Annotated in this window: 56 protein-coding genes and 1 tRNA gene (2 of these 57 cut by a window edge); 21 read left to right on the top strand and 36 right to left on the bottom strand. The window is 41.0% G+C overall.

The window, feature by feature from the left end; translation table 11 throughout:
- The 9 genes from NSP_RS06680 to glmM all read right to left on the bottom strand — a co-directional run.
- On the bottom strand, positions 1-53 hold the 5' portion of the coding sequence (locus tag NSP_RS06680) for a Uma2 family endonuclease (protein WP_006194815.1). 520 nt of this gene lie to the left of the window's left edge; 53 of the gene's 573 nt are visible here — the first part of the coding sequence; the start codon lies at positions 51-53; the stop codon falls past the left edge of the window.
- Positions 54-90: 37 nt separating this feature from the next.
- Positions 91-675 carry a Uma2 family endonuclease gene (locus NSP_RS06675; protein WP_017803917.1) on the bottom strand — a complete coding sequence of 195 codons (585 nt, stop codon included), beginning with the start codon at positions 673-675 and terminating at the stop codon, positions 91-93.
- Between the two features lie 334 nt (positions 676-1,009).
- Positions 1,010-1,648: a peroxiredoxin gene (locus tag NSP_RS06670; protein ID WP_006194817.1), complete on the bottom strand. Its 639-nt coding sequence runs from the start codon at positions 1,646-1,648 to the stop codon at positions 1,010-1,012.
- 272 nt (positions 1,649-1,920) lie between these two features.
- Positions 1,921-3,099: a hormogonium polysaccharide biosynthesis glycosyltransferase HpsP gene (hpsP, locus tag NSP_RS06665; protein WP_006194818.1), complete on the bottom strand. Its 1,179-nt coding sequence runs from the start codon at positions 3,097-3,099 to the stop codon at positions 1,921-1,923.
- 36 nt (positions 3,100-3,135) lie between these two features.
- Positions 3,136-4,308: a hormogonium polysaccharide biosynthesis glycosyltransferase HpsO gene (hpsO, locus tag NSP_RS06660; RefSeq protein WP_006194819.1), complete on the bottom strand. Its 1,173-nt coding sequence runs from the start codon at positions 4,306-4,308 to the stop codon at positions 3,136-3,138.
- Positions 4,309-4,358: 50 nt separating this feature from the next.
- Positions 4,359-4,502: a hypothetical protein gene (locus tag NSP_RS26230; RefSeq protein ID WP_173403266.1), complete on the bottom strand. Its 144-nt coding sequence runs from the start codon at positions 4,500-4,502 to the stop codon at positions 4,359-4,361.
- A 3-nt stretch (positions 4,503-4,505) separates the two neighbouring features.
- A complete protein-coding gene (gene hpsN, locus NSP_RS06655) occupies positions 4,506-5,486 on the bottom strand; it encodes a hormogonium polysaccharide biosynthesis glycosyltransferase HpsN (RefSeq protein ID WP_006194820.1) in 981 nt (326 codons plus the stop codon).
- Positions 5,487-5,520: 34 nt separating this feature from the next.
- Positions 5,521-7,170 carry a hormogonium polysaccharide biosynthesis protein HpsL gene (hpsL, locus tag NSP_RS06650; RefSeq protein WP_006194821.1) on the bottom strand — a complete coding sequence of 550 codons (1,650 nt, stop codon included), beginning with the start codon at positions 7,168-7,170 and terminating at the stop codon, positions 5,521-5,523.
- A gap of 338 nt (positions 7,171-7,508) precedes the next feature.
- The gene (gene glmM, locus NSP_RS06645; protein WP_006194822.1) at positions 7,509-8,981 is read right to left on the bottom strand and encodes a phosphoglucosamine mutase; all 1,473 of its coding nucleotides are present in this window, start codon (positions 8,979-8,981) and stop codon (positions 7,509-7,511) included.
- A gap of 542 nt (positions 8,982-9,523) precedes the next feature.
- On the opposite strand from glmM, the gene NSP_RS06640 reads away from it, so the two are divergent.
- Entirely contained in the window at positions 9,524-10,240 is a 717-nt protein-coding gene (locus NSP_RS06640) for a biliverdin-producing heme oxygenase (RefSeq protein WP_017803916.1), read from the top strand.
- A gap of 201 nt (positions 10,241-10,441) precedes the next feature.
- On the opposite strand, the gene NSP_RS27175 is transcribed toward NSP_RS06640, so the two are convergent.
- Positions 10,442-10,570, bottom strand: a complete 129-nt coding sequence (locus tag NSP_RS27175) for a hypothetical protein (RefSeq protein WP_017803915.1) — start codon at positions 10,568-10,570, stop codon at positions 10,442-10,444.
- Positions 10,571-10,594: 24 nt separating this feature from the next.
- Between NSP_RS27175 and cobW the strand changes: the two genes are divergently transcribed.
- Positions 10,595-11,635, top strand: coding sequence for a cobalamin biosynthesis protein CobW (gene cobW / locus NSP_RS06635; RefSeq protein WP_017803914.1), 1,041 nt, complete (start codon positions 10,595-10,597; stop codon positions 11,633-11,635).
- Positions 11,636-11,648: 13 nt separating this feature from the next.
- Complete coding sequence (locus tag NSP_RS06630; protein WP_006199139.1) at positions 11,649-12,122, top strand: ABA4-like family protein; 474 nt, start codon at positions 11,649-11,651, stop codon at positions 12,120-12,122.
- Positions 12,123-12,321: 199 nt separating this feature from the next.
- On the opposite strand, the gene NSP_RS06625 is transcribed toward NSP_RS06630, so the two are convergent.
- The 6 genes from NSP_RS06625 to moaC form a co-directional block, all read right to left on the bottom strand.
- Positions 12,322-12,558 carry a hypothetical protein gene (locus tag NSP_RS06625; protein ID WP_006199140.1) on the bottom strand — a complete coding sequence of 79 codons (237 nt, stop codon included), beginning with the start codon at positions 12,556-12,558 and terminating at the stop codon, positions 12,322-12,324.
- 83 nt (positions 12,559-12,641) lie between these two features.
- Entirely contained in the window at positions 12,642-12,860 is a 219-nt protein-coding gene (locus NSP_RS06620) for a hypothetical protein (RefSeq protein WP_006199141.1), read from the bottom strand.
- A 63-nt stretch (positions 12,861-12,923) separates the two neighbouring features.
- Positions 12,924-13,232 carry a DUF3181 family protein gene (locus NSP_RS06615; protein ID WP_006199142.1) on the bottom strand — a complete coding sequence of 103 codons (309 nt, stop codon included), beginning with the start codon at positions 13,230-13,232 and terminating at the stop codon, positions 12,924-12,926.
- A 120-nt stretch (positions 13,233-13,352) separates the two neighbouring features.
- Complete coding sequence (locus tag NSP_RS06610) at positions 13,353-13,610, bottom strand: 2TM domain-containing protein (protein WP_006199143.1); 258 nt, start codon at positions 13,608-13,610, stop codon at positions 13,353-13,355.
- A gap of 45 nt (positions 13,611-13,655) precedes the next feature.
- Complete coding sequence (locus NSP_RS26730; protein ID WP_198138112.1) at positions 13,656-13,793, bottom strand: hypothetical protein; 138 nt, start codon at positions 13,791-13,793, stop codon at positions 13,656-13,658.
- A 5-nt stretch (positions 13,794-13,798) separates the two neighbouring features.
- A complete protein-coding gene (gene moaC / locus NSP_RS06605; protein ID WP_006199144.1) occupies positions 13,799-14,302 on the bottom strand; it encodes a cyclic pyranopterin monophosphate synthase MoaC in 504 nt (167 codons plus the stop codon).
- A gap of 36 nt (positions 14,303-14,338) precedes the next feature.
- On the opposite strand from moaC, the gene NSP_RS06600 reads away from it, so the two are divergent.
- Positions 14,339-14,412, top strand: a tRNA-Arg gene (locus tag NSP_RS06600).
- Positions 14,413-14,466: 54 nt separating this feature from the next.
- Here NSP_RS06600 and NSP_RS06595 read toward each other — a convergent pair.
- From NSP_RS06595 to NSP_RS06585, 3 genes are read right to left on the bottom strand one after another with little or no spacing between them, the layout of a single operon-like run.
- A complete protein-coding gene (locus tag NSP_RS06595) occupies positions 14,467-15,702 on the bottom strand; it encodes an MFS transporter (protein ID WP_006199145.1) in 1,236 nt (411 codons plus the stop codon).
- A gap of 44 nt (positions 15,703-15,746) precedes the next feature.
- Positions 15,747-16,760: a glycosyltransferase family 2 protein gene (locus NSP_RS06590; protein ID WP_006199146.1), complete on the bottom strand. Its 1,014-nt coding sequence runs from the start codon at positions 16,758-16,760 to the stop codon at positions 15,747-15,749.
- 14 nt (positions 16,761-16,774) lie between these two features.
- Positions 16,775-17,479 carry a C40 family peptidase gene (locus NSP_RS06585; protein WP_006199147.1) on the bottom strand — a complete coding sequence of 235 codons (705 nt, stop codon included), beginning with the start codon at positions 17,477-17,479 and terminating at the stop codon, positions 16,775-16,777.
- Positions 17,480-17,485: 6 nt separating this feature from the next.
- Between NSP_RS06585 and NSP_RS06580 the strand changes: the two genes are divergently transcribed.
- Complete coding sequence (locus NSP_RS06580; RefSeq protein ID WP_017803913.1) at positions 17,486-18,424, top strand: serine hydrolase; 939 nt, start codon at positions 17,486-17,488, stop codon at positions 18,422-18,424.
- A 249-nt stretch (positions 18,425-18,673) separates the two neighbouring features.
- A complete protein-coding gene (locus NSP_RS06575; RefSeq protein ID WP_006198579.1) occupies positions 18,674-19,984 on the top strand; it encodes an efflux RND transporter periplasmic adaptor subunit in 1,311 nt (436 codons plus the stop codon).
- Between the two features lie 202 nt (positions 19,985-20,186).
- Here NSP_RS06575 and devC read toward each other — a convergent pair whose 3' ends face one another.
- The 9 genes from devC to NSP_RS06530 all read right to left on the bottom strand — a co-directional run bounded on the left by devC (position 20,187) and on the right by NSP_RS06530 (position 31,321).
- Positions 20,187-21,344 (bottom strand): ABC transporter permease DevC, encoded by a 1,158-nt coding sequence (devC, locus tag NSP_RS06570; RefSeq protein WP_006198580.1) that lies wholly within the window; start codon positions 21,342-21,344, stop codon positions 20,187-20,189.
- Positions 21,345-21,383: 39 nt separating this feature from the next.
- Entirely contained in the window at positions 21,384-22,595 is a 1,212-nt protein-coding gene (locus NSP_RS06565; RefSeq protein WP_006198581.1) for an ABC exporter membrane fusion protein, read from the bottom strand.
- A gap of 11 nt (positions 22,596-22,606) precedes the next feature.
- On the bottom strand, positions 22,607-24,091 hold the full coding sequence (locus NSP_RS06560; protein ID WP_006198582.1) for an FAD-binding protein: 1,485 nt from the start codon (positions 24,089-24,091) through the stop codon (positions 22,607-22,609).
- Between the two features lie 134 nt (positions 24,092-24,225).
- The gene (locus NSP_RS06555; protein WP_006198583.1) at positions 24,226-24,876 is read right to left on the bottom strand and encodes a helix-turn-helix domain-containing protein; all 651 of its coding nucleotides are present in this window, start codon (positions 24,874-24,876) and stop codon (positions 24,226-24,228) included.
- A 155-nt stretch (positions 24,877-25,031) separates the two neighbouring features.
- Positions 25,032-25,271: a hypothetical protein gene (locus NSP_RS26725; protein WP_144360511.1), complete on the bottom strand. Its 240-nt coding sequence runs from the start codon at positions 25,269-25,271 to the stop codon at positions 25,032-25,034.
- 49 nt (positions 25,272-25,320) lie between these two features.
- Positions 25,321-26,325, bottom strand: coding sequence for an oxygen-dependent coproporphyrinogen oxidase (gene hemF / locus NSP_RS06550; protein ID WP_006198584.1), 1,005 nt, complete (start codon positions 26,323-26,325; stop codon positions 25,321-25,323).
- Between the two features lie 195 nt (positions 26,326-26,520).
- Positions 26,521-27,546, bottom strand: a complete 1,026-nt coding sequence (locus NSP_RS06545; RefSeq protein ID WP_006198585.1) for an aromatic ring-hydroxylating dioxygenase subunit alpha — start codon at positions 27,544-27,546, stop codon at positions 26,521-26,523.
- Positions 27,547-27,655: 109 nt separating this feature from the next.
- A complete protein-coding gene (locus tag NSP_RS06540; protein ID WP_006198586.1) occupies positions 27,656-28,720 on the bottom strand; it encodes an aromatic ring-hydroxylating dioxygenase subunit alpha in 1,065 nt (354 codons plus the stop codon).
- Positions 28,721-29,719: 999 nt separating this feature from the next.
- Complete coding sequence (locus tag NSP_RS06530; RefSeq protein ID WP_006198588.1) at positions 29,720-31,321, bottom strand: peptide ligase PGM1-related protein; 1,602 nt, start codon at positions 31,319-31,321, stop codon at positions 29,720-29,722.
- Positions 31,322-31,808: 487 nt separating this feature from the next.
- Between NSP_RS06530 and NSP_RS06525 the strand changes: the two genes are divergently transcribed.
- A complete protein-coding gene (locus NSP_RS06525; protein ID WP_006198589.1) occupies positions 31,809-32,747 on the top strand; it encodes a phosphoribulokinase in 939 nt (312 codons plus the stop codon).
- Between the two features lie 131 nt (positions 32,748-32,878).
- Here the strand turns inward: NSP_RS06525 and NSP_RS06520 are convergent, their stop codons facing one another.
- From NSP_RS06520 to NSP_RS06510, 3 genes are all read right to left on the bottom strand, one after another.
- A complete protein-coding gene (locus NSP_RS06520) occupies positions 32,879-33,349 on the bottom strand; it encodes a hypothetical protein (protein ID WP_006198590.1) in 471 nt (156 codons plus the stop codon).
- 26 nt (positions 33,350-33,375) lie between these two features.
- A complete protein-coding gene (locus NSP_RS06515) occupies positions 33,376-34,131 on the bottom strand; it encodes a phosphopantetheine-binding protein (protein WP_006198591.1) in 756 nt (251 codons plus the stop codon).
- Positions 34,132-34,238: 107 nt separating this feature from the next.
- Positions 34,239-35,192, bottom strand: a complete 954-nt coding sequence (locus NSP_RS06510) for an ROK family protein (protein WP_006198592.1) — start codon at positions 35,190-35,192, stop codon at positions 34,239-34,241.
- A 102-nt stretch (positions 35,193-35,294) separates the two neighbouring features.
- On the opposite strand from NSP_RS06510, the gene NSP_RS06505 reads away from it, so the two are divergent.
- On the top strand, positions 35,295-37,019 hold the full coding sequence (locus NSP_RS06505; protein ID WP_017803911.1) for an ABC transporter ATP-binding protein: 1,725 nt from the start codon (positions 35,295-35,297) through the stop codon (positions 37,017-37,019).
- Between the two features lie 282 nt (positions 37,020-37,301).
- Here NSP_RS06505 and psbA read toward each other — a convergent pair whose 3' ends face one another.
- On the bottom strand, positions 37,302-38,384 hold the full coding sequence (gene psbA / locus NSP_RS06500; RefSeq protein WP_006196269.1) for a photosystem II q(b) protein: 1,083 nt from the start codon (positions 38,382-38,384) through the stop codon (positions 37,302-37,304).
- A 256-nt stretch (positions 38,385-38,640) separates the two neighbouring features.
- On the opposite strand from psbA, the gene cofG reads away from it, so the two are divergent.
- The 4 genes from cofG (at position 38,641) to NSP_RS06480 (ending at position 42,734) form a co-directional block, all read left to right on the top strand.
- Positions 38,641-39,630 (top strand): 7,8-didemethyl-8-hydroxy-5-deazariboflavin synthase subunit CofG, encoded by a 990-nt coding sequence (gene cofG / locus NSP_RS06495; RefSeq protein WP_071839279.1) that lies wholly within the window; start codon positions 38,641-38,643, stop codon positions 39,628-39,630.
- A 122-nt stretch (positions 39,631-39,752) separates the two neighbouring features.
- Entirely contained in the window at positions 39,753-41,084 is a 1,332-nt protein-coding gene (locus NSP_RS06490) for an ATP-binding protein (RefSeq protein WP_006197385.1), read from the top strand.
- Positions 41,085-41,140: 56 nt separating this feature from the next.
- A complete protein-coding gene (locus tag NSP_RS06485) occupies positions 41,141-42,442 on the top strand; it encodes a tetratricopeptide repeat protein (RefSeq protein ID WP_006197386.1) in 1,302 nt (433 codons plus the stop codon).
- Between the two features lie 34 nt (positions 42,443-42,476).
- A complete protein-coding gene (locus tag NSP_RS06480; protein WP_006197387.1) occupies positions 42,477-42,734 on the top strand; it encodes a UPF0175 family protein in 258 nt (85 codons plus the stop codon).
- Positions 42,735-42,966: 232 nt separating this feature from the next.
- On the opposite strand, the gene NSP_RS27170 is transcribed toward NSP_RS06480, so the two are convergent.
- Positions 42,967-43,095, bottom strand: a complete 129-nt coding sequence (locus NSP_RS27170; protein ID WP_269454113.1) for a hypothetical protein — start codon at positions 43,093-43,095, stop codon at positions 42,967-42,969.
- A 3-nt stretch (positions 43,096-43,098) separates the two neighbouring features.
- Here NSP_RS27170 and hflX point away from each other — a divergent pair, with 3 nt between their 5' ends.
- The 3 genes from hflX (at position 43,099) to gshB (ending at position 46,136) form a co-directional block, all read left to right on the top strand.
- On the top strand, positions 43,099-44,664 hold the full coding sequence (gene hflX / locus NSP_RS06475; RefSeq protein ID WP_006197389.1) for a GTPase HflX: 1,566 nt from the start codon (positions 43,099-43,101) through the stop codon (positions 44,662-44,664).
- Between the two features lie 133 nt (positions 44,665-44,797).
- Positions 44,798-45,064: a glutaredoxin 3 gene (gene grxC, locus NSP_RS06470; RefSeq protein ID WP_006197390.1), complete on the top strand. Its 267-nt coding sequence runs from the start codon at positions 44,798-44,800 to the stop codon at positions 45,062-45,064.
- A 103-nt stretch (positions 45,065-45,167) separates the two neighbouring features.
- The gene (gshB, locus tag NSP_RS06465) at positions 45,168-46,136 is read left to right on the top strand and encodes a glutathione synthase (RefSeq protein WP_006197391.1); all 969 of its coding nucleotides are present in this window, start codon (positions 45,168-45,170) and stop codon (positions 46,134-46,136) included.
- A 412-nt stretch (positions 46,137-46,548) separates the two neighbouring features.
- Here the strand turns inward: gshB and ftsZ are convergent, their stop codons facing one another.
- The 3 genes from ftsZ to NSP_RS06450 form a co-directional block, all read right to left on the bottom strand.
- Positions 46,549-47,832, bottom strand: coding sequence for a cell division protein FtsZ (gene ftsZ / locus NSP_RS06460; RefSeq protein WP_006197392.1), 1,284 nt, complete (start codon positions 47,830-47,832; stop codon positions 46,549-46,551).
- Positions 47,833-48,224: 392 nt separating this feature from the next.
- A complete protein-coding gene (locus NSP_RS06455) occupies positions 48,225-49,046 on the bottom strand; it encodes a cell division protein FtsQ/DivIB (RefSeq protein WP_006197393.1) in 822 nt (273 codons plus the stop codon).
- Between the two features lie 769 nt (positions 49,047-49,815).
- Entirely contained in the window at positions 49,816-50,181 is a 366-nt protein-coding gene (locus tag NSP_RS06450; RefSeq protein WP_006197395.1) for a hypothetical protein, read from the bottom strand.
- A 452-nt stretch (positions 50,182-50,633) separates the two neighbouring features.
- Between NSP_RS06450 and psbO the strand changes: the two genes are divergently transcribed.
- From psbO to NSP_RS06420, 6 genes are all read left to right on the top strand, one after another.
- Complete coding sequence (gene psbO, locus NSP_RS06445; protein WP_006197397.1) at positions 50,634-51,470, top strand: photosystem II manganese-stabilizing polypeptide; 837 nt, start codon at positions 50,634-50,636, stop codon at positions 51,468-51,470.
- A gap of 688 nt (positions 51,471-52,158) precedes the next feature.
- Positions 52,159-52,935 (top strand): RNA polymerase sigma factor SigF, encoded by a 777-nt coding sequence (locus tag NSP_RS06440; protein ID WP_006197398.1) that lies wholly within the window; start codon positions 52,159-52,161, stop codon positions 52,933-52,935.
- Between the two features lie 150 nt (positions 52,936-53,085).
- Entirely contained in the window at positions 53,086-53,913 is an 828-nt protein-coding gene (locus NSP_RS06435; protein ID WP_017803908.1) for a hypothetical protein, read from the top strand.
- 2 nt (positions 53,914-53,915) lie between these two features.
- Positions 53,916-54,161, top strand: coding sequence for a hypothetical protein (locus NSP_RS06430; protein WP_006197400.1), 246 nt, complete (start codon positions 53,916-53,918; stop codon positions 54,159-54,161).
- A 333-nt stretch (positions 54,162-54,494) separates the two neighbouring features.
- Complete coding sequence (locus NSP_RS06425) at positions 54,495-55,328, top strand: hypothetical protein (RefSeq protein WP_006197401.1); 834 nt, start codon at positions 54,495-54,497, stop codon at positions 55,326-55,328.
- Positions 55,329-55,713: 385 nt separating this feature from the next.
- Positions 55,714-57,671, top strand: partial view of a hypothetical protein gene (locus NSP_RS06420; protein ID WP_006197403.1) — the 5' portion only. 556 nt of this gene lie beyond the right edge of the window; the window shows 1,958 of its 2,514 coding nt (coding positions 1-1,958); the start codon lies at positions 55,714-55,716; its stop codon lies off the right edge, out of view.

Genomic DNA, 57,671 nt, shown 5'->3' with positions numbered 1-57,671 from the left:
TTCTCTGCTTCCAGGTATTCTGCAACTGTCAGAATATTTAAAGGAGATTGCATGGTTTTTATGTGGGATAAATTATTATTGATTTTCTGACTACCAAATTTTACTCATCTTCAAAATAAATCCTGGTAAAACGTTTTCACCGCTAACAGTTTCAGGATTTTCTAAACATTCTTCTGGTTGTCCAGGACGATAAATATAAACTCGGCAATGTTTACGGTCAATTAACCAACCTAATTGGATTTCTGGTTCCTGCATATATTCTACCATTTTGTCTTTTAATGGTTGCAGGTTATCAGAAGCTGACCTTAATTCAATGACAAAATCTGGACAGATAGGGGCAAATTTTTGTTTTTGTTCGGGTGTGAGTTTATTCCACCTGGTTGATTTTATCCAGGAAACATCAGGCGATCGCTCTGCACCTGTTGATAGTTTAAACCCTGTGCTAGAATCAAAACAAATGCCTGTATTGTCTTTTTCTGCCCAAACTCCTAGCTGTCCAGCAATATTAAAGTTACGGTTTCCTGTTTCTGAATCTGTAGGTGGTATAATTGAGATTTCTCCACATTTATTCCTCTCAATGCGTAAGTCGCGGTTTTCTTGACAGAATTCAAAAAATTGTTCGTCTGTCATTGCGATTGATGAGGGAAAATGCAATATCAAAGGGGATGAAAGCATGGTAAATCTCTCCTACTTTGCTTACCCAAACAACTTTATTATATCTATGGTACTTCTCAGAAATAAATTATCTAAATAAATGAACCGCACCAGACACAGAGAACACAGAGTTATGAGAGTTTGAGGGGTTTTTTGTGTTAGGTGGTTGAGTGTTTTTTTATTTGGAAGTCCTTATATAGCTGGGGAGTGGGGAGTAGGGTAAAAACCTTTCGGTGTCTAAGTTTTATGATCAGTTTATGTCCTAACTTCCTTGGCGGTTGCTATATATAAAAATGGTGGGTTACGCGATCGCTAACCCACCCTACGAATATAATAATATTGGTGTTAATTAAACTTACTTGTTAGGTTGAGGTGTCATCCGCAAATAAGGTTTGATTTCCTGGTAGCCTTTGGGGAATTTCTCTTTGAGAACTTCGGGGTCTTTCAATGATGGTACAATTACGCAGTCTTCTCCATCTTTCCAGTCAGCTGGTGTGGCTACGCTATAATTATCTGTTAATTGCAGAGAATCAATGACTCGCAATAGTTCATCAAAGTTGCGTCCGGTGCTGGGGGGATAGGTGAAGCTAAGACGCAGTTTTTTGTTGGGGTCAATAACGAATACCGAACGCACTGTGATGTTTGCAGCTGCGTTGGGGTGAATCATATCATAAAGGTCAGAAACCTTTTTATCTGCATCTGCGAGAATCGGATAATTAAGAGCGGTTCCTTGAGTTTCTTCGATGTCTCCCACCCAGCCATTATGGGAGTCAACATCATCAACGCTAAGTGCGATCGCTTTTACGTTACGCTTGTCAAATTCGGGCTTTAGTTTGGCAACTGTGCCTAATTCTGTGGTACAAACAGGTGTAAAGTCAGCAGGGTGAGAAAACAGCACTACCCAGCTGTCACCCGCCCATTCGTGAAAGTTAATATCGCCGTGTGTAGAGGCTTGTGTAAAGTTGGGTACTGTATCACCAAGACGGAGAGTCATGCAAGATTCCCTGTAATTTAGAAAGACTTATGTATTTTACATTGCCATCATCACATAAAACACAGTTTCCCCATTGGCTTTTAGCAGTTTGTAACAAAATTTCAATTTTGAGAATATAGAGAACAGCAAATTAATTAAAAGTTAAAAATCGTAGCATTTTCTCATAATTATCTGTGTTCATCTGTGTTGATCTGTGGTTAATTAATTCTTGGCATTTGTATAGATAAGATTAATTAATTTTATACTAATAAAGCACTGCTAGAAAAAATTGCTTATTTTGTCAGAATATCTTGGTAGGCTTGGATAATTTGACGGGCGATCGCACTCCAACTAAAATACTCTAAAGCATATTTTTGAGCATTTAACCCCCGTTGCTGACATTCTTGGGGATTTTGCAAAGCTTCTCCAATTAACTTTACAAAAGTTTCCACCTCTGTTGCACCTACCCACCCCGACTTGCTATCACGCACCTGTTGCCAAATATGCACCTGATCCGAAATAACCACTGGTATACCTGCTACCATAGCTTCAGCTACAGCAATGCCAAAATTTTCATAATAAGAAGGTAACACGAATAAATCAGCAGCTTGTAGTAAACTAGCTTTTAACTCACCACTGACAAAGCCTGTAATCGTAGTGTGCGATCGCAATGCTGAATTAGCAATTTGCTCTTTAATCTTTCGCTCATAATCTGGATCTTGAGAATTCGTCCCAGCTAAAACAAAGTGAAAATTGTGCTGAGACTCTAAAAGCTTTTCCAACGCTGGAATCAACAAATCTAACCCTTTCTTTTGGTCAATTCGCGACATAAACAGCACCAAAGGCGAATCTTGAGGTATTCCCCATTGACTACGGACTAAACTCCCCCCATTTTCCACCTTTTCCGGGGGAATTACACCCAAAGGAATCACCAAATCTTGCGTCACCACCCCAAAGCGTTCTGATATTTTCGCTTCTTGTTCACTGGTAAAATGAATTGCTGCTGCATCAGCTAAATTACGCCGTTCAATAAATGCAGCATAAAGCCGTTTTAACTGCTTTTTCTTCCGTAAATCAGCCGGATCAAGAGTTCCCAAAGGACGTAAAATATAAGGTAACTTTTGTTGATGACATACCCTAGCCGCAGCACTACTTACAGGAGAGAATAAAGCATGAATATGTGCCAAATCATATTCACAAGCATGAGCTTTTAGCCATTTTAATAAATCAAGAGAAAACTTATAACGTCGAAATGGGGCGCAACGAAAATAAATAATTTCATAACCATTTTGTTTCACTGGACAATTTAAAGTTACATCCAGAGGTTTTTGTCCACTATCACCATTACTATCAGTTGTAATAATCGTAACTTCTACATTTTCCTGCGCCAACCCAGAAGCCAGCCCAATCACCATTTGACTAGGCCCGCCATAAACAACAGAAATTGAAGGAATAACTTGTAAAACTTTCATAATTTTGCGTTCTTCTTTGCGCCTTTGCGCGAACCTTTAATTATTAACCAATTCTTGATAAAATTCAAACTGCTGCTGTGCTAAAGCTTTGTTAGTATATTTATTCATAGCTTTTTGATAACCCTTTTCACCGATATTCTTAGCAAAATCTGGTTTATCTATTAATTGAACTAAGCAATTAGCCAAAGCTGGAATATCGCCTTCAGGAAATACTAAACCAGCATCACCAATTACATGAGGAATTTCACCAGAATCAGAACCAATTACCGGAACTTTGCAAGCCATAGCCTCAATTATGACATGACCAAATTGTTCTTTCCAGCCCACAGCAGTTAAAGTTTTAAATTTATATGTAGTTTCTGAAGGTAGTACCAAAGTATTCATTAAATTGATATAATTAGCAACTTGATCATGGGGGACACTTTCCACAAAAATCACCCGTTCTCTCAGATGATTTTCTGTGGTAATTTTGATTAATTCGGCTTGTAACTCTCCTCGTCCCAGTAGTAATAATTTCCAAGGTTTATCTGTTATAGTTAATAAAGCTTGTAAAAGCGTTAATAAACCTTTTTCTGGGACAAAGCGCCCCACAAATCCCACCACGAAATCCTCAGATGTAATACCCAACTTACGGGCTAATTCTGGTTGTGCTTTGGGAGTAAATAAGCGTTCATCAACACCCAATTGGGGCAGAACTTTAATTTTACCTTGATATCCTCGTTGTTTGAGAACTTCCGCCCCATCTTGATTACCAGAAATGATCCCGTGACTATGGTTAAGATTATATTTCTCTAATAAATTAATCGGAAATTTTAGTTCATAGGGTAGATTCCACCAAGTAAAAAATATATTTTTCGCCTTGAGTCCTAATAGCTGATTGAGAAAAATCATTTGTGCATATGCTAGTCCTCTAGAACCTTGTTCTACTTGGATAATTTGGGGGCGAAATTCTCGGAATAAGGAAATTAAGTCAGTACCAAAGGTGAGAAGACCTTGATGATTTTGACTAAAGTTAGAAATTGGCACAATTCTAAAATTACCTTCATCGCGGTATTGAGTGGTAATAACTTTATTTTGAACTCCTCCAGGTTTCCAGGTTTTGGGGACGATAACTGTTACTTCAATTCCTGGTTTTAATTGAGCTAAAGCCCGTAATTTTTCACAGTTAAGGTCTACAATATAGGAATGACTAGCAACTAATATTCTCATAAAATTTGGGTATTTATTAATAGTCAAATATCAGATTTACATAGTTTTTGCTAATGACCAATGACCAATGACCAATGACCAATGACTAATGACCAATGACCAATGACCAATGACCAATGACTAATGACTAATGACCAATGACCAATGACCAATGACCAATGACTAATGACCAATGACCAATGACCAATGACCAATGACTAAACTTTTTGATCAAGGTGAGTATAAGTTTGACCATCATTCCAAATTGACTGAATGACAGTACCCAAAGCTTTGAGAAAACCTAAAGTGTAAAAAATACCGCGAGTGACAATTTTTATAGGGGAACCACTTTTATTACAAGGTGGGTGTCCGAGGACGTGACAGTCAAATAAAGCGGCGTATAGGCGTAAAGCTTGGATGGCGTTGAGGTTTTTTAGCGCCATTAAGAAATGATTGTGATAGAAGGTGAGTTGATATTTGAGCGATCGCATACTAATATCATGACAACCTCCAGTTTCCTCACCCAAATGTATCAAACAAGCCTCTGGATCATACCAGATTTTATACCCCGTCTGTCGGATTCGCAAACAAAAATCTGATTCTTCGCGCACCGCACTACCGCCAAACCTCTCATCAAAGTGCAATTTGTACTTAGTAAAAATTTCGCGGCGAAAAGACATATTACAACCCCTCGCTGTGAGAACTTGCTGGGGTTTGATGGTGTGGACTAAATCAATGTGATACCAAGCGATTCCAGGGTCCATTGCTTCGGGAGGTAAATATTCAATTTGCAACTCCCCACCAGAATCACTTAATTTACCTCTGTCAAATACCCGCCCAGCCACAGCCCCGATATCTGGATTCTGTACATAGTTTTTGGCATGGGCTGCTAAAAATTCCGGGGTAATTTTCACATCATCATCAATAAATAAGATTATTTCACCTTTTGCTCGCCGCACACCATAATTCCGCGCCCCTGGTAAACTCGCCCAATCTAAGCGAAACCATTGAATTTTGGCTGCTGCGGAGATTTTTTCCAGGTAAGCTTGCACTCCTGGTTGGTGTGTGGGAGATTGGTCTACTACTAAAACCTCAAAGTTGGGATAGTCCTGATTTAAAACATCTATGATACTATCTTGCAGCGTTTCTTCTCTCCCATAGGTGGGGATAATCACAGAAATAAAAGGCCAATTATTCATATTTTTATTTCGCTGGTCATGGGAGTAGAAGCAATTAAGAATTTAGCGGGAAAAATTTCTTCTTTTTTGTGGCTATAGGTTCGCCATTTTGCCTTTGTTGTTTATCCAGTAATGGCATTTTGAACAGTACCCCGGCAAAAAACCAATAGTATACAGCCACTGGATCAACATCTAAAGGATAATAGTAAGTGTTATAGCTAATAAACAGAATAAATATCCATAAAGCAGCTGCATAAGTGCGGAGATTAGGGTCTTTGATGGAACGATATGCTTTGAAACCAGTAATTGTCAGGGTCGTGACTAAAGCTAAAAATGCCAATACTCCCAGAATACCTACTTCATATAGTACTTTAGGGTAATATGCTTCCACTAACTTTGTTCTACCCAATGCCCGCGCTGAGTTAGTGGCTCTACCTAAACCACTGCCAATAGGGCTAACGACGTTTCTCCAATTTTCCTCAAACTGCTGGGCGATAAACTGTTCCGGTGGTGCAGATTCGACGCGATCCACAAAACTATTTGCCCGTTCTTGGATAATTGTCGGGTTAGTTGCCAGAGCAATTCCCAGAATTAGGGCTAGTCCTAATCCCATAGGGATAAAGCGTTTGAGGTTACGAATTTGACCAGTAGCTACTAGCAAGATGACAAAGGAAATCGGTACTATAGCGAAGGCAACTCTCTGTCCTGAGATGACGGCATTAATCAAAACTGTTGCCAAAGAACCTAAACCTACTAGCCGCCAAATCAATTTCGGATCTGTGAAACCTGTAGCAAAGGCAAAAAAGGTGCTAGAAATTAAAAACCATGCCCATTGCCAAGGGGCGACAAAGGTTCCTGGTAAGCGAATTAGTCCTTGGCTAGGGCTATAGAGTAGAGAACCGCCAAAATAACACCGGGCTTCGATTGCGGCTTTAAATAAATCGACTCCTGTGGCATTTCTAGTACCTTCACATATTCCAGTGGTGAGTAATAGGTATTGAATAATTCCCAGGCTACAGCAGGTAAGTATGATCACAACCTGTAGGCGCGATAAAAAGAAGAAGTCTTTTTGATTGCGAATTAAGTAGTAAGCACAACCAATTAAGGGTATGTAACCCAAAAATACTTTGATTCCGAGAATACCCATAGCTATGGGGATTTCATTGGCTTCTGTTTCCAGGAGTCCCACCGGGTCTGGATTTAGCTGTTGTCCACCATTGATAAATATCAGCGTTAGTAGGCAACAAACCAATAAAATAATTAGGGGAGTCTTAATAGCTTTGGGAACTATGAAGGGTAATCCTTGTTGGCGGCACGTTTGCCAAAATGCAATCAAGGCGGGAATATAGAAGGAATCTTTTGCCAGTTGTAAAATGGGATTGTTGCCGATGTAATAGGTGATAGTACCCGCAAAAGGCATATAAATTAGGAAAGCAAATAAGGCTGGACGGGGATATTTGTAGGAAAAGGACATAACGAGGATTCCTAAAACCCCAGGAATTACTGCCTTGATTCCAGCTACTAAAAAAAATAGAATGCCAAATAGGAGACTGGCAAAGCCAGTTATTGTCAGCAGGGTGGTAAATTCTTTACGTGCTTGAGCTGTTTGACGCTTCTGGGCTAACCGTTCTTTGAGGCTAGAAGCAGAAGATGCCTTGGTATCCTGTTTTTTTGACTTTTTTGATGGACCTTTGCTTTTGAGCATATAGGACTCCTATGTGATTTTTGTGGGGGTAGCCTGTGCTATGGGCTGACAAGACTCCATACACGGTTTCCTGTGAAGCTAATCGGCATTTAAGTTGCATAACAGGGTGGTACAGATGCCCACCCCACAAGAGTTTAATGTAATTTAAATATGCAAACTAAATGTTTTTCAAATTAAGAGTTTTCTGAGGATAGCAGTAATTTAACCGATTGAACCTCGGATGACTAGAAGTCACGCAATTATTCTCAGGACTTAGGCATAAGTCAGGGAAAATTGGAGAGGGTGGATTTGATTTGGGCAGTTTCAGGGAAGTTAGGCCATTTCAAATCCCAAATACTTTATTCTGCTAAGTGTTGCTGGACTTGAAATACTAATTCATTTGTCCAGTGGTGAGCCAGTTCAGCATTAGCGGCTTCTACCATGACTCTGATTACTGGTTCTGTACCAGAAGCCCTGACTAATATTCTGCCTGCATCACCCATTGCAGCTTCGGCTTGGGCGATCGCTTGTTGTACTGGTATAGAATCTTGCCAATTCATGCGGCGATCGCGATCTATAACTCGCACATTTCGCAATAATTGGGGGTAAGTCTCAAAGCTTTGATCTACCATTTCGCTCAGGGGTACACCAGCCTCTTTGACTAAAGATGCTATGTGTAAAGCTGTTAACAAGCCATCACCAGTAATGGCGTAATGACGGCAAAGAATATGACCAGATTGTTCACCGCCTAACATTCCCCCAGTTCGGATCATTTCTGCTTGTACGTATTGATCCCCCACCGCAGTCCGAATTAATTTCCCGCCCTGTTGTTCCCAAGCCCTCTCAAAGCCTAAGTTGGCCATGACGGTGGAAACAATCAGGTTATCTGGTAGTTGCTGGCGTTGTTGTAGGTGTCTTCCCCACAGGTAAAGAATGTAATCGCCATCTACTTGTCTACCAGTATGATCTACAGCTAAGACGCGATCAGCATCGCCATCAAAAGCAAAACCCAAGTCGGCGTTATGTTCCTTGACTGTGGCTTGGAGAATTCCTAGATGAGTGGAACCGCAATTTACGTTAATGCGATCGCCATCAGCTTCATTATGTAAGCAAATTACCTCTGCACCCATTTGAGTAAATACTTTTGGTGCTAACCCGACTGCTGCACCCCAGGCTAAATCCAAGACAACTTTCAGCCCTTGAAGATTCACCGTCTCCTGTAAGGATGCTTTCAAGGTTTCGCCATACTGACTCACTAATTCCCAGCGTGAATAATGTCGTCCACAATTACCAACTTTACCTGTAACTGTATGCCCCCGTAGTCCCGCCTCAATTTCTCTCTGCAATGCTGGAGATAATTTCGCACCATTACCATTAAAAATCTTAATGCCGTTATCTTCTGGCGGGTTATGACTGGCAGAAATCATCACGCCACCAATGGCTTCGCTGATGCTGGTTAAATAAGCAACTGTGGGAGTGGGACATAACCCCAAATACCAAACCTCTACCCCAGCTGCTGTTAACCCGGCACTTAAAGCCATTGCTAGCATATCGCTAGAGTTGCGGGAATCTTGCCCCAAGATAACTGGCCCGGTTTGACAACTATGATTTTGTAAAACCATACCTGTCCAAAAACCTACTTGTAATGCTAAGGGCGCATTCAGTAATTCTCCCACTTCTCCCCGAATGCCGTCTGTGCCAAATAAGGCAGTCGGCGGTAGTGATAAGAGGTTAAGCGCAAAATTACCATTCAAAGCTTTTCCTGAATTCTGAGTTTCTGACTTAGAACTACCTGGAATGTTGCCTTGGCTTCTATTTATAGATGTCACCATAAGTTTAAACTGCTCACACCATGACATGAGAAAATATTACTTTACACGTTAATTCAGCAATTTCAACTGAGATAAGTGTTTATCTGTAATATATACTTGTTTTAATTTAATAGATCAGGTAAATACCGAATATTTCAGTAAAATTACTGAATTTATTCTTCGCTGACTGTCAATATTTTATGTAAGCTCAGTTTTTTAGTATTTTGATGCTTCTCAATTTAATTCTTCCGGGCGATAGTTATTCGCGGCTATTTGGCAATTTCATCATAGGCTGAAACACTGTGAATATGAGAATTTTCAGCGATATTTAAGGTAAAAATCGAATTTACCTTAGAACAACAAAAAATTAATCAAATCTTCGTTATGAAGTTTCTCAATTACATAGGGTCTTGACGTTTTCATCAAAGTACAAGTTCAAGCTACTTAAAAAATTTTAATATAAATTCTCATCAAATAGTTTTAATGTAACGTTTTGATGGCCTTTTTTAGCCATTCATAAATTGAAACTTCGGCAGTTAACCTTTTAAGTTGAGAAATTTAGTATGAGCAGCAATTTAGCCAGCAAATTACGTCTAGGTACTAAAAAAGCCCATACAATGGCAGAAAATGTGGGTTTTGTCAAGTGTTTTTTAAAAGGAGTAGTTGAGAAAAATTCTTACCGCAAATTAGTAGCTAACTTTTACTTCATCTACTCGGCGATGGAAGAGGAGATGGAAAAGCACCGTCAGCACCCGATTATCGGCAAAATTAACTTTGTCCAACTCAACCGCAAGCACACCTTAGAGCAAGATTTGAGTTACTATTTTGGTGCTAACTGGCGGGAAGAAGTGAAACTTTCGCCAGCAGGTGCTGCTTATGTACAACGCATCCGCGAAATTTCGCAAACAGCACCAGAATTATTAATCGCCCATTCCTATACTCGTTATTTGGGTGATTTATCTGGGGGTCAAATCCTCAAAAACATTGCTGTGACAGCGATGAACTTGTCTGAGGGTCAAGGTACTGCTTTTTATGAATTTGCAGATATTACCGACGAGAAGGCATTTAAAGCTAAATACCGTCAAACTTTGGATGAATTACCTCTTGATGATACTACAGGCGATCGCATTGTCGATGAAGCTAACGACGCTTTTGGCATGAACATGAAGATGTTCCAAGAATTGGAAGGTAATTTGATTAAATCCATCGGTGTCATGCTGTTTAACAGTCTCACACGCCGCCGCCATCGTGGCAATACTGAATTGGCTACTGCTGAGTAAATTTTCTTGCGTTAGGTTTTGTAAAATATAGTACAGCATGGCGTAAATATGGATACCCTTTCAAAAGGTTCAAAAGCCCAACGTAAAAGCTTTTTGACTTTTGACTTTTGACTTTTGACGAACGCCTTGCGGTACTAGGGGCAGCTTCTTTGGGGTCATCTTATCAGAGATAGGGCGATCGCAAACAAGTTGCCCCAAATGTTATGACTGGGGGACAATGGGAACAGATGCAATTATTGCCTCAGTAGGGGCGGGTTCACAGATATGATTAATCATTAACAAAGATATTGGTAAACCCGCCCCTACAGTTTCTTGTAGGTTTTTTAGCATCTTTCTTATATCTCTAACTAAACAATGGCTACAAAAATTCCTGTTACAGTGATTACAGGCTTTTTAGGCAGTGGTAAAACCAGCTTAATTCGCCACCTACTACAAAACAACCAAGGTCGCCGCATTGCAGTTTTAGTCAACGAGTTTGGCGAACTGGGTATTGATGGCGAATTATTGAAATCCTGTCAGATTTGCCCCGAAGATGGGGATGATGGGAGTAATATTTTTGAATTAACTAACGGCTGCTTATGCTGTACCGTGCAGGAAGAATTTTATCCCACGATGCAAGAACTGATCAAGCGGCGAGACAGTATTGACTGTATTTTGATTGAAACTTCGGGTTTAGCTTTACCCAAACCTTTAATTAAGGCCTTTCGCTGGCAAGAAATTCGCGCTGCGGCTACAGTGGATGCTGTGATTACCGTGGTAGATTGTGCAGCAGTAGCATCAGGCACATTTGCTAGTAGTCCAGAGGCGATCGCAGCCCAACGCCAAGCAGATGATAGTCTAGAACATGAAACACCCTTGCAAGAATTGTTTGAAGATCAACTCGCTTGTGCGGACTTGGTGGTATTGAATAAAACTGATTTGGTGGATATTGAAACAAAGCATCGAGTCGAAGAATTGATTAAGCAAGAGTTGCCCAGAGTGGTGAAGATTGTGGCAAGCGATCGCGGTACACTTGATGCATCTATCTTATTAGGATTCCAAGCCGCAGTTGAAGACAATTTAGATAGTCGTCCCAGCCACCACGACAGCGAAGAAGACCACGAACACGACGAAGAAATCACCTCAACTCATTTAGTTTTAAACCGCACCTTTGACCCCGAAAAGCTGCAACAACAACTGCAAAAACTCGCCAACCAACAAGAAATATATCGCATCAAAGGCTTTGTCGCAGTAGCTAACAAACCCATGCGCCTAGTAATGCAAGGTGTCGGGACTCGATTTGATAAATTTTATGACCGTCCTTGGAAACCACAAGAAGCTCAACAAACCAGCTTAGTTTTCATTGGTCGTGATTTGAAACCTTCAGAAATAGAATCACAATTGGTAACTTTATAATCTCCCCAAATTTATGAATATCTCTCAACTATTTGACATTGCCAATATTTTCGTTTTACCCTTTTGGGTGTTGATGATTTTCTTGCCTAAGTGGAAATTTACACGGCGGGTAATGGAATCATATCTACCTTTTGTAGTGCTGGCTGGTGCATATTTGTATTTATTTGTCAACAGCATTACACCAGAAAACGCGGCGGCTTTATCTAATCCCCAATTAGCTGATATTGCGAGATTTTTCGGCGATGAAACAGCAGCAGCAACCGGATGGATTCATTTTTTAGTAATGGATTTATTTGTCGGTCGTTGGATATATTTAGAAGGGCAGAAAACAGGTATTTGGACAATTCACTCGATTGCTTTGTGTTTGTTTGCTGGCCCTTTGGGTTTACTTTCCCATATCTTAACTTACTGGATTAGTAAGGCATTTTTTCCCAACTCACAGACAAGTGAAGCGGTAGTAGAGGAGGTTGTTTCTAGTAGCAGTTAGATGAAGAAAAATCAACCACAGATAAACACAGATAAACACAGATAAATATAACTATTGTGGGGTGGGCTTCTAGCACAGCATGGCGTAAATATGGATACCCTTTCTAAAGGTTCAAAAGCCCAATGTAAAAGCTTTTTGACTTTTGACTTTTGACTTTTGACTTCCGCCTTGCGGTACTAGCCCGCCCATTTATCTGGGTTTATCGCTGTTGAGAAGATGATGAAAGTTGCGGATGTCGATAATTCGCATCTAACCAACAGCGTGGTAGACTTTCACCGGAGGGGAATACGAGATTTTGTTTTTTATAGGTATCCGGTTCTTGTTCTTCTTCACCTAATTGGTCTTGGCCGTGGATAATATTAGTATTTGGGTCAATTAATTCCTGAAAATCAACAATTTTGACGATATCGCCGGAATCTTTGAGTTGTAAAAACATATAAATTACCTCACTAAATTTGCACAAAAAATAAACGCGAATTTATAGAAAAATTCGTTGATAAGTTAATTACTCATTTTTAGTTAACTAGATTCCTCAACTAATTTCTTAAACCGCATATATGCTTGTTCTGGTGTCAGAGGTTCAGATTCTTCTTCGTTGGGGATATAGTATTGTCTGCTATCAGGAAAATGGCGCACCAGAAAACTAGGTATTAAACCCAAGCTTAAAGCCTTTTTACCAAGTTCTTCTGCTGTTTCGGCTAAAGTGTATTCGTCATGAAACTGATATGATTCACTCATATCTATTCCCTCCTGGTCGAGGTTGCTTAAAAAGCAAATTATGAACACTTCAGAACACAGAAATTAAATCTCGCGTTGATATTTCTCTAAAATATCTACCAAGTTTACTTGACATTGCAGTGGTAGTAGATCATTTAAAGGCAATTCTTTTCTCCCACCACCAATTTTGACTGGGATAGATTCCAATATGGCGATAACTCGGTCTTCGTTTACAGTCTGAGAACTAATTAAGGGATACATCTGTTCAGCAACGACAGTATGTAGTTTGGCATCAGATAAATAAAGATGCCATTTGGCAATGTCTATATAAACAGCTTCGCCAATTTCAGCAGCTAGGGCTTCGAGTAATTCTGCGGTTTGAGTTGTCGCCATAAAAATCACCTTATATCAACAAAGAGCTTTAACTATCAGCGTCTTCTACTATTATCGCGTAATTATCCAGCTGAATCTACCACCACAGGTTACAATCACCCTAGCCTCAACAGTCCCTCTTCAGGTAGATTTGGGTGGAATTTCGCTATAGTTAGCGATCGCAGTAATATAAATCAGATGCACCAACAATACTAATATCCAACCTGCTGTTAACCAGGGTAGCCACTCCCAGGTAGCTGCTGTTAAATTGTGGAAAAACCATAAACTAGAATTAACAGCTGTAGTCAGTGCCACATGAACAGCAAAATTAATCCGGTCATCTAACTTGCGGAATGCTGGGTCATTGCGGTCGGGTTTGCGAGGCCAACGAGGAGGCATAAAAATTTCTTACAGACTTGAACACAGTAGAAACACAGCTGTTGGCTATGTATTTCTCATTCTACGGTTTTTGCGGTTCTCTGGCGACAAAACTAGGAAAATCAGATTAGGTACAAGTTTATCTGTTTTCATGGGTGTTTCTCGGTTAGTAGTAATTAACGCCGATGAAACAAGATGAAACAAGATGATTATCCTGGTGAGGAATAGTCTCCCGATTTTCCGCCAGTTTTACTTACTAGTTGAATTGATTCAATTTGAATAGATTTTTCTAAAGCTTTTGCCATATCGTATAAAGTCAAAGCCGCCACAGATACAGCAGTTAAAGCTTCCATTTCCACCCCCGTTTCGGCTTTAGTCTTGACTGTGGATTGAATTTGATAACCGGGTAGTTGGGGAACTGGTGTAATCTCAACTGTAATTTTTTGTAGTGGTAAAGGATGACACAGGGGAATCAATGTAGCTGTCTGTTTAGCTGCCATAATTCCGGCTAACCTAGCCGTGGCTAATACATCCCCTTTGGGAGCATTGCCGGCTTGAATGGCTGCAAAGGTTTCTGGCAACATTCGCACCTTCGCCACAGCTACTGCTTCCCTGATAGTGGGCATTTTGGCAGACACATCTACCATCTGTGCTTGGCTGTGATCATCAAGGTGTGTTAATTCTGCCGAATTAGCTAAAAAATTGTCTTGCATTATTTTAATTGTAGTGTTATGATGGAATTCTAGTGAGGGTGTGTAGCTCAGTGGACTAGAGCACGTGGCTACGGACCACGGTGTCGGGGGTTCGAATCCCTCCTCGCCCGTTTCAAAAAGAAAAGGCAAAGTAGAGAGAATTCTATTTTGCCTTTTTTTAATTTTTAGCTGCCATTATTGAAGGCATAAGTATCTTCAGCACGCCCCAAAGCAAAGCGCAGGGAGTTGTTGAGGTTATGGCTGGACTGGGTGAGAAATATCAGAATTGCGAGAAAAGTTAAACCAGCACCGTAACCAAACATATTACGGTAGCCTACTTGTACGGCAATAGTACCGAGAATTGGCCCGGCGATCGCAATCCCAATATCGAATCCTACCAAAGATACGCCAAATATTCGCCCTCGTTCATGAGGCTGGGCGCGGTCTGTCATCATTGCGGCCATCATGGGAATGGCGGTTCCCGAAGCAGCACCTTCGACAAATGCGGAGATTAAGAACACCGGGGCGCTGTTGGCTTGCCAAATACCGATCATCGCTAAGGTAAAAGCAATTAAACTGAGGGTGATAAATAATCCTCTGCCATATTTATCAGAAGCCCGACCGATGAACAACCTGACATTAAAACTCGCGATCGCTGCTACTGTGTAAAACAGTCCTGGATTCAAATCTACATTAGTGGATTTGATAAATAACGGCACAAAAGTATGCACAGTCCCGATCACTACACCAATTAATAGCATGACAATTGCCGGAATTCGCACACGGGGACTCAATAAAAGTCCCCAAAATTGGTTATCAGTGGGGTTGGTGTGGGGCGAATCATCAACAGGAGGATTGACAATAGGGATAATACATAACATTCCGGCTAAACCTAAAGCCGCAGATAAGATAAATAAAGGAGTGTAACCAGCTGCTGCTTGTAAATATCCCCCCAAAGCAGGGCCAATCGCCACACCAATGGGATTTACCAAACTCATGTAGCCAATAACTTCACCGCGATTTTTTGCAGGGGCTAAATCTCCCACCAAGGCGATGTAAGCAGTACCAAAAGCCGCAATACTGATGCCGTGAAAGGCACGTAACACCATTAATGGCATAATTGAGGTAGCGAAGATATAACCTAGAGGTGCGATCGCAGCTGCTGACATTCCAATCAGCAAGACAATCTTACGACCCCGGCGATCTGCTAAATTACTACACCAAGGGCGGAATATTAGCATACCGATGGCAAAACTACCCATCACAATGCCAATCTGTTGACTAGTTGCGCCGATATCTTCGATATACAGGGGTAAAGTGGGCAATAATGAAGCAATGCTAGACCAGAATAATAAACCTGCTGTAAATAACACCAGCAGGTTACGTCTTAGTTCAGCGTCCAATGTGTGAAAAACTTTCAAAATAGTTTTCAGTTTATTTCCAGGGTGTTTCTCACATTGTTACGTTACTTAATATTTTTGGCTACTATTTCCCTCACTCGATAGATGGGGCGACCTTGAGATTCATGGTAAGTACGCATCAATAATTCAGCTAACAGACCAAAGCAAAACAACTGTACCCCAGTCACTAGCAGCAGAACCGCCAAAATCAGCAAAGGGCGATTCCCAATTGATGCACCCAAAGCCAATTTGATAAAAGTTAAGTACATCCCAATTAGGGTTCCTGTCACCATCGAACCTAAACCCAATAGCCCAAAAACGTGCATCGGGCGGGTAAGGAACTTCTTCATAAAGTAAATAGTTAACAAATCCATCATGACGCGGAACGTCCGCCAAATGCCATATTTACTTTGACCAAAACGCCGCGCATGGTGACGCACCTGGATTTCGGTAATTCGCGCTCCTTCAATGTAAGCCAAAGCAGGTAAAAATCGGTGCAGTTCCCCGTAAAGATTCATATCTGCTAATACTTCTGACCGATAAGCTTTGAGGGAACAACCGTAATCATGTAGCTTCACTTCTGTCACCTTCCCAATCAGCCAATTGGCAATTTTAGAAGGAATTAACCGGGAAACTACAGCATCTTGGCGTTGATGTCGCCAACCACTCACCAAATCATAGCCTTCTGCCAATTTAGCTAATAATAAGGGAATATCAGCCGGATCATTTTGCAGATCAGCATCTAACGTGACAATCACTTTACCTATAGCATAATTAAATCCCGCCGCCATTGCTGCACTTTGTCCGTAATTGCGACGCAGCAGCACCGCTTTTAAATCAGTGCGGATTTGCGCTTGTTCCTTGAGAAATTCAGCCGAACCATCTGTAGAACCATCATCTACACAAATGATTTCATAACTAAAATTAGTTTCGCTGAGATTAGATGCGATCGCCTCCAGCAAAAGTGGTAGACTTTCCACCTCATCCCGCACCGGTACCACCACCGAAACATCCGGGACAATCATCGAAATCGCCCCATTTTCCTGATTTAACCCCTTGGAAATTAACCCGCCCCTCATATTCCTCAGCGTCCTCAATGTCTCTGTGGTTTGTAACTCTTTATAACCCTACCAGCACCTCGCAGCTGCTGATAATATGACTGACTTACCCCCTCTCCCTGTTCCGAGAGAATATCAATTCCAATCCCATTGCGTCCCTGATCTTTTCCCGAACTATGAATGTAATAACCATCACCCAAATATAGCCCGACGTGAGTTGCTTTTTGGGGTGTGCCAAAAAACACTAAATCCCCTGGTAATAACTCAGCTATAGTAATGACTTGTGTAAAAGCTTCCTGTTGATAAGCATCTCTAGGTAACCAAACACCCACCGAAACAAAAGCCGCTTGCATTAATCCCGAACAGTCGTAATTGGGCGCGACAGTACCACCCCACAGATAATAATTTGACTGTTGCATCGCTTTTCGGGTAAAAGCAATAACATTGGGTAGTAGTTTTGTAATTTGTGACTCAGAAAATGATTTAGCCTGATAAAGTACAGTAGCAGGTTGTAATATAGCCAAATCGGTAAAAGATACCCAACCTGGATAGTCATCCTCACACAAACACACCTCAACTGCTGACACCTGATGATTTGATGTAATTCGCAAATGTCGCCCAGCAGCTGCTTGAGTGGTTAGGCGCGTACATTCAGGAGAGTCATATAAATTCAGATCAGCTATACAGTGGTATTCTGCCGATGTCGAATTGAGGATTTGGGATTCTGGATTAGAGAGCATTCTGCAATGATTTTCTTTAGAAAAGACGAACAACTCGAAAATCTTGGTAATGGTATTTTAGAGGCTACTTGGGCAGAATTTCCCACTTTAGCCCGTAACCAAGTCGCTTTAACTTGGATTGTGTATGATCCCCCAGTACCTGTAAATACTGGTGGTGCTTTGACTCCTGACGCTTTTTGGAACCATCCAGTCCGTGGTTTTACTTATCGCGGTGTGGAACGGATTTACCCGGCGAGTGTAGTCAAACTGTTTTATTTGGTCGCTGTTAACGAATGGCTGGAAAAAGGTATGACTTCACCTTCTCAGGAGTTGTCAAGAGCCTTAAAAGATATGATTGTTGATTCTAGCAATGATGCGACCAGTTTAATTGTAGATATCCTCAGTGGTACGACTTCGGGGCCAGAGTTACCTGTTGGACCTTTTGAAACTTGGAAATATCAACGTAATATTGTTAACCGCTATTTCCAATCTTTGGGTTGGGAGGAAATGGAGACAATTAATGTTTGTCAAAAAACTTGGGGTGATGGTCCCTATGGTAGGGAACGGGCATTTTATGGGGAAATGTTGGATAATCGTAATATGGTGACTACTAATGCGATCGCCAAGTTACTTCATAGTATTGTGGGTGGGGTGGCAGTGTCTAGCGGGCGATCGCAAGCCATGATGAATTTGCTCAAACGTAGTCTCAACCCCGATGATTTACCTACTGATGTTGAAGAAGACCAGGTAACAGGTTTTTTAGGTGGTGGACTCAGCCAAGATGCTCAAAGTTGGTCAAAAGCAGGTTGGACAAGTCAAGTTCGCCATGACGCAGCATATATTGAGTTACCAGAGCAGCGTCCCTATATTTTAGTCGTATTTACTGAAGGTAAAGCCAACGCTAAAAGCCGGGATATTTTACCTTTTATTTCTCAGCTATTTGCTAAAACCATAAGTAATCTTTGAAACCTCACCCCAACCCTCTCCTTACTAAGGAGAGGGAGTAAGAATCTTGTTTATCTGCTCGTCATTGGCTATTCCCTGTTCAGGAAATTTTATCATTCACCTTTAGATAGATTTAAGCAGAATTAATTAAACAGTATATTTAGATGTGCAAGACATCATGGTTCACGAAGTCTCCAGCTAAATCAATGTTTTTCATGGCAAAATACCAAATCCTGATTTAGTGTTAGTTAATTTGTTTTTAGGTTCCCTATGACATCCCCTGAGCCGCAAACTGATTTAGGAAACAATCTTTCACCAAACTCATACCAGTCACCCCTGAAACAACGGCGGCGGCTGCGATTATTGTTAGCTTTTATACTAATTATTGGGGGTGGAACGGCTATAGTTTGGCGTGTGTTTACTCCTACACATCAAGCACCACTTAGTAATATTAAAACTCCAGGGGTAAGAGTCAAGGTATCACCAGTACAACTTGGTACAGTGGAGGAAAGTTCAGACTTTGTTGCTAGCTTAGAATCTCAGCGTTCAGTACAAATACAGTCAAAAATTCCCGGACAAGTTACCCAAATATTTCTCAAATCGGGAGAGCCAGTTACAGCAGGAACAGCAATTATTCAAGTAGACTCAGGACAAGCAACAATCGATGAAATGAATGCTGCGCGACAAGCTGCTGTCTCACAACGGGAAAATGCTCGTGCTAAACTTCAATCTCTAGAAGCAGCACGCCTCTCTCACATTGCTGATTTGCAATTGCAGCAACAAGACTATGAACGGTATGCTGAATTAGCCGCTCAAGGCGCAGTATCTCGACGTGCGAGGGATCAGTCTGCGAGCCGATTGGCTACAGCTAAGGCTCATTTGAGTGCTATTAATTCCCAAATTCAAACAGAGCAAGCCAGTATCTCTCAGGGTGAGAAAGCTTTGCAACAAGCCGAGATAAATATTAAAAACCGACAACTCCAGCCTCAGAGTTATAAAATTAAAGCCCCTTTTAGTGGCACAGTTGGCGATATTTCAGTGCAAGTAGGTGATTTAGTAAATACTTCCACGCCACTGGTTACTGTTTCTCAAAATCAACCTTTAGAAGTCAATATTTCGGTTCCATCGGCACAAAGCACCCAATTACGTAAGGGAATGCCTGTAGAGGTTTTGAATCCTCAAGGAGAAGTTTTAAGTAGTAGTAAAATAGCTAAAATTTCTCCTGATAATAATAATGAGGAGAAATCAATTCAGGTTAAAGCACTTTTGAATAATTCTGATAAACAGTTACAACCAGAGCAATTAGTGCGGGCTAGAGTGATTTGGAATCAACGTTCTGGAGTGTTAATTCCTACTAAAGCAGTGTCTCGTCAAGGTGGGGAAACTTTTGTCTATGTGATCAAAACTAAAGAGTCTTCACAAGGAGACTCTCAATTAATAGCTCGGCAAAGGCGGGTAAAGTTAGGCAATATTAGAGATGATAATTACCAAGTTTTGTCAGGATTAGAACCTGAAGATAAAATTGTTATTTCAGGACTGTTGAATCTCAAAGATGGTGTGCAAATAGTCCCTGAGTCATAGAATAAGAAACCTCACCCCAACCCTCTCCTTAGTAAGGAGAGGGAGCAGGATATGAAGTTGTAAGGACGGTTAAGTTTTGGAGCGTGGCGTAAAAACTTAACCTCAAGGGTTTTCAGCCTGTTTTATTATAAGAAACCTCACCCCAACCCTCTCCTTAGTAAGGAGAGGGAGCAGGAGTTAATAGTGGGAACAAAAATTTTGTTTAGAAAATATCGGCGGGGTCGGCTGAGTTTAATTTTCGCATAGCGATCGCACCGGAAATTAAACACATGATAATTGTTAGAATTAGAACTAAAATTATCCGGTCAGGGGTCATAAATAATGGTAACTTAGTGACATTGCGGGTAAAAGCATACATGACGAAGGAAACAAAGCCACCAGGAATAAAACCGCAGATAGCTAATATTAATGCTTCTTGGAACACAACCAATAATAAATAGCTATTACGATAACCCATAGCCTTAAGTGTAGCATATTCAGGCAAGTGATCCATCACATCACTGTAAATAATTTGATAAACAACAATTACACCCACTAAAAAGCCGATAGCGACACCCAAAGAAAAGATAAAACCAATTGCGCCATTTTCTTGCCAATATTTCTTTTCAAAATCAATAAATTCTTGACTGGTGAAAACTTGCACATCATCATTCAAATAAGATTGTAAGGCTTTGGCGACTAAATTCGCATCACTACCTAGTTTGAGATTAATTAAACCTAGATTAACTTGACCTGGTTGTTGTCCTGAAAAAATCCGCAAATAATTTTGGTCGCTAGTAATTACACTACCATTAGCCACAAAAGAAGCGCCAACTTCGTACAAACCGCCAATTTTTACTTTACGTCCTTGCAATTCTGTGGTAATAGATTTACCTTCATAAATTTGAGCGATCGCTTGTGCATATTTTCCGTTAGAATTGCGGTCAAACAACAGCGTATTGGGATATTTAATCTGTTCTAATTTTTGATTAACTGCTGGTAAATTAAACGCAGGTTTTTCAGGATTAAAGCCGATGACCAAAATTGATTCATCCAACTTCGTTTGAGGACTTTTCCAAACACCTAAGCGGACATACAAAGGATTAACAGACTCAACTTCCGATAAATTAGCAGCTTGAAACAAGCGACGACGGGGAAAACTGCTAAGAAGCCCCAAATTTTGGGCTTGACGACTCACCAAAACCACATCAGCTTGTAAAAGCTCATGAAACCTGGTATTACTATCATATAAAGCCGACTGAAAACCGAACTGCATTAACATCAAAAAATCAGCAAAAGTAATACCACAAAGAGCAACAATAAACCGCCCTTTTTGCTTCATTAATTGCCGCCAAGCCAAAGGAATTTTACGCTTAAACATCAGGATAATTAATAATAACTAATGACCAATGACTAATGACTAAGGACTAATGACTATTTCCACATTCACCTGAAGATTAGTAAAATTAGCAACTTGCTGACTAGAAACTTCATCTAAACGAACTTTAGCCTCAATTACTCGCGCATCTGTAGCTGCTGTGGGGTCACTATCTAACACATCCTTCTTCGCCACCTTCAAGCCAATGCGATCCACAATTCCGGTTAATTCACCCGCAAAAGCATTACTAGGACTGGTAATATTAGCAACTTGACCAGGGCGAATTTTACCAATATCACTTTCATAGATTTCGGCGATCGCATACATTTGAGTAGTTTCCCCTAATTCCACAATTCCCTGCTCACCGATAGTTTCACCGGGACGAGCTTGAACCCGCAGAATTTGACCGGCTTGGGGGGCGCGAATGTATGCTGTATCAACTTCAACTTGCATTTTTTCCACAGTGGCGATCGCACTATCCACCTCTGCTTGTACAATAGCTACATCAGTGGGACGCACCTCTGCTGTTTGTTCTAAAGTCGCTTTAGCTTCTTGAATCTGCGCCGTGAGGGTGCGTTGAGTGCTGGCTAAACTGGCTCTAGCACCATTCAACTCCTCTTGGGCTGTTTTTAAGGTTAATCTGCGACTATCCACCGTAGAAGCGGCTACAGCACCCTCCTTGTAAAGATTTTCATAGCGGCGAAATTCCATTTCTGCATTTTGTAACTCAGCTTCCAGACGAGCGGTGGTAGCTTGCTGGATTTGGATTTCACCCTCTAACTGTGCTTGCAGATTTCTGACAGTGGCTGCTCTAGCCGATATTTCACCTTGTTTTGCACCAGCTTTCACCTGATTTAGGCGTGATATCGCCACTCTGACTTGTTGCTGTGCTTCCTTAAGATTAGCTTGTAGGCGATCGCGATTATCCAAAATAGCAATCACATCTCCCGCGTTAACTTGCTTCCCCTCATCAACCAACAATTGAGCCACACGACTAGCACCACTAGCATCAGTAGGAGCCGAAATTCTAATTACCTCCCCTGCTGGCTCCAATCGTCCCAGCGCATTGACTTTTGGCGTAACTGGCTGACTCACCTGAGTTGAAACAACCGAAGTTTGAGTCATTGTCGGGCGAGTTACATAAACTACACCTGCTCCCATCGCCATTACCGAAGTAATACCCAAAGCGACCAACCAACGCAAATTGGCTGGAAACAAAGACGATTTCCTAATTTCCTCAGAATTTCGCAACATTAAATAGTTCCTTATATATATAGCAGTTTTAAATAATTCATGAAATTTTTTTTATTCTTGTCCCCCTCCTCGCTTGCACCGGAGGGGCTAGGGGTGGGGTTTCTATTCGCCCCTGTTTCTACAAGTTCTTCATATTTAAAGAAACCAGGGTTAAGAATACCGCAAGGGTCATATTTCCGCTTCAAATCATTGATTTTAGACCAGTAATTTCCGAAATGCGATCGCCATCTTGGCAAATCAAAATCCGCCCAAGTCGCCATATATCTTTTACCACCCATTTGGAAACTCAAATCAGTCAATAAATTTAACTGCTCCAACACAGGTTGAACCTGAGATTTAGGAATAGTCGGATACATTCCCAAACCGATAATTAAATCATCATCAGGTAAAGGAAACATAGGCATTTTATGATGGCGAGAATTGAGACAAAACGAACCTACAGGTACAGTGCGGAAATCAAGAAATCCAGGTAAACGCTGAAGAGCAATATCAATAAATTCCTTTGCTCTATGTCCTGGTAAAAGTACATCTATCCAAGTATTAGCAGTATTTACAGGATGAGGAACTTGACCTAATGGTTGAATAAACTTCTCAAAAGTTAAGTCTTCTGTATAGACATGACGATAAAAATTTAAATCAGCCAGCAATTCAGCATCATTTATCTCATTTACAGAATCAACTTCCAGAGTAATTTGCATTCTGTAGAACCATTGAATTAACGGTTTCATCTGATTTGCTTTTCTACTTATTCCTTGTAAGCAGGGTGAAAATAAAGATACTAAACCATCTATCTCACCTTTTGAAACCAGCCAACGCGCATCATATAAAAGTTTATCTAAATCGTCATAGCAAAGAAAATAACTGCGCGTATAAGGGCGATATTTTCTTAACCGATTTTTGACTTTAGTAATGATACCAAACTGACCATAACCACAAAGAACGTGATAAAAAAGTTCACTATTTTCTTCTGGTGTACACCAAACAATATCACCAGTCCCCGTGACAACTTCTAAACCCAAACAATTATCAGCTTGAGAACCGTAACGAAAAGAACTCAAACCCAAACCAGCCGCAGAGAGAGTTCCCCCCAAAGTTACTTCAAAATTATTAGTAAGAACAGGTGGAATTACACCATGAGTTAAAGCAGTATCAACAACTTGCTTCCAAGTCACACCAGGATCAGCTTGAAACCAAAGTTGATTGGGGTGGAACTCATCAATTTGATTCAGATTCCTCATATCTAAAAGAATGCCATCTTGATTCAAAGATTGACCACTTAAAGAATGTCCCGCAGCCCGTGAAGAAATTGTTAAACCTTGTTTAGCAGCATATTTAATTGCTTCAGCAATATCGCGCGAATTTTGCGGACGAATCACAACTTGAGGTTGTTTTTTAACAATATTACCAAAATCCTGAGAAACTGCTTCTAACTCTGATTCTTTATTACTAACTTCCCCAGAAATAATCTGTTTTAAATCGGTGATAATGTTGTTCATGATTTTAGGGTTTTGTGCGTGATTAATATTTTGAATAAAACCACAGAGACGCAGAGGACACAGAGGAATAAAAAATCAGATTTTTAACTGATGTGGGGTGGGCATCTTGCCCGTCCTTGTTGAGGCTATGAATACTAGTTTAATAAACGCATTTTCAGCATTTTAAAACCAACCTTAAACAAACTAGGAATCAATCCCATAAAAGAAAGAACACGAGATATCACCTGAGAGACATTATTTTGAGTATCTGACTTAGCCACCAACAAATTATCTGCATTCCTTTCATACTTAAATACACAAACACAATCACCCTCAGCTTGTTTACTCAAAATTGCCGCCTTTATTCCCGGAAAAGCTCTTCTAGTAGCTTCTTGTTCCATCTCACAGAACACACGACAAGGACTATCAAAACCGTATTCTTTAGCAATAGATAAAACGGGACAAACTCTTTGAATTTCTAATGCTGCGTCTGTACCATTTTGAGAAACATCTACCACATCCATGACAAAGCCCATCAAACCCAGTAACGGTGCAGCTTGGGTGAAACCTTTAGCTAAGGTATTATGATCGATGAAAGTACCCATCAACGCCTTTTGTTGTTCAGGATATTTTTCCATCATCTGTTCAAAAGCGGCTGCTTCTCCTTTTTCTGCAACCAGATTTTTGTATTTTTGAAATCTCTTTCTGAACAAATTCACGGCTTTGGATTCATCTAGATTGATGATATCTTCCATGCGGAGATTCCCTGTAATCAGTTCTTTTTTTACGCTCATTTTTGTGGTCATACTATTAAGATGGAATAACGAACCGCCAAGTCGCCTTCGCGCAGCGTCTCCCCTTCTCCCAAAGGGAGAGGCTAGCGCCAAGGGAGAAGAACGCCAAGTAAGAGAGCCAATATTGATTAGTTACAAGTTGATGGAGAATTGATGTAAATAGTGTTTTACATACTTGAGTAGATACAAAGGCAAATTATCCAAGCCAGGACATATTTACAAGCATTAAGAAAGGATAATGCAATGTCTATTTCTAGTTCGTTGGTAATAGATGTATCTTGTGTTGTTTGATTCAAATTGATATTTTTTGACATTACCTGTAATGGCTGTGTGTGGGTTTGGGTGCGAGTGTTGAATAAACTTTTAGCTATTGATTGTCTGATGTTGAATGATTTGGATTTTCTCATTGCAGCGTCGCCTTTATGAAAGTATCTCTCAGTTACAATCAACAGAAATTTATAGCCAATTACGAGGACTTCTTAAAACTTCTTTCAACATGGCTTCTTTGCTACCAGGAATAGGTTGATCATCGTATTCCCAATTAGCAGCAGGAGGCATACAATTAAACACACTTTGCTGCTTCACCATACCACTGGCTAAACCAAAACGAATCCCGCGATCGCACGATAAGATAAACTCTACATATCGCCCACGCACCAGATGTTGCCAATACTTGTTTTCTTCTGTAAATGACATATCTTTACGCGTTTCTAAAATAGGCATATAAGCCGGGAGAAAAGCATCAGCACAATTAGTCACTAACGACAAAAGTTTTTCAGGATTATCATGATTTAAATTATCAAAGAAAATTCCACCTACACCTCGATGTTCGCCACGATGTGGTATGTAAAAATATTCATCACAGGCATTTTTAAAACGGGGGTAATAAGCAGAACTATACTGATCACAAACATCTTTATGCACTTGATGAAAATGAACAGCATCTTCCTCAAAAAGATATGCAGGTGTTAAATCAGCACCGCCACCAAACCACCAATATACAGGCTGGTTAGCATTACGAATCTCGAAATAGCGATAGTTAACATGAGCCGTGGGAGCCATCGGGTTATGAGGATGAATGACAAAGCTAGAACCTGTAGCGAAAAAGCGGTTCCCTTTGCTAGTAGTCATTTTATCTGCTGCACCTGTAGCCAAAGCGCCTGATTTTTCAAAAGACATTCCCGGAGGTAACTCACCATCTATGGCTACATAATTAACTCCTACCTTTTCCAACACATTACCATTGTGCAGAACCCGGTCAATATATATAGCGTCTTCACTACTTTTACCAACCGTCCAAAGTCCCTTGCGATCGCGATTCCAGGACTGTTCAGAAAACTTTTTACCATCTAACGATTCCAGCGCTTGGCAAGTATTATCAAACATTTGTCTGAAAAACTTGTCGATTACCCCACGCATTGTTGGTTGTTGTGTCAAATATTTTTCCAGGACATGGTTCATAATTATCTCCCCCCTTCAGTGAAGTACGTCTATATATGTGTATTCATTTGCCAAAAATCATGAGTGCTACCAAACTGAAATCAACATAAAACTTTTCGATTTCCAAACCCTAAGCCAGCACCCAAAACAAATTTTCTTATCTGTGTTTATCTGTGGTTTCTAATCTCTTTCCTTCCCCCACCCCAAAGCATTACTTCACATCAATTGCTGCTGTTTCTCCTGAATAGATGCAGAAAAATCAGCCTGAGACTTTTGCAGAAACTGACGAAAAGTAATATCTAAAGCATCAGCCGCCACATGAAGCTCCTCTGATATTTGCGGCATTAATTGAGAGTTTAAAGTTGAAACTACTATCGTATCTTCTTGGGCGAGTTTGTGGTCAATTTTTCTAAAGAAACCATCCAACCAAGGTATGGGTAAAACATTGCGATATAAAACACGTTTGACACGAGTTCTATTTTCATCAATCGGTAGGTGAGCAACTAAAATGCCAAACTTGATATCAAATCTGTTACCGCGACCAACACTAATTTCTGCCAGAGTAACATTAGGTAGATATAAAGTCAATTTGGTTTTCAATTCTGGTCGTCCACCGAGCAAAAAGTTTAAAAAACTTTTGGAATTACCTAAAGATTCATAATTAACTTGAGCAACTGCACCCCAATCATATTTATCAACTTGATATTTAATAGTTTTATCGATGGGTATTCTCTGACCAAAAGATTTTTTATGAACTGCAATCACATGGGTAAAATCAAGATTAGCTTCCATGAGACGAGCATAATTAGCATTATCTATACCATCATCGTACACAGGACGCATAGTTGAGACCATGTACTCGGGAAAAGTAGGTAAAAGAGGACGTTTGGCTGCTGGTAAGTCGCTATAAAACAGCCAGACAAAACCATATTTTTCCTCAACTGGGTAGCTATCAACATGAGCTTTTTTAGGAATAGGTGTTTCCGGTGCGTTAGAAGGGATTTCAACACATTTCCCATCAGCTTGAAATTTCCATCCATGATAGGGACAACGCAGACAATCTTTTTCAACCCAACCAAGAGAAAAAGCAGCACCACGATGGGGACATTGATCATTTAAAGCTATTATTTGTCCTTGAGAGTTGCGATAAAGCACAAATCTCTGGTTGAACATTAAAACTTGCTTGGGCTTATTAGTAACTGCCGAGCTAAATTCACAAGCATACCAAAAGTCTTTCAACATATTTGTCTCCTATTCTTTTTAGATATCTTGTCTGAGAATTTTTAAATCAATTCACACACATCTGAAACCATCAAGAATGATTAATGGCTAACTAAAATCAGATATAAATCTAATTTTTTAATGATGTGTCAAAATGTCTTAATTGATTTTCTTGATAGTTATCTAATTCAATTTTATTAGCCTTTAAACCCCAACCCATAGCCAAATATTTATTACGAATTTGGCGATATTTAAGAGTAAAAGCATCAGCATCAACATGAACTTCTGTTGATAAACTGTCAGGGATAAATCGGGGATATTGTGATTCGCTAACAGTACTATCTTCCCCATGAATCTTAGTATAGTACCTTAGAAATATACCATCTAACCAAGAGTATGGTAAAAAACTGCGAAAAAGAATTCGCTTACTTATAGTTGTGTTTTCATCAACAGGAAGATGAATAGCAAAGTTGACAATTTTGATGCTATTCGAGCTAGTTTCTAGTTTAGTAATATTGGGCAAGTAAAAGGTGAATTTTGAGTTTATATCTGTGCTTTTCCCCCGAAAAAATAGTTTAAATAAACCTTTTGGCTTGGTGTAATTTTTGTATGTGCTTTTAGCACTAATTCCCCAAGGTTCATCTTGAATATCATACACATCAAACCTAGAATTTTTACCAAATCCTGCCCCAAAAGTATTGGCATGAACTATAGGTAAATGGGATAAATCTAGAGCATTTTCTAAAACTCTAGTATAGTGAGTATTTACAGAAAAATCTAAAAAAGAACGATGTAAATTTGGGTCGTCAAACTCTGGTAAAGCTGGAATTGGTGGACGTTCTGATTCTGGCAATTCTCCATAAAATAGCCAGATAAAACCATATTTTTCTTGTATTGGGTAGCTGGTTATATTCGCTTTTTTCGGAATAGGTGTACCAACTTCATTAGAAGGAATTTGCACACATTTTCCGTCAGATTCAAATTTCCATCCATGATAGGGACAACGAATACAGTTGTCTTCTAGCCAACCCATAGATAATGCTGCACCACGATGAGAACATTGGTCTTTCAATGCAACTACTTGTCCTTGAGAATTGCGATAGAGGACAAACCTCTGATTTAACATCACAATTTGCTTCGGCTTCTTAGTAACAACTGAACTAAATTCACAAGCGTACCAGAAGTTTTTTAGCATCCCTAATTTCCTAAACCTTGAATAAAAGTTGTTATTTATACTAAATTGCAGTCGAAGAAGACGGAGTTTCTGAAGTTGTTGCAAAATCTAACCAAACTTTTGGCTTGTTGTGAGTGCTTTAGCGCTCAAATTTTTTTCCAGTATTTTGTGTGCTTTGTGGAACAACAATCATTTAGGTTTGTTTTTATTGAAAGTCTTTATTTCAGGAAAAACTAGCCAAATTTAGACAAATTCAGGTTTAATTGAGCTTGGGATATATTTTCTCACCATTTGACACTTTCTGGCTTCTATCGCCTTTGTTTTGTGTCACCCCTTGGAGAGAGTTACTTCTCTTTCTTTGGGTGTAGGTGATACTATACCAATGCATTGGTGCATTAGTCAACTAGTGAATAATTTTCCCCGATGAACCATTACACCAATAAACTAGTGAATAAGTTTATTAGCTGGAGTATAGTGTGGCACAAGGAGAAACTTCGATTCGGGTTTACTTACCCCCTGACATCAAAGACAGGTTTAAAACGATTTGCTTTTTTAAGGGACTGAATATGTCTGACGTTTCGGCTGAACTTATTGAAGACTGGTTGGCTAAAAATGACATGGAACTGCCAAATTCTCATAAAAACTCATCTACGCCCACAATTAAAAAGAGTGATAAGTCAGCATGATTCAAGAAAGTTGATTAAATAACCTGTACCCCTAATTCTGCTTGTGCTTAGGGTGTGTGGTTTCACTGGGGTTGGAGGTCATCAAAGCAAATCTATATGTATGCTAGAAATTTCCGAGGTTTTTTGACTCATTTTGTAGCTAATGGGGTGACAACTATGGTTGAAAACCCTATCTAGCCACTGTTTCAGGCACTGTTATGCAAAAAAGTCCGGTCAGTTTTTTGTAACTAAACCGAACTTATAGGAAATTCCAACGTTTGGGTATAGCGGTTATCAGTTAAGTGAGATACAAGAACCCCACCCCCAACCCCCTCCGGTGCAAGCGAGGAGGGGGCTAGCTATATCCATCCCAAGCTAGAGGGAAAGTGTAATCTGAGAACAAAGGTAAATCCGGATTTTCGCTGCGGGTTTCTTCGTCCAGAACTTTCACAACTTTGTTATAAATGTCTTCTGCTTGTTGTGGGGAGTCGCCAATGCTGGTTAATCCCAATTTGCCAAACTGGGAAAGACAACCCATGAGATGGAAAACTGTACCTGTTTCTGTCCCGCTATCAAAGTGCAGTCGGTGATGGGCGATAATATCCATTAAATCGTTGGGTAATAATCCCCGATATCGGTCTTTTTGCAGGTTGTCGGTGGCTATATAGTATTTTGGTCGCCCTTGTTGACTATAAAATAACCCGGTGGAAAGGTCGTAGCGTCCGTTTGTTAACAATTTCAGGGTCATGAAAGGATGAGTAGTACCACCTTTTCGCAAGTTAATTTCAATGGCTTGAATGTCCCACTCACCATTTCCTTGGTCAACGGTGATGAAATCTACACCAAATCGTTCAAATGCCCCTTTTTCGGAGAGTTTTTTGCCGATTTGTAAACCGCATTGCTGCAATTGCAGCCTGTAGCGGGAATCAGCCGGAAATCGACAACCAAGATAAATTTGTCCGTCTGGGCCGCCGAGAATTTGGTCATGGGTGGAGACTATTTCTACTTCACCTGTGGGTGTGATGCGTCCTTGGACACTTGGCGATCGCTTAATTTCTCCTTCTACAAATGCTTCGGCGATCGCACCCAACTCAGTAATCCGTGTAGCAAAATTTTCCCAAGTCTCGTGTGTGGATTGAAAGCGCATGGTAGGGAAGCGATCGCTAATTGCTGCTACTGTTTGAGCATGAGACACTTTCCCCGGTGCTAAATCCATAATTGGTCTTAAATCTAGCAGTGCATTTCCTTCTCCAGAAATGCCTTCATTAAGTTTTACAACTATTCTTTGTAATGTCGGTTGGCGTTCCCATAAATTAGCCGCAACTTCTGCCAAATCTTCCTGATTACAGACCTTTTCGCTGCCATCTGGTAGGGGAACTCCACTTTCGGCAAAGATTTGGCGACTACCGCTTTTTGTCCCCCAAGTCTGTAAATTTGGCGCAACAGCATACAATGGCACATTTAATTCTAGAGATAATTCTGCTTCTAAAAATGTGGAATTGTAACAAGTCATAAATGATTTTTCTAGTCTCAAGGCTTGGCGGATGCGTTCTAGCAGTCGAGGACGTTCTAAAATCTTGGCAGTTAGGGGTCTAAGGGAAGAGTCATAAGTGGAAAGTAACAGTAAGCGATTCCGCGCATGGGAAAAAGGAATTCCAGGTAACAGTTGCAAATAGTAATCAATAACACTCGGATGTAGAGGCATTGATGTGACGTAAATCAACCGAGTCCGGGGGTTTCGCAAACGCATTAAAGAGAATAATAATCTTTCTTCATAATGCTCACAGCCTTCGATTTTATGCAGTTCATGCTGGTCGATGCTGAGGGAGGGAATAATTAAAATATCCGCCTCACCATAGTCAAATAGCTCAATGGTCGGCCAGCGATCGCATAAAGTTAACTGAAGATGGCGAAACTTATCAATTTTGTCTAATTCGGAAATATTCAGCATCACCATAATCCCTCCCCTATATTGATCCCCAATACCGCTTTACTCTTCTGGTATATACCAAAGCCAGTCAGATACAGCTAATATGCAACACTTCTTTGACTGCGGTGAGCCTGTGCTAACTGAAGAAGTAACAATACACAAAAGTACAAAAAAGTCTTGTTGTCAGATATTACCTGTATTCTTAAAACCGCAAAAACAAATCTAGCAATCCTAATTGAATCGTCAGAATAAAAGTCAAATTTGATTCAAACCTGTTCATTAAACATCCCTGTGGATGCCTATATTTGTAATATTTGACGATATTTAGCACTTGTATAAATGCAACATAGATTTTACCAAGAATTGGTAAATAAACCAACATAAATAAATAATATGTATAGAGATGTTGCGTACCCAGTTTTGCTTGAGTTAGTTGGTCAATTCCCTTCTAAAATAAATAACATTATCTAAAAAGTTGATTACTGTACTTGTTGCTCATATCGGGAGGGGAATCATGGGTCGTCCAATAATTTTGGGGATTGTCGGTGATAGCGCCGCAGGTAAAACAACACTAACTAGGGGAATTGCTCAGGTACTAGGGCCAGAAAATGTTACGCTCATCTGTACCGATGATTATCACAGTTATGATCGTCAACAACGTGCAGAAATGGGTATCACTGCCCTTCATCCTGATTGTAATCATTTAGATATCATGCAGCAGCATTTATCGCTGCTACGCACAGGACAGCCCATTCTTAAACCTGTTTACAGCCACTCAACTGGGAAATTTGAAGCTCCCAAATACATAAAACCCAATAAATTTGTTATAATAGAGGGTTTACTTGGTTATTCTACCCGTGCAGCCCGTGAAGCCTACGACGTAAAAGTTTATCTTGCACCTCCCGAAGAACTACGCGCCGAGTGGAAAGTGAAGCGAGATACTCAAAAACGGGGCTATACTGCGGAACAGGTATTGGCAGAATTAGAAAAGCGTGAACCAGACTCAGAAAAATATATTCGTCCCCAGCGTCAATGGTCGGATATAGTGGTGAGTTTTTATCCCGCCAATGATGAAGACGAGGATAATAACGGACATTTAAATGTGCGGTTAGTGCTGCGACCAACAATCCCTCATCCTGATTTTACTTCAATTTTGAATTTAACTGACGGTAATTCTGAGTCAGCAGTTCGCTTGGGTTTAGACAGAGATATGAGTAAACCCGTGGATGTATTGGAAGTGGATGGTCACGCGACTTTGGAACAGGTGAATAAGTTAGAGCATATATTATGTTCGGATATGCCGTATTTACTCAATGTGTGCGATCGCGAAATTAACCCAGAACTAGGCAAAGTTGCGGGAACAACTGGAGAAACATTGCAAAGTTATCCTTTAGCGCTGACGCAGTTGATTATTACCTACCATATGTTGAAAGCAACACAAATGTATCAGTGATATCCTCTTACAACTGTAATTGTGATTTAATCAGGACTTACGCAAAATCATGAAAAAACGAACCACAAAGGACGCAAAGAACACAAAGGAAAGAGGGTTTGAGAGAGCATTGCGTAAGTCTTAATAAATATTCACGCAGCAGCCTCTTGACCGAAATGACCTCCAGCTACAGCAGTATATAGTCCTGATTCAATCAGCCATCTTTGAGAATCATCAATTTCTTCGGTAAGTTTCTCAGAATGAATAATTTTACTCAGCCAGGATGCAACAATTAATTCCAGACTTTGACCTGTGATGTAATTAGCAGATACTCCCGTTTGTTCAAAGTAGGGTTGAAGAAAAGGGCGTGCGTCTATATTATAAGTGGGTTGACTTTGGTCTACTTGTGCAGCCGCACCAGTCCACAAGTAGAATTTATCTGGAAAAACCATCAGAAAGTAAGGCGCTTTTGGGAAAGTACCGTGCGCCAACATATTGCGCCGCAGTTTTTCCGCCCATTCTGATGAGGTATTGAGTTTGTTTTTAATCTCGACAACAAGCACTAATTGATTGTCTTGGTTATATACAGCTAAATCCCAACCACCAGCCCCACGAGTAAACATGATTTAAAACGTTTTTACACAGTTAACTATTTATTATTTTGACGCAAACTAGGGTGACTCTTCTCGTATTCAACATATTTATTAGATAATTGCTGGCGAATATATTCCAAAAGTTCTCTAACAGTACAAGAATCAAAAACTGGCTCACTATAAGATGAGAAAGGCCAACTACCTGAAACACCAATACCAAACCCAATACTCAAAAGACCATTATCGTCAGGTATTTCAATATCAAACTCTTCTTCTATTGCCATTATAAGTTCCGTTTGATCCAACACATCTGCACCTAAATCATTAGATATGTGACTAGTTAAAGCCACTTGATCTAATTCGACGCACAACAGCTCACTAATTATAGGTTGAACTTTGAGAAACAGATCAGATATGCTAATTTTTGCCAGTTCTGCTACTCGCTTTGCCTCAATTCGCGCCTGTTCAGTCTGAAGTCGTGCTTGTTCTGCTTGCAATCCAGCCTGAATTATTGGTTGTTTTGCTTGCCATCCAGCCTGAAGTCGTGCTTGTTCTGCGAGTTTAATTTTTTCAGCCGCTATACGCTCCTTTAAAATTTCAATCCAGGAGTTAAGAACATCACGAATAAAAGAAAATTCAACCTTGTATCCACTCTGACTATAAATTTTTGTAGCTATGTTCCAAACCATCTCATCATGTTTGGAAAGTAGAGAATTTAAACCATCCTCGCTAAATTCTACAACCTCATCTAAATGATTGTTGATTACTTTTGTTAGAATATATATTTCATAGTCTTGATTATTTATAGTCATTAAAACCTCTGTAAAATTGGTGTAAAAACATCTTAATATATCTCAGATAATGATTTTATTACGAACTACGAATTACGAATTACGAATTACGAATTACGAATTACGAATTACAAACCCGATTCAGCCAAAGCCACAGCACCCCAAAGCGGCGCATCATCACCCAAAGCCGCCGGCACAATTGCAAAATCAACTTCTGGTAAAGCCGTTTCCCGTGACACCTTTCGCACCACATCCCACCAATTATCCCCAGCCTTAATTACACTCCCACCCAAAATAAACAACTGTGGGTTAATCAAATTCGCCACATTACCAATACCCACACCCAAAGCCCAAGCACCCTTAAATAAAACATCCTGCGCTAACTCATCACCTTGCGCCGCAGCATCACTCACCACCATTCCCGTAATCAAATCTAAATCATTACCCACCAACCCCCTCAAAATCTCACCTCTGCGCCTCTGCGGTTCGTCCTCCAAAAATTCCCTAACATTCCTCGCCATATAAGGCCCCGAAGCCAACCGTTCCACACAACCCCGCTTCCCACACAAACACACAGGCCCCGCAGGATCGACAACTATATGTCCAATTTCACCAGCCATTCCGCCCACACCTCGCCAAGGCTGACCATTGAGTATCCAACCACCACCGACACCAGTGCTAATAGTGATATAAAACAAGCTGTTATTTCCCTCACCAGCACCAAAGCGGTATTCACCCAAAGCCGCCACATTAGCATCATTGTCCACAGTCACAGGAACGCTAAACTCATCCTCTAGCAAGTCTTTGAGGGGAATATTTTCCCAACCAGCCACATGATGAGACAGTCGCACAGTCCCAGTGGACGCGTCTACAGGTCCCCCAAAACTGACACCAATTGCATCAGGTTTTTCTCTTTGCAGTAAAGAATCAATCAGGTCGCGCATGATGTCCAAGTCAGTGCTAGCATTGGCATGAGCTGGCGAAAGGCGACGTTCATAGCGTAACCATTCCCTAGCACCAGAATTTACCAATGCTGCGGCTAGCTTCGTTCCGCCAAAATCCAGCGCTAAAATTAACGTCATAATTTCCTCCAAACATTCCCAAAAAAAACAGATAATTATCCAGAAACTACCCAAAAGCTGATAGCGTCAAACAATAGAAAATATCTTTGTGGAAGTTACAGCTTGAAAACCCCTTCTAATTACTGGCAATTATCACCCTATCTCCGACCCCATTGGCAAAATATTACCAAGGGATTTATTGGTATTATCGGTTATGTACTGGCGACGTTAACTTTAATTAATCTCGCGGGGAGATTGGCAAAACCCTTTGGCGAAGGTAATGTAGTAGCGATCGCTCAATTAGCTGGAATCCTGGTTTTAGTCTTTCTGGTGCGGGGCTTTTTTCAGTCCGTACAAGATATGTACATGGCAAAAGTGGCTTTAAGGGTAGCTTTTGACCTCCGCAAGCGAGTTTACTCCCACCTGCAAAAACTGGATCTCACTTATTTTGAAACAGCAAAAGCCGGTGATTTATCTTACCGCCTCACTGAAGATATTGACCGAATTGGGGAAGTTGTAAATAAAGTCTTTCACGATTTTATTCCCTGTCTTTTGCAATTACTAGCCATACCCATCTACATGATTTACCTAAATTGGCAATTGACACTAGCGACAGTAGTTATTGCGCCAGTCATGGGTATTTTAATTGGCTGGTTTGGGGAACGGTTACGTAAGTATTCTCTCAAAAGTCAAAATCGTGTTTCTGGGTTATCCGCAATTCTTACCGAAGTATTTAGCGGTATTCGTTTAGTACAAGCTTTTGCGGCTGAAAGTTATGAAATTGCTCGTTTTGGCAATGAAGCAGAACAGAGTTTTAAAGCTAAATACTCCGCCGAACGCCTAAAAGCCATTCAAATACCGATAGTGGGCTTTCTGGAAGCCTTAAGTGCGGTTTCTTTAGTGATAGTAGGAGCATGGCAAATTGCCCAAAATAACTTAACTGTGGGCGAGTTTTTTAGTTACTTAACGGCGGCGGCGTTGTTAATTGATCCTATTGGACATACTACTAATAATTACAACGAGTTTAAACAAGGTGAGGCTTCCGTTGACCGCATTTTTGAATTGATGGCTATTCAACCAACGGTATTAGAAAAGCCCAATGCGATCGCCTTACCGCCAGTCAAAGGTAAAGTGGAATATCGTCATGTATCCTTTGCCTACAAACCCGGCGAACCTGTATTAAAAGATATCAGTTTATTGGCATTACCAGGAGAAGCGATCGCCCTTGTTGGTGCTTCCGGTGCTGGTAAAACCACCTTTGTAAATTTGCTTCCCCGCTTTTATGATCCCGAAGCCGGTGAAATCTTGATTGACGGTGTAGATATTCGCGATGTGAAGCTTCAGAGTTTGCGGCGACAAATTGGGATTGTTCCCCAAGAAACCGTGATGTTTTCCGGGACAATAGCTCAAAATATTGCTTTTGGACAGAATTCCTTTGACATGGAAGCAGTAGCAGAAGCCGCTAAAATTGCCAACGCCCACCAATTTATTAGTCAGTTACCAGAGGCTTACTATACTTGGGTGGGAGAGAGAGGAGTCAATTTATCTGGGGGACAACGCCAAAGAATTGCGATCGCCCGTGCGGTATTTCTCAACCCGCAAATCCTGATATTAGACGAAGCCACATCCGCCTTAGATTCCGAATCAGAAGCCTTAGTCCAAGAAGCCTTAGAAAGACTAATGCAGAATCGCACAGTATTTATTATTGCTCACCGTTTAAGCACAGTCCGAAAATGCGATCGCATATTAGTTCTAGAACGGGGACAAATTGTAGAATCAGGAACCCACGAACAACTGCTAAAACTTGAGCAACGCTACGCAAGATTTTACGCACAACAATTTAGTTAAAAATCTGGCATAGGAAGCAATACAGTTCTGAATTCCTTCCTTCTTCTTTCTTCACTTTGCGTTCTTTGCGTTCTTTGCGGTTCGTTAAAAAAAAGAGTCTTAGTTTTAACTTCAATACGTTCAGTTAAGGACAGGACTTACCCAAAATTCAGAAAAAACGAACCACAAAGGGCGCAAAGGACACTAAGGAATAAGAGTATTAAAGAGTTTTTGCGTAAGTCCTAATCATAAAAAACGCCCCCCATTTCTGAGAGGCGTTTCTTATTCAGCTAAACTTGATGATTAACCGTTGATAGCAGGTGCAGTTAAAGCAACTGGAGCAACGTCAGCAGCAGCCAAGTCTAGGGGGAAGTTGTGAGCGTTACGCTCGTGCATTACTTCCATACCTAAGTTAGCGCGGTTGATTACGTCAGCCCAGGTAGCAATAACCCGACCTTGAGAATCAATTACTGATTGGTTGAAGTTGAAACCGTTCAAGTTGAACGCCATTGTGCTGACACCCAAAGCGGTAAACCAGATACCGATTACAGGCCAAGCAGCTAGGAAGAAGTGAAGTGAACGGCTGTTGTTGAAGGAAGCGTATTGGAAGATCAAACGACCAAAGTAACCGTGAGCAGCTACGATGTTGTAGGTTTCTTCTTCTTGTCCGAACTTGTAACCGTAGTTTTGTGATTCGGTTTCGGTTGTTTCACGTACCAAGGAAGATGTCACCAAGGAACCGTGCATTGCGGAGAACAAAGAACCACCGAATACACCAGCTACACCCAACATATGGAAGGGGTGCATCAAGATGTTGTGTTCAGCTTGGAACACAATCATGAAGTTGAAGGTTCCGGAGATACCCAAAGGCATACCGTCAGAGAATGAACCTTGACCAATTGGGTAGATCAAGAATACTGCTGTAGCAGATGCCAAAGGCGCGGAGTAAGCTACACAGATCCAAGGACGCATACCCAAGCGGTAGGATAGTTCCCACTGACGACCTAGGTAGCAAGCGCAACCGATCAAGAAGTGGAAAATTACCAATTGGTAAGGACCGCCGTTGTACAACCACTCATCTAAGGAAGCTGCTTCCCAGATTGGGTAGAAGTGCAAACCGATAGCGTTGGAGGAAGGAACAACTGCACCGGAGATGATGTTGTTTCCGTAAATCAAGGAACCAGCTACGGGTTCGCGGATACCGTCGATGTCTACTGGAGGAGCAGCTACGAATGCGATGATGAAGCAGGTGGTAGCAGCTAGTAGGGTTGGGATCATCAGAACGCCGAACCAACCGATGTAAATCCGGTTATCGGTGCTGGTAATCCACTCGCAGAAGCGATCCCATACGTTGGCGCTTTGGCGCTGTTGTAAGGTTGTAGTCATGTTTTTATGATTGCGGTTGTTTTTATGAATCAGGTAGGTCTTTCTACCTGTTGTAAACATACTAAATCATTTATTTAGATTTGTAAAGCTTTTTAACAAATATTTTTACAATTACCCTGTGCAAACCTCCAAAAGCTGATGCTGCATAGGAATGGGGATTTAATATAATACAGAACCTCACCCCCAACCCCTCTCCTTGCCAAGGAGAGGGGAGACGGGAATCTGAGCAAATCAACATCTATATATATAGTGTCTTATGCCAAATTCTCATTCTTCCACCGTCACCTATAGCCCGGCTTATACTATTGTTCCGACTTACGAGTGCTTCAATCGCTGTACATACTGCAACTTTCGCACCTCACCAGGTCAAAGCCCCTGGATGACTTTAGCGGCAGCAGAAAGCATTTTACTACAATTGCAAAGCCAAAAAGTAAGTGAAATACTCATTCTCAGTGGTGAAGTGCATCCCCATTCACCCCAGCGTCAGCAGTGGTTTCAAAGGATTTATGATTTGTGTGAGTTAGCTTTGGGAATGGGATTTTTACCACACACTAATGCCGGAATACTGACTTTTGCGGAGATGCAAAAGCTAAAGAATGTCAATGTTTCGATGGGTTTGATGCTGGAACAGTTAACCCCAGCATTGTTACAGACTGTGCATCGACACGCACCGAGTAAATTACCAGAAATTAGGTTGCAACAATTAGTATGGGCGGGAGAGTTGCAGATTCCCTTTACTACGGGGTTACTTTTAGGAATTGGGGAAACTGAAGATGATTGCTGGGAAACTTTAGCGGCGATATCTGATTTACATCAGCATTACCATCACATTCAAGAAGTCATCTTGCAACCCCACAGCCCAGGAAATCAGCAAACCTTTGATGCAGCAGCTTTTGACCCGCATCAATTACCAGAAGTGATTGCGAAAGCACGTCAAATTTTACCGCCTGATATTACAATTCAAATTCCGCCGAATTTAGTTCAAGATGATGGATGGTTACTGGCTTGTATAGAAGCTGGCGCGAGAGATTTAGGCGGAATTAGCCCGAAAGATGAAGTGAATCCTGATTATCCTCATATTCAGGAACAAGCTTTGAGAGAAATATTACAGCCTGTGGGTTGGGAGTTAGTGCCACGTTTGCCTATTTATCCGCAGTTTGATAATTGGTTGACGGGGGAATTGCAAACAGCTATGAAACATTGGCGAACTAATATTAGGGATTCAAAAATTGTAAAGAAATTGTAGGTTGGGTTGACGAAAGGAAACCCAACATCATTGGCAGCGTTGGGTTGCGCTGCGCTTAACCCAACCTACTTCTAATACACATATTTGAGTTAATATGACACTACAGTGCTAAATTCCAACTTATGACCCAAGATTTTGCCATATTAAAACGGATATATAACTCCTTTGACCCATTTCGACCCTTACCTGCTGGAGATCCAGCTTATGTCAATTGTTCAGAAGTGCGGGGAGATGGTGACATCTTGGTAGAAGTGGGGAGAGAAATTTTGTTATCCGACAGAATGACCTCTCAACTATATGCAGGTCATCGCGGTGCTGGTAAATCAACGGAATTGTTGCGACTTCAGAAATATTTAGATGAAAACGGTTGCTTTGTTGTCTATTTTGCTGCTGATGAAGAAGATATTGATCCAGAAGATGCCCAATATACAGATATTCTCTTAGCTTGTACACGTCACTTATTGAGGGCGTTAAAAGATAACGCTTCTCCAGACAGTTTATTGAACTGGTTAAATGACCGTTGGCAAGATTTAAAGGATTTAGCACTAACTGAGGTATCTCTAGAGAAATTAAGTATAGACCTGCAAATTTCCCAATTTGCCAAAATTACAGCAAATTTGAAAGCTGAACCTGGCCAACGCCAAAAAATTAGAGAAAAAGTCAACCCTCATACAACCACTTTGATTAAGGCGTTGAATCAGTTTATTAGAGATGCTAAAAAAAACTTACCTTCAGGTTATTCTCAACTGGTATTAATTGCTGACAATTTAGATCGGATTGTGCCTATACCTCAAGAAGGTGGACGCAGCAATCATGAGCAAATTTTTATAGACCGCAGTGGACAACTCCAAGAATTAGATTGCCATCTGATTTATACAGTGCCAATTTCTTTACTGTATTCTAACCACGCGGCTAATGTCGCCGATATCTATGGAAAAACTCAGGTATTGCCGATGATTATGGTTCAAACTCCTGAAAATCAAAAATATGACCTGGGAATTAATAAAGTTACCGAATTGTTACAAAAACGTTTGAGTTTGATAGACCCTAATTTATCTATTGTTGATATATTTGAAGAACGTCAGGCATTAGAGGCAATATGCTTGATGAGTGGGGGTCATGTGCGAAATTTATTATTATTAATGAAGGAAGCGATGAAATACACTAACACCTTGCCCATCCCTACCAGAGCCGTAAAGCGTTCAATTAGCGAGTTAAGAAATACTTATAGTAATACTGTTTTCGCTAATGAATGGGAAGCACTAGCAACAGTGCATCATTCTAAAGAGAAACAAAACGATCAATTATATCGGGGTTTATTATTTAATCGCTGTATTTTGGAATATCGATATATTGATAAGGAGGAAGAAAGTCGAGTTTGGTATGATATTCATCCCCTTCTTAAAGGAGTTAAAGAATTTCAAGATGCTTTTAATAAATTATATCCCTCATAATAAAAGCAACAATTTTGATATTACCCATTAACAGTTAGCATTTATTGGCTAAGTTTATGACACTAGAACTGACTGATTGGGATAACGACTTACCATCAGAAGGAGATGAAGAATATCAAGCCTTAGTCCGCGCTCTGAAATTTACAGAAGGCTTTGGCTTATTCTTTGCTCGTTGTTCTCCGGCAGAAGGTGAGCAGATGATTACCAAAATAAAAGCAGATATTGTCAATAAAAATATCCAGGTATTGAGGCTGACGGAACCAGTTAATAATTTATATGAAATAATTGAGAAATTAGATAGTAAAGAACAAATAAAAATATTATTTATTACGGGCTTAGAGCATTCTTTGTATAAATATGAAGAGAGCAAAATTCTCATGGGGTGGAATAGTAGGGATAAATATTCCTACAGTTGGAAGGGTGTACCACCTGTTTTAATTAACCTCAACCAACAACGAGAACGGTTTAGAGATAATTTTAATATTTGCTTTGTGTTCTTGCTGCCTCAGTTTGCTATTAAATATTTTATTCAACGCGCTCCCGATTTCTTTGACTGGCGTTCTGGTTTGTTTGAATTTCCTATAGATCCAGAAACTTTAGAACAAGAATCATTACGTAATTCTTTGGAAGAGGATTATGAAAAACTACTTCAGCTAACTCCAGAAGAAAGAAATAAACAAATTCTAGAAATTCAAGGACTAATTGCAGAAGAGCATCAAACACCTGAGCATCAATACGATTTATTGATTAAGTTGGGAAAATTACAGATTGCTGGACAAGATTATCAACAAGCACTTGCATCTTATGACAAAGCTTTGGAATTTAAACCTGATTACCACCAAGCTTGGTACAACCGGGGGTATGCGCTAGATGATTTAGAACGCAATGAACAAGCGATCGCATCTTATGACAAAGCTGTGGAATTTAAACCTGATAAACACGAAGCTTGGAATAACCGGGGGTATGCGCTGAGGAATTTAGAACGCAATGAACAAGCGATCGCATCTTATGACAAAGCTGTGGAATTTAAACCTGATTACCACCAAGCTTGGTACAACCGGGGGTATGCGCTGAGGAATTTAGGACGCAATGAAGAAGCGATCGCATCTTATGACAAAGCTGTGGAATTTAAACCTGATTACCACCAAGCTTGGAATAACCGGGGGAATGCGCTAGATGATTTAGGACGCTATGAAGAAGCGATCGCATCTTATGACAAAGCTGTGGAAATTAAACCTGATTACGACTTAGCTATTCGTAACCGAAAATATGCGCTCAAGAAATTAGGAAGCAATCCTAAAAAGTTGCCGATATTGAGCCAAATTTTTCAAAAATTACAAGCGATTCTTAAAAAATAATTGCAAATAATTTTCTAAAAACCATCTCAAAAATATGTCACAGCTTAAAATCGACTATCCAGAAACTTTACCAGATGCCCTACAGCAAACCAGAGAAGAATTTGAGCAGGAGGCAAAAATGGCAATGGCAGTCAAATTATTTGAAATGAAACGAATTTCTTCTGGTTTAGCTGCACAGTTAGCAGGTGTAGATAGGGTAATTTTTCTACTTAATTTACATCGTTATGGTGTGGCGATGATTGATTTAACAGAAGAAGAACTTTTATCTGATTTAACGAATACCTGCATTTAGCCTGCGTAGGCAGGCTTTGTCTGTGTAGCCCCAGACTTCGAGTCTGAGGGTTCTGAAGTTACAATTTCCCCAAAAATACAGAATGCTTCCTCCAAAAGAAAGAGCTTGCAGACAAAACCCTGTTGTAAAATAGACATAAGTAAGAATTCGGGGGGCCATTTACTGGTCATAAACGCCTATAGAAACTATTGTTGGCAATCTCCAAGGACTAAAAGCCAGTCAGCTGAAACAACTACAGCGACTGTACCACCAGCGCATCCCAGGCGATCGCATCACCACGCCTGAGTTCTCCCAGCGTCTGGCAGCAATTAGCACAGAAATCAATCAGCCGATATGTGCCTACCTCAACCGTCGCGGACAAGTGATGCGTGTAGGGGTAGGTACACCACGTCAAACGCAAATACCACCGCTAGAGCTGCCCCGTTACGGTGCAGAACGTCTGAGCGGTATTCGTTGTATAGCTACCCATCTCAAGCCAGAACCGCCCAATGAATCGGCACTGACTGCGATGGCGTTGCAACGTTTAGATGCTTTGGCAGTGATAAATATCACCGGCACAGGATTTACAAAGCGTGGTGGTGGTTCCACTGGGTATGTCAAAGAAACTTATTTGGCTCACCTAGTATCAAGTACCAAACACCTCGTATCAACTCCGCAATTGGTAATCAGCGATGAGAAGTCCCTGGCGCAAGACACAGCCCTATACTCTAGCGTATCGCCGCCTATGAGTTTAGATATGCTATCAGAGCATGACTTTATCGAGTTGGTGGAAGGTCTGGAAGCAGAATTTCAACGGGATTTTGTCGCCCAGGAAGTAGATGCTGACCATGATCGGGTGCTACTTGTGGGACTAATTACCGATAAAACCACTCCCCAACGATTCCAGGACACCATATTGGAATTAGCCCGGTTGGTGGATACGGCTGGCGGAGAGGTATTGCAGACAGTACAACAAAAGCGATCGCGCATTCATCCGCAGACCGTAGTTGGTGAAGGTAAGGTTGAAGAAATCGCCCTCACCGCCCAAACCCTGGGAGCTAATCTCGTTGTCTTTGACCGCGACCTCTCACCCGCCCAAGTCCGTAACTTGGAAAGAAAAATTGGTGTCCGGGTAGTTGACCGCACCGAAGTAATTTTAGATATCTTTGCCCAACGCGCTCAGTCCCGTGCTGGTAAATTGCAGGTAGAACTCGCACAGTTAGGATATATGATGCCGCGACTTAGTGGCAGAGGTCTGGCAATGTCGCGGTTAGGTGGTGGTATTGGGACTCGTGGCCCTGGTGAAACTAAACTGGAAACAGAACGCCGGGCGATTCAAAAACGCATTTCCCGACTGCAACAAGAAGTAAACCAGTTACAGGCGCATCGTTCAAGGTTACGCCTGCGACGGCAAAATCAGGAAGTTCCCTCTGTGGCTTTGGTTGGCTATACTAACGCGGGTAAGTCCACTTTGTTAAATGCTCTCACCAATGCCGAAGTTTATACCGCCGACCAGTTATTTGCTACTCTTGACCCCACCACTCGCCGCTTAGTCATTGCTGATGGGGACACTGGTGGAACTCAAGAGATTCTACTCACAGATACAGTAGGTTTTATACACGAACTGCCCGCTTCCCTAATGGATGCCTTTCGCGCCACCTTAGAGGAAGTCACAGAAGCCGATGCTTTACTGCATTTGGTTGATTTATCTCATCCGGCTTGGTTGAGCCATATTCGCTCAGTCAGGGAAATTTTGGCACAAATGCCAGTAACTCCCGGCCCTGCACTGGTGATTTTCAACAAAATTGACCAAGTAGATAGCGCCACACTGGCTATAGCTCAAGAAGAGTTTCCCCTGGCTGTGTTTATTTCCGCCAGTCAGCGATTAGGATTAGAAACCTTACGCCAACGTCTGACCAAACTGATTCAATATGTTGTTGATGCTCGTTAATTTTATGGCTGGCGCTTAAACAGAACGCGGTGCTAATCTCGTCATATTTGATGAACAGGCTCCGCTTTTTTGTTAATCAGAGCGCGGTTACAGCCACTAAAATTAAAAAGTATTAAATCTAATTGAGGACATTATGGCTGCCAACGTTGAAATTTACACTTGGAGTACTTGCCCCTTTTGCATCCGTGCTAAAAGTTTGTTGAAGAAGAAAGGCGTTGATTTTACCGAATATTGTATTGATGGAGATGAAGCGGAACGGGCTAAAATGTCCGAAAGAGCTAACGGGAGACGCTCACTACCGCAAATTTTTATTAATGATTACCATGTTGGTGGTTGTGATGATATGCACGCTTTAGAAAGTCAAGGCAAGCTGGATGAATTACTAGCTTCTGGTGCATAGCGTGACATATTTGAAAATGGGCTTTTTTTCACAGCCGCAATTGTGAAGTCTAATCATCAGGGGATAATCTAAGAAGAGATTCCCGGTGATTGAGGCAAACGGCGTGAAACTGGCTTTTATTATTGATCCCATCCATCAACTTGACCCGTGTCATGATACTAGCGTTGCTCTGATGGAAGCAGCACAAATTTTAGGACATGAAATTTGGGTAACTCAGGCGAATCTGCTGAGTGTAGTAGATAGCAAAGCTTGGGCTATTTTGCAGCAGGTTGAACTCGCTCCAGTGCAGTTAGTGGAGGGAGGCTGGATAGCGGCAAATCCTTGGTATAAATTGAGCGCTCCCAGCTTTACCTCCCTAGAAGCAATGGATGCTGTGTTTATGCGGACAGATCCACCAGTCAATGATTCTTACCTCTACGCCACCTACGTTCTAGACTACATTGACCACAACAAAACTCTACTCATTAACAGTCCTCGTGGTATCCGGGGGGCAAATGAAAAAATGTATGCCCTTCAGTTTACCAATGCAATTCCAGAAACTATTGTCAGTGCAGATCAGCATTTAATTAGGCAATTTTTGGCAGCTAAAGGAGAAGCAATTATCAAGCCACTGGGGAATAAAGCTGGGGAAGGGATTTTATTTTTACAAGCAGGCGATCGCAATTTTAACTCGATAGTGGAACTCAGTACACTGCGTGGTCGATTACCAGTCATGGTGCAAACTTATTTACCAAAAGCTAAAGAAGGAGACAAGCGAATTATCCTCCTGAATGGAGAACCAATTGGTGCGCTCAATCGCCTTTCTAGCGGTAGTGATTTTCGTAATAATATGGCGGCTGGTGGTACTGTTGCTCAAACTACAATCACCCCCAGAGAATATGAAATCTGTACCGAAATAGCCGCAACTTTACGTCAAGATGGTTTAATTTTTGTGGGTATTGATGTCATCGGCGGTTATCTGACTGAAGTCAACGTCACTAGTCCTACCGGGATTCGTGAAATTGACCGACTAGATGGTACTCGCTTAGGCGAACAGGTGATTTCATGGATTTCGCAAACTTTAAAAAACTAGCATAATTTGTCTAAATTTATAGCTGGGGAGTGGGGAGTGGGGAGTGGGGTAAAACCTTTCGGTGTCTAACTTTTATGATCAGTTTATGTCCTAACGTCCTTGGTGGTTGCTATAGTTGATACCCTGGTGTTTTTTTGTCAGATTTGTTAAAAAACAGCGATGGCATCCTGCAAACACCTCTTTTCTCTTTGATTTCCCAGACAAATTGATATATCTGAGTCAGTGGACTCCTGCCCAAGTTAATTTGATTTGTGGATAGGGTTGACAAATTGGAACACCAATGTTTTGGTTTGGGGATAGCAATGATATTACTGACCCCTGACCTTGGTGAAACTGAAACGACTAGATTTTATGCAGCGTTCAGCCCAACCTGAAACTGCAAATTTGATCTACAACTTCAATCCCCAATCAATTAATTTCTTGGTGTCCGGCGATTTCGCAGAAAGTCTGGAATATCCAATCCCGTTTTTTCTTTAGGTTCCGCAACTGGTGTGGGGGGATTAACTGCTTGTGGCTGTGGCGTTGACCGTTTGGGAGTAGGTGCTACTCTCGCATTAGTCACATTTTGGGTTGGTGGTGCTTGTATTTCACCAGTAAACCCAGTAGCAATTACAGTAATTCTCACCTCACCTTGGAGCCTGTCATCAATTACCGCCCCAAAAATAATATTGGCATTGGGATCAACAACTTCGTATATTGCTTCAGCAGCAGCATTCACCTCATGTAATGTGAGATCACTGCCACCAGTAATATTAAATACAACTCCTCTAGCTCCTTCAATAGAACATTCTAATAACGGCGAAGAAATAGCCGCGATCGCCGCTTCTCTCGCTCTTGATTTCCCGGAACTGACTCCTATCCCCATCAATGCCGATCCAGCATCTGCCATCACGGCTCTGACATCAGCAAAGTCAACATTTACCAAGCCGGGGATGGTAATAATATCGGAAATACCTTGGACACCTTGACGCAACACATCATCTGCATAGCGAAAAGCTTCTTGTACAGGCGTTTGCTCTGGTATGACCTCCAGCAACTTATTGTTGGGGATAATAATCAGCGTATCTACTCGACTTTTTAACCCTTCAATACCTTGTTCGGCTTGGCTAGTGCGGCGGCGACCTTCAAAAACAAATGGACGTGTAACAACACCCACAGTCAGAGCGCCCATTTCTTTTGCGACTTCTGCCACAATCGGCGCTGCACCTGTCCCCGTACCGCCTCCCATCCCAGCAGTGATAAATACTAAGTCAGCACCTTCTAAAGCCGTAGCAATTTCGTCTCGTGATTCTTCAGCTGCCTTTTGACCAATGGCAGGATTACCACCTGCGCCTAAACCTCGTGTGAGTTTCTGTCCAATTTGCAATCGACTCGGCGCACCTGCCAAAGTCAAAGCTTGAGCATCAGTGTTGATTGACCAAAACTCTACTCCTGAAACATCAGACTCAATCATGCGGTTAACCGCATTTCCACCTCCACCACCCACACCAATTACTTTGATGTTGGCAACCCGACCCGGAACAATCTCACCAATACGACTATTTTCCGTAGACATCTTTTTACTGTCATGATTTTGTCCAAAGTTCAGCCCAGAGTTGTTAAAGGGGTTAGTCGAGTTAACTGCTAGCGGAAACCCCTGCTGTCCCACAGATGGGGAATTTTTATAGGTAAGCCCTTGCTTATTATCAAGTGTCATTGGATTTGTGAAAGGTAGATAAACGACTTTTTCAGGTGTTATTCACCAGAACCTCCGCGTCGAGGAAGCCCCTGGTTTGAGACATGAGGTTTCTGATCTAAGAGTCAACTATAGTTTGACACTGCCCAAAAAATATATGGCACTGTTCTTTATTGTTATCACGACTCCCAACCTTAATTAGATAGTGAGTGCGAAAGTTGGCTATGGGATCAGCCTAGGAGCGCTGTGCCGGAGGTCATAGCACAACTAATTTTACAGAAGTATACCTAGATTTACTTAAAATTGATCTGTATAACTTCAAGGAAATATTAATATTTTCACTACTATGTTGCCGACTTAGCACATAATGCCCTCCATTATTTCTTGTTAATGCTTTAGATTAGCAGATGTTTTTAGGAATTTTGGGAGTTAGGCTTTTTGTTTGTTTGGTTCAAATGTACTAAAGGAGATGCCGGATTTTTCAAATCAATGTACTTTATTTGACTAAAATCCATTTTGGCAGATAAAGAACGCATTTGGGCGAGGACTTTGATTTGTTCGGTTAACTGAGGACTAAAAGCACCAAGATGTACATTTCCTAGTTCTGTCTTCAAAATTAGATTTGTGGGATCTTGGCAATCAATCTCCATTATTTTCACGGGGCTTTGACTTAATGCTGCATAAATTTGACTCCAAGAGGAGCGATATTGTTCTGGTGAACCAATAACTCTGAGAATTGGCAGTTTAATGTTGGGATTGACTAATTTGTATTTTTCTAAGGGTATCAAAACCCCACTAGCATCTAATAAGCCCGCAGGTGACTGTTTTTTTGGACTCTGAGCTATGGCCACGGGGACTCTTTCCTCTATTTTGATGTTTAATCCCGGAGGAAAAAGGCGGCGATTCACAGTTGCTTGTGCAATAGTGGGTTGTTGCTTTAAAGAGTTGGCGATCGCCTGCGGTTGAATCCGCCATAAAGACTGAGGATAGGATATCACCAGTAATGACTCAATCGTGGCTTCCGATAGTAATTGATCACCTGATTTCATCTCAATTTGCTTGGGAGCATTTAGCACCCATATCGGCTGGAGTGCTACCCACAGCAAACCACCAGCTAGACCACTAATGGCAGCAGTTCGCCAAAGAGCCTGAATTATTTTTATCTGCCGTTGCCGACGTATTTTTTGACGGCGCTGGGCTAAATCCTTTTGGGAAACTGATACTATGCCAGCCATTCAAACCTCTTTCTGGTTGCAGTCAAATTATTGGTTAGGTTCGGATCATAAATCTTGGTTAATTAACCTATCAATATCTATTAATCTTTCTCCTCCAGATTTTTTTCACATCTTACATGAACCACACCAGTATTTAGGTACTATAAATACTAGTAATTTTTCCTATTGAAGTTTGCAGTGTTTAGTTTAAACCGAATGTAACCTTTTTCGCAGGTAATAGCTATTACTATTTGGTCAAAATCTCCCCAAAAAATTATCGACCAAGATAACACAATCTGTACTATTAGCAACTGGTCTATTGGTTCTGACATCCGGGAGAGGCAAATTGTGGGCTAATTATGCGTCTACATTACTGGCGAGGTATTTTTTGTATTTAAACAGATTTTCAACTGGCAGCGTAGATATTTCCATTTCTCATCACTGGCGATGAGCTTTTACCTTTGAGACAATACAGTGAGGTTGTGACGACAGGGTGGGACGTTGTTAAAACACTTCTGTTAGGTATACAGCGATCGCATCAATGCTGTTAGTTTCCATCCAAATGGTGAATTACTGGCGGTGGGACAGCACAGTCAAACTTTGGAGTTCCCATTAGCCCTCATGGTCAAACACTGGTATCGGCTAGTGATGACCAAAGGATCATTTGGTGGAATCTACATTTTGACTACCTGGTTGTTGGTGATTGCATAAATTGGTATTAGCCACAGGCGCTAAATTTAAGATTTATGAGTTAAGAGTTGTGAAGAGCGATCAATTTTTATGATTCAGCTTACCAACTCAAGGAGCGATCGCTCTCCAACGCATCATCACTATTTTCCTGCTCACTATAATTCTCCATTGCAGCTGGTGGCAAAGTTGCTAAAAACGCTTTCAGTCTCATGCGCTCAATGTAAGGCCAGCCGCCTTCAGCCTCAATATCTTTGAGTAAAGAGTAGAGTTTCTGGCGGTTATCCGGCAAACTCTCTTGAAAAGCACTATCCCGGATATCTCGATGTAACTGTTCTAAATGCCGCAGCAAGCTCAAAAGAGCGATCGCATCTCCTTGAGAAACCCTAGCTACATCATGCACTGCCGTGGCGATCGCTTGCAGTTGTGCCGATAACTTCACTGATTCCAATTTTTCGCGGTTGCTCATGCAACTATCTCCGTGTAAATGAGGCCTACTCAAATTTACCGAAGATTTTTGATTTTTATTCGTTATCACAAATTTTCCAGGGCATAAAGACAGAAATAGAGGAGATCATAACAAATCTTTAGAAGCTATAAGTCACTTCTGGCAAGGGTTTTAGCTCCAAGCTGGTTTTCTTGACACAGGCAACCATAACCGATTGTAAAAGGCAGTAATCACGTCTAGCACAGCCTCCAACAGAGCTAAATGCAATCAGGTATTTTGGGATGAGACTAGAGAGCTTTGATCTTGAGTGAAAAAAAATCGTATGATCTGGCTAATTTCCCCATAAAGCAATGGACTGTATTTGTATCTAGTGGCAACACATAACATAATACAGAAACATTTGGGCAACACCGAAAATGCCATAGGCATTAGTTTTACAACTTAGATATTAATTTTTGAAATTGAGGTTGACCATGAGGTATCGCGCTTTAATTGTTGCATTCTTGGCTGTATGCCTGGGACTATTAACTGCTTGCAGTGATGCTCCCACTTCTTCTAATAGTAGGGACCTACTGACTTACGAACAAATTAGAAACACTGGCTTGGCTAACAAATGCCCCCAACTCACAGAAACTAGTCGTGGCTCCATTCCCATTGAATTAAGCCAGTCTTATACCATCAAAGAACTCTGTTTGGAACCAACCAATTTCTTTGTCAAAGAAGAGCCTGCTAATAAACGGCAAGTAGCTGAGTTTGTGCCTGGTAAATTGTTGACCAGATACACTTCCACCATTGACCAAGTACAAGGCGACTTGAAAGTTAACCCAGATAATAGCCTGACCTTTTTAGAAGCCGATGGTCTGGACTTCCAAGCCATCACAGTCAAACTTCCTGGTGGTGAATCAGTACCTTTTCTCTTCACCATCAAAGATTTAGTAGCTCAAACACAACCTGGTTTGACCAGTATCAACACCTCTACGGACTTTGAAGGTACTTTCAAAGTTCCCTCCTACCGTGGTGCTTCTTTCCTAGATCCTAAAGGTCGTGGTGTCGTCAGTGGCTATGATAATGCCGTAGCTCTTCCTGCTCAAGCTGATGACGAAGAACTCACCCGCGCTAATGTTAAGCGCGTTGAAACTCTTGATGGCACAATTTCTCTGCAAGTCGCTAAGGTAGATAGCGTTAGTGGTGAAATTGCTGGTACTTTCGAGAGCGAACAACCATCTGATACTGATTTGGGTGCTGGTGAACCTAAAGAAGTCAAGATTCGCGGTCTGTTTTATGCACGGGTTGAACCAAATCGCGCCTAAATTCCCTAGAATCATTCTGTAATTATTAACTGGCTCCCAAGACTTGACCCATTTGTTTCCTTTGTACTTGAAGCAAATGGGTTTTTTATTGCGTATCCCGAAAGCCAAAGCCTCGTAGAAAGTGCAACGAAATGGAACCCAGCATCACACCCAAGCCGTCACGCTCCGCAATCTTCGGAGCTTTCCCCTGAGCGATACAGCGATACCCTGCGGGGAGCAATCACAAAATTATCAATTTTCGCGCCCAGCTACTTGCATAAAATTAAGATTAATTACTTAATAGGTTGAAAATTTTGATGAATTTTATTGACAAAATGTCGTATTTTTACTGAGAAAGGCATTTCCCGTAATTAGTGAAATCATGGAAATCAACCTTTATAACAAATTAAGTAATTAATAAAGTTAAGTACAATTTCGGTTTGTAAATGAACTCATAATTATATATTTTGGCTATATGTAGCCCTACCATCTACAGTAATTAACAAATCTAAATAACGATAAAAATACCAATTGCGCTTATTTGAATCTGGCTCGATTGTCAATTTCATCAGGTGTTTAACCACAAATATTGTGATTTACACCATGTTTTGCTCGAAAAAATCAAATAACTTTTTTTGAGTAAAATTTCACAATCGCAGATTTTTTAAGCCGGTATTCACTTTTTATTTTAATAAATAAATGTGGTGCTATGCCTACTACAGCCAGCAACGAACTCAAAAATGAAATTTGGCAGTTACTGCGAGAGTATGAGCAATCTCGCTCAGACACTATTCGCAACAAACTGGTAAAACTAAATTTTGGACTTGTGAGAAAAGAAGCTCACTATTGGATGAATCAATGCCGTGAAAATTATGATGATTTAGTCCAAGTTGGATATTTGGGCTTAATTCGGGCGATAGAAAAATTTGAGATCTCTAAGGGACACGCCTTCAGCTCCTTTGCTATTCCCTATATTCGTGGTGAAATTCAACACTATCTGCGAGATAAAGGCGTTACAGTCAGAATTCCTCGGCGCTATTTAGCATTACAACAGCAGGCCATAGGAGTTTCACGTGATTTGTGCGAAAAATATAATCGCCAACCTACTGACTCTGAACTAGCCGCAGCATTGGCAATTTCTCTGAATGAATGGCAAGAAATTAAACTAGCATGGGTGAATCGCTCCCCTCTGAGCCTAGATGTTCCAGTGTTGGACTCAGAAGAAGGAACCACCAGCCTGGGAGAATTAGTTCCTGATCCCAAGTATCGCAGCTTTCAACTGGCGCAAGAAGATCAAATTCGCCTGCAACAAGCATTGTTTGAGTTAGAAAAATGTACTCGTGAAGTTTTGGAATGCGTCTTTTTCCAAGACTTGACACAAAAACAAGTCGCAGAACATCTGGGAATTAGTGTAGTGACAGTTTCCCGCAGAGTAAAAAAAGGGCTGGGCTTGTTAAAGAAGATGATGAGTGTGAAGGAAGATTAAGTTCCAGCAAGCTTAAGCTGTATTGAGCCTAGGCTAGGGGTGCTAACAATTACCTTGAAAAGTCCTAAAATTAGGTTATAAAGGTAACATAGTTTGCCTGAGATCCCAATAGGCAATGTTGACGTTTCCTAGAGCTTTTGAGAACAGCTAATGAACAGAAATTTCCCAATTGTATTTGTAGCTCTTTCAATGTTAGCGATCGCTGGATGTACTATCGGAGGTACACCAGATGCAACCGCTCCTACCCCTACTGCAAACCCAGCAGCACAATCGCCAACACCAGAGGAATCCTTTAATAATCCTGTAGTTTCTACTGATTCAACAAGTGCCTCTGCAACTCCGAACTTAATTAAACTGACTAATGCTACAGAGCGAGAACGGATAGTCTCAAAAGGGCGAGATGACCCATTTGCTCAAATTGTCGGGCAGACCCAGACTGTTGCTACAATGCCGACACCTCGGACAATTACTACACCTGTAGGTATCAGACCGCTTCCGCCAATACCTCCCTTACCTACTCCTACAGGACCAAGACAACCAACACCCCGTGCGCCTATTTCTACTGGAAATACTACAACTGCGGCTTCCCCAACTTCAGAGGCCAAGATACCCAAGCCTAAAACTCGTCCGGACTCAGTTATACCAGAAGTTATGCCCGGAGTGCTTTCTGATGTCACTCTAGAACCTCTGCTACCTCCACCCCCACAGCCTGAGTTAGCTGAGGGAGTCATTGTTAGTGGGGTAGTGCTAATTGGTCAAAAACCCCAAGCAATTATTAAAGTACCGACTGAAGACACAAGTCGCTATGTACAGGCGGGACAGCGCCTAGCCAGTGGTCTGCTAATTAAACGTATTGAAATGAATGAAGGTTCCAATCCTATCGTAATTATCGAACAATATGGTATTGAAGTTGCCAGAATGGTAGGGGAACAACCTATTGATTCAGCATCATCAACAACTAAAGCTGAAGCTTCTTAAAGATGGAAACTCAAGAAAAAATTGAATTTATTGGTTTATCTCTAGCAGTCTATCGAGAAATAGCTGCTCATTTGCGTCAAGTCGAAGGAATCGAAGTGGGCTTAATTCCCCAAACATCTTCAGCATTTGATTACAATCAAAGTCAAATTGCTGGCTTATGGATTTCTCGTTTACCCAATTATGGGACTGAAAGTCAGCAACGTGAACAGCAAATTTTAGCTTACTACCGAAACCGTTATGGTGTTTAATACCCTTGATTTACTCTGTAGATAAAATTAGGATTTTTCTGAACCAAACTGACCTTGTTAATCATACAGGTCTATTTTTTTACTAACACTTTTTTACCTACAGCACTTTGCAAGTATAGCGTTTTCTAGTTTGCTCAGGGATATACATATTTATCTGTGTTTATCTGTGGGCTAATAATTTTTATAATACTTGTTGAAAATTGCGAATAAAAACACTAAAATATACGCATATACTCAAATATATCAGCAAAATTGCTGGCTGTTTCATATTCACAAGGTTGACTGCATATTGTGGAAGAATTTTTACAAGGTCTTTTCGGGGCTGTTTGATTTGTGACTTTAACAAAAATTTCCCCTGGACAACAAATAACTCATACACAACAATTTGGATTAAATTTAGTCTCTCAGCTAAGTCATGGAAGAGATGTTATCTTGGCAATTGATTTGACAGAAAGCGTTGGCTTAAATAACGAAGCTCGCATTCGTTTACGTCAAATAGTTGAAGACAGCATTAAACCAGGAATTACTTCAAACATATGGATACAAACTGCTGCTGACAGTCCATTGAGAATTGCTGATTCTTCAGACAGTCAAGAGCGACAGGCTGGGATCAACATCTTACCAGTTCACAAGCGATCGCTCTCCATCACCACCCCGGAAAATAAACCCTATACATTCACTATCGTTGATGCTGCTCCCACAGGTCAAGAATTTTGTACACCCGCACCAGGTAATCAAGAAACTTGCTTAGTTAATCCTTATTTAAGGCAACAGTTATGGATTCCTAGCCTAATTTTACTACTAATACTTGCTAGTTTGTTGGGAGTTGCGTTTAAATTGCATCGATTGCGTCACAAGTGGGAATTGCACATCTATGTTGAAGAACATGAAGAACAAATATGCAGATTAAAAAATAATCAAAGAATTGCAATTGGTGAAGACGATACAAATTGTACAGATTTTATTGACTGTCCAGGTACAGAAGTGAGAGCATATTTAGAACGTCAGGGAGAGAAACTTTATTTAGTACCTAATGAATCAACATCTATTCATTATAACGGTCGGAAAATTACCTCACGCACCTTAATATCTGGTTCTCAAATTAGGTTAAACTTTCCAGATACTCACCAGGGCGATTACGAAATTAGCATTCAACTTAAAAAATAGTGCTTCCGAGAACATTTTATGAACTCAGCAACTACCAATAACCTGCAATAATCAACCAAGACTCAAGGGTTGATCGTTCCGTGCTTATTCTGCGGCTCAGTTAATTTTACCTGGTGGGGAATTTGCGGCGATCGCCGGAGGCGTGGCTTTGTTGATCGCTCGTCACGAAGATCAGACACGGCGACGGATTGAAATCCGCTTTACCCGGTTAGGGAAAGTTCAAAAAGTAAAGTAGTTAAAGCTTTTGTGAAGCAGAGATTAATCTTGCCGGAATTTCAAGCAAATAGTAAGATTGGGGGATGCAATTGCTATTTGCTGAGGTAAACTTGCAAGCAAGATCATCACAATTTTACTCAGCTACTCTTCGGTCTGGGCATAACTCATAATGGAACAATGGCAATTTCTAATACAGAAACAGGGCGATCGCTCTTGGCATAACCTGGAATCGCCAAACTTAGAAATTTCGGAAGGTTGGTACAGAGTGTTGGCTCGTTCTCACCTACGTAATACTGACGTGGAAATACGGATAATACACTCGTCAATTTCAGAAATTTCCCCAAAGCGGCAAATTCAAAGGCGATCGCAGCGCACTAATGCCGAAGGTTTAATGGCGGTAATTCCTTTTACCCACCTCCAGCCGGGAATTTGGGAATTGCAATGCTCTGGAGATTTGATTTCGGATTTATTCGGTAAATCGTGGCAATATGGTATTTATCTACAAGTATTCTCTGAAGAATCCACTAGGGTATGGGGACAATCGCACACAGGCGAGAATATAGCCTCAAATTTACCCCAACCTCCAGATGCTATTGCTGATGGCAACCTGAAATCCGCTATTACACCAGAACCTCTTTCTAGTTCTAAAAGTGATCAAGAGCCAACAGATTTACCATCTGAAACAGTAACAGACGGCACAGATATCGAGCCGCCTGTTAGCCCAGTTTTTCTCAAAGGTGAATCAGCTGAACAGATTTTACAAAATTTAATGGATTTAGCTTTACCCATCTCTGAAACTTTGTTAGAAGAGGGCAAAGTTGAGGACAATGTAGCGATCAAACCACGGACACCGCTATGTTTGACTTTAGAACGGGAAACCCATGTTGCACATTGGGGAGAAATAGTCGTCATTCATGGGCGAGTAGACCTGCAAGACCAGACAAATCAAGAAAGTGACACAGCACCCCCAGAAATTCTTTATGCCTTGGAATTAGTCATTGAACTGCGATCGCCTTTAAGCTCAGAAATTTTAACCCAGGTTCGGCAGCCTCTACCAAACAGCTCGTTGCCTATGGTGATCAGCTCCGCAATTGATATTCCCATAGATTGTGAATCTAAACTGATTTTGGCAGATATCAATCTGTATGGCGCACTCACTGAATTCGGTGAAGTAATCATATTAGCTAATCAGTCTTTTACAATTACAGCAGATGTCACAGAATTGCTAGCAATCACAGCCGCAGCTAAATTTAGTGAACAAAATTTATTAGATCACCCTATAGAACCACCAACAGAGCTAGAAACATCTATTAGCATTGACTTAAGACTTTTTAACCTGGCTAAAACAACACAAATAAATCATTCTCCGTTTATTCAAATTTCCCGAAACAAGTCACTACCCCCGCAACTTAACCCTGAAGAACTAGAAGCAGCCGGACGGCGAGTGTCTCAACTAAATAAATTAGCCGATTCTCGTTTACCTCAACTGCCAAAACTACCTGAAAACCAAATCACTGTCAAAGTGGCGCTTACCGAAGGTGTGGCCACTGCTGATGTAGTTACCGATCAAGAGCTTGTAGAGAAAGACAAGACTAGAGCCAGCATCAACTTAGCGCAACTGGTGATTAAAAATCATCGTCGGCGGATGCTCAACAGCACTTTTCCTTACTTGAAACGCCTAAAAGTTTTACCTGACAATACACCAGATGCTTTTTCACTCCCAGATGATCAGGATTCTCCGCAGATAGATACAACTGTCTGTGAGCATGAAAATACATTTGAATTAGTGGCTGGTGATGCAGAGTTCCAGGATGACTCACCAGATTTAGAATTATTAGAATTAAATGCAGAGGCTAATCTCTGTTCATCGCCTTTGATTAGAAAGTGGACACAAAGCCAAGGATTTTCCCTACCTGAATCTGTGATTTCGATTTTAGATCAGCAAAAATTACCCGATGAGCAGGTTCCGCTTTCAACTCAAACTGTGGAAATTAGCTCATCATTAGACGTAGAACCGCAAACTGATATCGGAGCAGATCAGATACCTGTGTTGCCAGATGCTACACTAATGGCGATCGCAGCCAGTGCTATGGAAATCCAGGAGATGGCAACATTTGAACAGCCAGA

The sequence above is a fragment of the Nodularia spumigena CCY9414 genome, assembly GCF_000340565.2.
GTDB lineage: Bacteria > Cyanobacteriota > Cyanobacteriia > Cyanobacteriales > Nostocaceae > Nodularia > Nodularia spumigena.
Note: the sequence above shows the minus strand (reverse complement) of the source record. Positions and strands in the feature narration are given on the sequence as shown.

Bases quoted from the DNA above. Each gene is read 5' to 3' on its own strand.
- NSP_RS06675 (WP_017803917.1), bottom strand. From the start codon at position 675: ATGCTTTCATCCCCTTTGATATTGCATTTTCCCTCATCAATCGCAATG.
- NSP_RS06670 (WP_006194817.1), bottom strand. From the start codon at position 1,648: ATGACTCTCCGTCTTGGTGATACAGTACCCAACTTTACACAAGCCTCT.
- hpsP (WP_006194818.1), bottom strand. From the start codon at position 3,099: ATGAAAGTTTTACAAGTTATTCCTTCAATTTCTGTTGTTTATGGCGGG.
- hpsO (WP_006194819.1), bottom strand. From the start codon at position 4,308: ATGAGAATATTAGTTGCTAGTCATTCCTATATTGTAGACCTTAACTGT.
- hpsN (WP_006194820.1), bottom strand. From the start codon at position 5,486: ATGAATAATTGGCCTTTTATTTCTGTGATTATCCCCACCTATGGGAGA.
- hpsL (WP_006194821.1), bottom strand. From the start codon at position 7,170: ATGCTCAAAAGCAAAGGTCCATCAAAAAAGTCAAAAAAACAGGATACC.
- glmM (WP_006194822.1), bottom strand. From the start codon at position 8,981: ATGGTGACATCTATAAATAGAAGCCAAGGCAACATTCCAGGTAGTTCT.
- NSP_RS06640 (WP_017803916.1), top strand. From the start codon at position 9,524: ATGAGCAGCAATTTAGCCAGCAAATTACGTCTAGGTACTAAAAAAGCC.
- NSP_RS27175 (WP_017803915.1), bottom strand. From the start codon at position 10,570: ATGCTAAAAAACCTACAAGAAACTGTAGGGGCGGGTTTACCAATATCT.
- cobW (WP_017803914.1), top strand. From the start codon at position 10,595: ATGGCTACAAAAATTCCTGTTACAGTGATTACAGGCTTTTTAGGCAGT.
- NSP_RS06630 (WP_006199139.1), top strand. From the start codon at position 11,649: ATGAATATCTCTCAACTATTTGACATTGCCAATATTTTCGTTTTACCC.
- NSP_RS06625 (WP_006199140.1), bottom strand. From the start codon at position 12,558: ATGTTTTTACAACTCAAAGATTCCGGCGATATCGTCAAAATTGTTGAT.
- NSP_RS06620 (WP_006199141.1), bottom strand. From the start codon at position 12,860: ATGAGTGAATCATATCAGTTTCATGACGAATACACTTTAGCCGAAACA.
- NSP_RS06615 (WP_006199142.1), bottom strand. From the start codon at position 13,232: ATGGCGACAACTCAAACCGCAGAATTACTCGAAGCCCTAGCTGCTGAA.
- NSP_RS06610 (WP_006199143.1), bottom strand. From the start codon at position 13,610: ATGCCTCCTCGTTGGCCTCGCAAACCCGACCGCAATGACCCAGCATTC.
- moaC (WP_006199144.1), bottom strand. From the start codon at position 14,302: ATGCAAGACAATTTTTTAGCTAATTCGGCAGAATTAACACACCTTGAT.
- NSP_RS06590 (WP_006199146.1), bottom strand. From the start codon at position 16,760: ATGAGGGGCGGGTTAATTTCCAAGGGGTTAAATCAGGAAAATGGGGCG.
- NSP_RS06585 (WP_006199147.1), bottom strand. From the start codon at position 17,479: ATGCTCTCTAATCCAGAATCCCAAATCCTCAATTCGACATCGGCAGAA.
- NSP_RS06580 (WP_017803913.1), top strand. From the start codon at position 17,486: ATGATTTTCTTTAGAAAAGACGAACAACTCGAAAATCTTGGTAATGGT.
- NSP_RS06575 (WP_006198579.1), top strand. From the start codon at position 18,674: ATGACATCCCCTGAGCCGCAAACTGATTTAGGAAACAATCTTTCACCA.
- devC (WP_006198580.1), bottom strand. From the start codon at position 21,344: ATGTTTAAGCGTAAAATTCCTTTGGCTTGGCGGCAATTAATGAAGCAA.
- NSP_RS06565 (WP_006198581.1), bottom strand. From the start codon at position 22,595: ATGTTGCGAAATTCTGAGGAAATTAGGAAATCGTCTTTGTTTCCAGCC.
- NSP_RS06560 (WP_006198582.1), bottom strand. From the start codon at position 24,091: ATGAACAACATTATCACCGATTTAAAACAGATTATTTCTGGGGAAGTT.
- NSP_RS06555 (WP_006198583.1), bottom strand. From the start codon at position 24,876: ATGACCACAAAAATGAGCGTAAAAAAAGAACTGATTACAGGGAATCTC.
- NSP_RS26725 (WP_144360511.1), bottom strand. From the start codon at position 25,271: ATGAGAAAATCCAAATCATTCAACATCAGACAATCAATAGCTAAAAGT.
- hemF (WP_006198584.1), bottom strand. From the start codon at position 26,325: ATGAACCATGTCCTGGAAAAATATTTGACACAACAACCAACAATGCGT.
- NSP_RS06545 (WP_006198585.1), bottom strand. From the start codon at position 27,546: ATGTTGAAAGACTTTTGGTATGCTTGTGAATTTAGCTCGGCAGTTACT.
- NSP_RS06540 (WP_006198586.1), bottom strand. From the start codon at position 28,720: ATGCTAAAAAACTTCTGGTACGCTTGTGAATTTAGTTCAGTTGTTACT.
- NSP_RS06530 (WP_006198588.1), bottom strand. From the start codon at position 31,321: ATGGTGATGCTGAATATTTCCGAATTAGACAAAATTGATAAGTTTCGC.
- NSP_RS06525 (WP_006198589.1), top strand. From the start codon at position 31,809: ATGGGTCGTCCAATAATTTTGGGGATTGTCGGTGATAGCGCCGCAGGT.
- NSP_RS06520 (WP_006198590.1), bottom strand. From the start codon at position 33,349: ATGTTTACTCGTGGGGCTGGTGGTTGGGATTTAGCTGTATATAACCAA.
- NSP_RS06515 (WP_006198591.1), bottom strand. From the start codon at position 34,131: ATGACTATAAATAATCAAGACTATGAAATATATATTCTAACAAAAGTA.
- NSP_RS06510 (WP_006198592.1), bottom strand. From the start codon at position 35,192: ATGACGTTAATTTTAGCGCTGGATTTTGGCGGAACGAAGCTAGCCGCA.
- psbA (WP_006196269.1), bottom strand. From the start codon at position 38,384: ATGACTACAACCTTACAACAGCGCCAAAGCGCCAACGTATGGGATCGC.
- cofG (WP_071839279.1), top strand. From the start codon at position 38,641: ATGCCAAATTCTCATTCTTCCACCGTCACCTATAGCCCGGCTTATACT.
- NSP_RS06490 (WP_006197385.1), top strand. From the start codon at position 39,753: ATGACCCAAGATTTTGCCATATTAAAACGGATATATAACTCCTTTGAC.
- NSP_RS06485 (WP_006197386.1), top strand. From the start codon at position 41,141: ATGACACTAGAACTGACTGATTGGGATAACGACTTACCATCAGAAGGA.
- NSP_RS06480 (WP_006197387.1), top strand. From the start codon at position 42,477: ATGTCACAGCTTAAAATCGACTATCCAGAAACTTTACCAGATGCCCTA.
- hflX (WP_006197389.1), top strand. From the start codon at position 43,099: ATGCGTGTAGGGGTAGGTACACCACGTCAAACGCAAATACCACCGCTA.
- grxC (WP_006197390.1), top strand. From the start codon at position 44,798: ATGGCTGCCAACGTTGAAATTTACACTTGGAGTACTTGCCCCTTTTGC.
- ftsZ (WP_006197392.1), bottom strand. From the start codon at position 47,832: ATGACACTTGATAATAAGCAAGGGCTTACCTATAAAAATTCCCCATCT.
- NSP_RS06455 (WP_006197393.1), bottom strand. From the start codon at position 49,046: ATGGCTGGCATAGTATCAGTTTCCCAAAAGGATTTAGCCCAGCGCCGT.
- NSP_RS06450 (WP_006197395.1), bottom strand. From the start codon at position 50,181: ATGAGCAACCGCGAAAAATTGGAATCAGTGAAGTTATCGGCACAACTG.
- psbO (WP_006197397.1), top strand. From the start codon at position 50,634: ATGAGGTATCGCGCTTTAATTGTTGCATTCTTGGCTGTATGCCTGGGA.
- NSP_RS06440 (WP_006197398.1), top strand. From the start codon at position 52,159: ATGCCTACTACAGCCAGCAACGAACTCAAAAATGAAATTTGGCAGTTA.
- NSP_RS06435 (WP_017803908.1), top strand. From the start codon at position 53,086: ATGAACAGAAATTTCCCAATTGTATTTGTAGCTCTTTCAATGTTAGCG.
- NSP_RS06430 (WP_006197400.1), top strand. From the start codon at position 53,916: ATGGAAACTCAAGAAAAAATTGAATTTATTGGTTTATCTCTAGCAGTC.